Origin of the sequence: Photobacterium rosenbergii, assembly GCF_003026455.1 — a bacterium.
Taxonomy (GTDB): domain Bacteria; phylum Pseudomonadota; class Gammaproteobacteria; order Enterobacterales; family Vibrionaceae; genus Photobacterium; species Photobacterium rosenbergii.
Window position 1 is genome coordinate 461374 of the sequence record NZ_PYMB01000002.1, and the last position, 57671, is coordinate 519044.

At 43.6% G+C, this 57671-nt stretch carries 57 protein-coding genes (2 of these 57 only partly in view); 38 read left to right on the forward strand and 19 right to left on the reverse strand.

Annotation, left to right across the window (positions count from 1 at the left end; all coding sequences use genetic code 11):
- The 3 genes from C9J01_RS09090 to C9J01_RS09100 form a co-directional block, all read left to right on the forward strand.
- Positions 1-376, forward strand: partial view of a DUF4345 domain-containing protein gene (locus tag C9J01_RS09090; RefSeq protein WP_107297809.1) — the 3' portion only. The gene continues 17 nt to the left of window position 1, outside the view; only the last 376 of its 393 coding nucleotides appear in the window; the start codon falls outside the window, past its left edge; its stop codon occupies positions 374-376.
- Positions 377-477: 101 nt separating this feature from the next.
- Complete coding sequence (locus tag C9J01_RS09095; RefSeq protein ID WP_107297810.1) at positions 478-1368, forward strand: LysR family transcriptional regulator; 891 nt, start codon at positions 478-480, stop codon at positions 1366-1368.
- 89 nt (positions 1369-1457) lie between these two features.
- Positions 1458-2447 carry a linear amide C-N hydrolase gene (locus tag C9J01_RS09100; RefSeq protein WP_107297811.1) on the forward strand — a complete coding sequence of 330 codons (990 nt, stop codon included), beginning with the start codon at positions 1458-1460 and terminating at the stop codon, positions 2445-2447.
- A 57-nt stretch (positions 2448-2504) separates the two neighbouring features.
- On the opposite strand, the gene C9J01_RS09105 is transcribed toward C9J01_RS09100, so the two are convergent.
- Positions 2505-3419 (reverse strand): DUF2971 domain-containing protein, encoded by a 915-nt coding sequence (locus tag C9J01_RS09105; protein ID WP_107297812.1) that lies wholly within the window; start codon positions 3417-3419, stop codon positions 2505-2507.
- Positions 3420-3601: 182 nt separating this feature from the next.
- Entirely contained in the window at positions 3602-4969 is a 1368-nt protein-coding gene (locus tag C9J01_RS09110; RefSeq protein WP_107297813.1) for an MATE family efflux transporter, read from the reverse strand.
- A 332-nt stretch (positions 4970-5301) separates the two neighbouring features.
- Between C9J01_RS09110 and C9J01_RS09115 the strand changes: the two genes are divergently transcribed.
- From C9J01_RS09115 to C9J01_RS09145, 7 genes are all read left to right on the forward strand, one after another.
- Positions 5302-5724: a septal ring lytic transglycosylase RlpA family protein gene (locus tag C9J01_RS09115; RefSeq protein ID WP_107297814.1), complete on the forward strand. Its 423-nt coding sequence runs from the start codon at positions 5302-5304 to the stop codon at positions 5722-5724.
- Between the two features lie 290 nt (positions 5725-6014).
- Complete coding sequence (zigA, locus tag C9J01_RS09120) at positions 6015-7205, forward strand: zinc metallochaperone GTPase ZigA (protein ID WP_107297815.1); 1191 nt, start codon at positions 6015-6017, stop codon at positions 7203-7205.
- A gap of 72 nt (positions 7206-7277) precedes the next feature.
- Positions 7278-7721 (forward strand): RNA polymerase-binding protein DksA, encoded by a 444-nt coding sequence (gene dksA, locus C9J01_RS09125; RefSeq protein WP_107297957.1) that lies wholly within the window; start codon positions 7278-7280, stop codon positions 7719-7721.
- A gap of 190 nt (positions 7722-7911) precedes the next feature.
- On the forward strand, positions 7912-9045 hold the full coding sequence (locus C9J01_RS09130; RefSeq protein WP_107297816.1) for a hypothetical protein: 1134 nt from the start codon (positions 7912-7914) through the stop codon (positions 9043-9045).
- A complete protein-coding gene (locus C9J01_RS09135; protein ID WP_107297817.1) occupies positions 9035-9961 on the forward strand; it encodes a metal ABC transporter solute-binding protein, Zn/Mn family in 927 nt (308 codons plus the stop codon). The genes C9J01_RS09130 and C9J01_RS09135 overlap by 11 nt, the downstream gene beginning before the upstream one ends.
- A gap of 3 nt (positions 9962-9964) precedes the next feature.
- Complete coding sequence (locus tag C9J01_RS09140; RefSeq protein ID WP_107297818.1) at positions 9965-10753, forward strand: metal ABC transporter permease; 789 nt, start codon at positions 9965-9967, stop codon at positions 10751-10753.
- Positions 10754-10807: 54 nt separating this feature from the next.
- Positions 10808-11032, forward strand: a complete 225-nt coding sequence (locus tag C9J01_RS09145) for a hypothetical protein (RefSeq protein WP_107297819.1) — start codon at positions 10808-10810, stop codon at positions 11030-11032.
- 80 nt (positions 11033-11112) lie between these two features.
- Here the strand turns inward: C9J01_RS09145 and C9J01_RS09150 are convergent, their stop codons facing one another.
- Positions 11113-12897, reverse strand: coding sequence for an ABC transporter ATP-binding protein (locus tag C9J01_RS09150; RefSeq protein ID WP_107297820.1), 1785 nt, complete (start codon positions 12895-12897; stop codon positions 11113-11115).
- Positions 12891-14651, reverse strand: coding sequence for an ABC transporter ATP-binding protein (locus C9J01_RS09155; protein WP_107297821.1), 1761 nt, complete (start codon positions 14649-14651; stop codon positions 12891-12893). Before C9J01_RS09155 ends, C9J01_RS09150 begins: the two co-directional genes overlap by 7 nt.
- A gap of 301 nt (positions 14652-14952) precedes the next feature.
- Here C9J01_RS09155 and C9J01_RS29485 point away from each other — a divergent pair, with 301 nt between their 5' ends.
- Both C9J01_RS29485 and C9J01_RS09160 read left to right on the forward strand, forming a co-directional pair.
- Positions 14953-15204, forward strand: a complete 252-nt coding sequence (locus C9J01_RS29485) for a hypothetical protein (RefSeq protein ID WP_146157071.1) — start codon at positions 14953-14955, stop codon at positions 15202-15204.
- Between the two features lie 40 nt (positions 15205-15244).
- Entirely contained in the window at positions 15245-15559 is a 315-nt protein-coding gene (locus tag C9J01_RS09160; protein WP_107297822.1) for a hypothetical protein, read from the forward strand.
- 55 nt (positions 15560-15614) lie between these two features.
- On the opposite strand, the gene C9J01_RS09165 is transcribed toward C9J01_RS09160, so the two are convergent.
- The 6 genes from C9J01_RS09165 to aspT form a co-directional block, all read right to left on the reverse strand.
- On the reverse strand, positions 15615-16283 hold the full coding sequence (locus C9J01_RS09165; RefSeq protein ID WP_107297823.1) for a trimeric intracellular cation channel family protein: 669 nt from the start codon (positions 16281-16283) through the stop codon (positions 15615-15617).
- A 94-nt stretch (positions 16284-16377) separates the two neighbouring features.
- Positions 16378-17835, reverse strand: coding sequence for an amidohydrolase (locus C9J01_RS09170; RefSeq protein WP_107297958.1), 1458 nt, complete (start codon positions 17833-17835; stop codon positions 16378-16380).
- Between the two features lie 213 nt (positions 17836-18048).
- Positions 18049-19185 carry a linear amide C-N hydrolase gene (locus C9J01_RS09175; protein WP_107297824.1) on the reverse strand — a complete coding sequence of 379 codons (1137 nt, stop codon included), beginning with the start codon at positions 19183-19185 and terminating at the stop codon, positions 18049-18051.
- 162 nt (positions 19186-19347) lie between these two features.
- On the reverse strand, positions 19348-20214 hold the full coding sequence (locus tag C9J01_RS09180; RefSeq protein ID WP_158264514.1) for a LysR family transcriptional regulator: 867 nt from the start codon (positions 20212-20214) through the stop codon (positions 19348-19350).
- Between the two features lie 103 nt (positions 20215-20317).
- On the reverse strand, positions 20318-21925 hold the full coding sequence (locus tag C9J01_RS09185; RefSeq protein WP_107297826.1) for a bifunctional aspartate transaminase/aspartate 4-decarboxylase: 1608 nt from the start codon (positions 21923-21925) through the stop codon (positions 20318-20320).
- 90 nt (positions 21926-22015) lie between these two features.
- Positions 22016-23728 (reverse strand): aspartate-alanine antiporter, encoded by a 1713-nt coding sequence (aspT, locus tag C9J01_RS09190; protein WP_107297827.1) that lies wholly within the window; start codon positions 23726-23728, stop codon positions 22016-22018.
- Between the two features lie 305 nt (positions 23729-24033).
- Here aspT and pdxY point away from each other — a divergent pair, with 305 nt between their 5' ends.
- From pdxY to C9J01_RS09270, 16 genes are all read left to right on the forward strand, one after another.
- Positions 24034-24903, forward strand: a complete 870-nt coding sequence (pdxY, locus tag C9J01_RS09195) for a pyridoxal kinase PdxY (RefSeq protein ID WP_107297828.1) — start codon at positions 24034-24036, stop codon at positions 24901-24903.
- A gap of 168 nt (positions 24904-25071) precedes the next feature.
- Positions 25072-26262: a BamA/TamA family outer membrane protein gene (locus C9J01_RS09200; RefSeq protein WP_107297829.1), complete on the forward strand. Its 1191-nt coding sequence runs from the start codon at positions 25072-25074 to the stop codon at positions 26260-26262.
- Between the two features lie 163 nt (positions 26263-26425).
- The gene (locus C9J01_RS09205) at positions 26426-28456 is read left to right on the forward strand and encodes a carboxylesterase family protein (protein WP_107297830.1); all 2031 of its coding nucleotides are present in this window, start codon (positions 26426-26428) and stop codon (positions 28454-28456) included.
- A gap of 146 nt (positions 28457-28602) precedes the next feature.
- Positions 28603-29820: a sodium/glutamate symporter gene (gltS, locus tag C9J01_RS09210; RefSeq protein WP_107297831.1), complete on the forward strand. Its 1218-nt coding sequence runs from the start codon at positions 28603-28605 to the stop codon at positions 29818-29820.
- A gap of 259 nt (positions 29821-30079) precedes the next feature.
- Positions 30080-31075, forward strand: coding sequence for a porin (locus C9J01_RS09215; RefSeq protein WP_107297832.1), 996 nt, complete (start codon positions 30080-30082; stop codon positions 31073-31075).
- Positions 31076-31600: 525 nt separating this feature from the next.
- Positions 31601-31975, forward strand: coding sequence for a hypothetical protein (locus C9J01_RS09220; RefSeq protein ID WP_107297833.1), 375 nt, complete (start codon positions 31601-31603; stop codon positions 31973-31975).
- A 21-nt stretch (positions 31976-31996) separates the two neighbouring features.
- Positions 31997-32764, forward strand: coding sequence for a F0F1 ATP synthase subunit A (gene atpB, locus C9J01_RS09225; protein ID WP_107297834.1), 768 nt, complete (start codon positions 31997-31999; stop codon positions 32762-32764).
- Positions 32765-32807: 43 nt separating this feature from the next.
- Positions 32808-33044, forward strand: coding sequence for a F0F1 ATP synthase subunit C (atpE, locus tag C9J01_RS09230; RefSeq protein ID WP_107297835.1), 237 nt, complete (start codon positions 32808-32810; stop codon positions 33042-33044).
- A 35-nt stretch (positions 33045-33079) separates the two neighbouring features.
- Complete coding sequence (locus C9J01_RS09235; protein WP_107297836.1) at positions 33080-33550, forward strand: F0F1 ATP synthase subunit B; 471 nt, start codon at positions 33080-33082, stop codon at positions 33548-33550.
- Between the two features lie 11 nt (positions 33551-33561).
- Positions 33562-34095 carry a F0F1 ATP synthase subunit delta gene (locus C9J01_RS09240; protein ID WP_107297837.1) on the forward strand — a complete coding sequence of 178 codons (534 nt, stop codon included), beginning with the start codon at positions 33562-33564 and terminating at the stop codon, positions 34093-34095.
- Positions 34096-34108: 13 nt separating this feature from the next.
- Positions 34109-35650, forward strand: coding sequence for a F0F1 ATP synthase subunit alpha (atpA, locus tag C9J01_RS09245; protein WP_107297838.1), 1542 nt, complete (start codon positions 34109-34111; stop codon positions 35648-35650).
- A 15-nt stretch (positions 35651-35665) separates the two neighbouring features.
- Positions 35666-36538 carry a F0F1 ATP synthase subunit gamma gene (atpG, locus tag C9J01_RS09250; RefSeq protein ID WP_107297839.1) on the forward strand — a complete coding sequence of 291 codons (873 nt, stop codon included), beginning with the start codon at positions 35666-35668 and terminating at the stop codon, positions 36536-36538.
- Between the two features lie 20 nt (positions 36539-36558).
- A complete protein-coding gene (gene atpD / locus C9J01_RS09255; RefSeq protein WP_107297959.1) occupies positions 36559-37944 on the forward strand; it encodes a F0F1 ATP synthase subunit beta in 1386 nt (461 codons plus the stop codon).
- Between the two features lie 17 nt (positions 37945-37961).
- A complete protein-coding gene (locus C9J01_RS09260; protein WP_107297840.1) occupies positions 37962-38405 on the forward strand; it encodes a F0F1 ATP synthase subunit epsilon in 444 nt (147 codons plus the stop codon).
- A 162-nt stretch (positions 38406-38567) separates the two neighbouring features.
- Entirely contained in the window at positions 38568-38975 is a 408-nt protein-coding gene (locus C9J01_RS09265; protein WP_237156916.1) for a glycine zipper family protein, read from the forward strand.
- A 20-nt stretch (positions 38976-38995) separates the two neighbouring features.
- Positions 38996-39760: a hypothetical protein gene (locus tag C9J01_RS09270; protein ID WP_107297842.1), complete on the forward strand. Its 765-nt coding sequence runs from the start codon at positions 38996-38998 to the stop codon at positions 39758-39760.
- 79 nt (positions 39761-39839) lie between these two features.
- Here the strand turns inward: C9J01_RS09270 and C9J01_RS09275 are convergent, their stop codons facing one another.
- A complete protein-coding gene (locus C9J01_RS09275) occupies positions 39840-40271 on the reverse strand; it encodes a hypothetical protein (protein WP_107297843.1) in 432 nt (143 codons plus the stop codon).
- A gap of 268 nt (positions 40272-40539) precedes the next feature.
- Between C9J01_RS09275 and C9J01_RS09280 the strand changes: the two genes are divergently transcribed.
- The gene (locus C9J01_RS09280; RefSeq protein WP_107297844.1) at positions 40540-41445 is read left to right on the forward strand and encodes a LysR family transcriptional regulator; all 906 of its coding nucleotides are present in this window, start codon (positions 40540-40542) and stop codon (positions 41443-41445) included.
- Between the two features lie 45 nt (positions 41446-41490).
- Here the strand turns inward: C9J01_RS09280 and C9J01_RS09285 are convergent, their stop codons facing one another.
- A complete protein-coding gene (locus C9J01_RS09285) occupies positions 41491-42762 on the reverse strand; it encodes a cation:proton antiporter (RefSeq protein ID WP_107297845.1) in 1272 nt (423 codons plus the stop codon).
- Between the two features lie 472 nt (positions 42763-43234).
- Between C9J01_RS09285 and C9J01_RS09290 the strand changes: the two genes are divergently transcribed.
- Positions 43235-43618: a hypothetical protein gene (locus tag C9J01_RS09290; RefSeq protein WP_107297846.1), complete on the forward strand. Its 384-nt coding sequence runs from the start codon at positions 43235-43237 to the stop codon at positions 43616-43618.
- 80 nt (positions 43619-43698) lie between these two features.
- The gene (locus C9J01_RS09295; protein ID WP_237156918.1) at positions 43699-44229 is read left to right on the forward strand and encodes an outer membrane beta-barrel protein; all 531 of its coding nucleotides are present in this window, start codon (positions 43699-43701) and stop codon (positions 44227-44229) included.
- A 74-nt stretch (positions 44230-44303) separates the two neighbouring features.
- On the opposite strand, the gene C9J01_RS09300 is transcribed toward C9J01_RS09295, so the two are convergent.
- Positions 44304-44612 carry a transthyretin-like family protein gene (locus C9J01_RS09300; protein ID WP_107297848.1) on the reverse strand — a complete coding sequence of 103 codons (309 nt, stop codon included), beginning with the start codon at positions 44610-44612 and terminating at the stop codon, positions 44304-44306.
- 276 nt (positions 44613-44888) lie between these two features.
- On the opposite strand from C9J01_RS09300, the gene C9J01_RS09305 reads away from it, so the two are divergent.
- Positions 44889-47126: a patatin-like phospholipase family protein gene (locus C9J01_RS09305; RefSeq protein ID WP_107297849.1), complete on the forward strand. Its 2238-nt coding sequence runs from the start codon at positions 44889-44891 to the stop codon at positions 47124-47126.
- Positions 47127-47239: 113 nt separating this feature from the next.
- Here C9J01_RS09305 and C9J01_RS30165 read toward each other — a convergent pair whose 3' ends face one another.
- Complete coding sequence (locus C9J01_RS30165) at positions 47240-47509, reverse strand: helix-turn-helix domain-containing protein (RefSeq protein ID WP_107297850.1); 270 nt, start codon at positions 47507-47509, stop codon at positions 47240-47242.
- Between C9J01_RS30165 and C9J01_RS29490 the strand changes: the two genes are divergently transcribed.
- Complete coding sequence (locus C9J01_RS29490; protein ID WP_158264516.1) at positions 47472-47669, forward strand: hypothetical protein; 198 nt, start codon at positions 47472-47474, stop codon at positions 47667-47669. The two genes, C9J01_RS30165 and C9J01_RS29490, sit on opposite strands and share 38 nt — an antisense overlap.
- Positions 47670-47748: 79 nt before the next feature.
- Here the strand turns inward: C9J01_RS29490 and C9J01_RS09315 are convergent, their stop codons facing one another.
- A complete protein-coding gene (locus C9J01_RS09315) occupies positions 47749-48636 on the reverse strand; it encodes a LysR family transcriptional regulator (protein WP_107297851.1) in 888 nt (295 codons plus the stop codon).
- A 475-nt stretch (positions 48637-49111) separates the two neighbouring features.
- Here C9J01_RS09315 and C9J01_RS09320 point away from each other — a divergent pair, with 475 nt between their 5' ends.
- The 4 genes from C9J01_RS09320 to C9J01_RS09335 all read left to right on the forward strand — a co-directional run bounded on the left by C9J01_RS09320 (position 49112) and on the right by C9J01_RS09335 (position 53162).
- Complete coding sequence (locus C9J01_RS09320) at positions 49112-50767, forward strand: hypothetical protein (RefSeq protein ID WP_237156919.1); 1656 nt, start codon at positions 49112-49114, stop codon at positions 50765-50767.
- A 102-nt stretch (positions 50768-50869) separates the two neighbouring features.
- Complete coding sequence (locus C9J01_RS09325; RefSeq protein WP_107297852.1) at positions 50870-51847, forward strand: helix-turn-helix domain-containing protein; 978 nt, start codon at positions 50870-50872, stop codon at positions 51845-51847.
- A gap of 189 nt (positions 51848-52036) precedes the next feature.
- Positions 52037-52783 (forward strand): hypothetical protein, encoded by a 747-nt coding sequence (locus C9J01_RS09330; RefSeq protein WP_237156920.1) that lies wholly within the window; start codon positions 52037-52039, stop codon positions 52781-52783.
- Between the two features lie 181 nt (positions 52784-52964).
- Positions 52965-53162, forward strand: a complete 198-nt coding sequence (locus tag C9J01_RS09335) for a hypothetical protein (RefSeq protein WP_107297853.1) — start codon at positions 52965-52967, stop codon at positions 53160-53162.
- 127 nt (positions 53163-53289) lie between these two features.
- Here the strand turns inward: C9J01_RS09335 and gltS (C9J01_RS09340) are convergent, their stop codons facing one another.
- The 4 genes from gltS (C9J01_RS09340) to C9J01_RS09355 all read right to left on the reverse strand — a co-directional run bounded on the left by gltS (C9J01_RS09340) (position 53290) and on the right by C9J01_RS09355 (position 57127).
- Entirely contained in the window at positions 53290-54501 is a 1212-nt protein-coding gene (gene gltS / locus C9J01_RS09340) for a sodium/glutamate symporter (RefSeq protein WP_107297854.1), read from the reverse strand.
- Between the two features lie 114 nt (positions 54502-54615).
- A complete protein-coding gene (locus C9J01_RS09345; RefSeq protein WP_107297855.1) occupies positions 54616-56016 on the reverse strand; it encodes an FUSC family protein in 1401 nt (466 codons plus the stop codon).
- A gap of 2 nt (positions 56017-56018) precedes the next feature.
- Positions 56019-56891 (reverse strand): HlyD family secretion protein, encoded by an 873-nt coding sequence (locus C9J01_RS09350; RefSeq protein ID WP_107297856.1) that lies wholly within the window; start codon positions 56889-56891, stop codon positions 56019-56021.
- Positions 56892-56905: 14 nt separating this feature from the next.
- The gene (locus C9J01_RS09355; RefSeq protein WP_272898714.1) at positions 56906-57127 is read right to left on the reverse strand and encodes a DUF1656 domain-containing protein; all 222 of its coding nucleotides are present in this window, start codon (positions 57125-57127) and stop codon (positions 56906-56908) included.
- Between the two features lie 270 nt (positions 57128-57397).
- On the opposite strand from C9J01_RS09355, the gene C9J01_RS09360 reads away from it, so the two are divergent.
- Positions 57398-57671, forward strand: the 5' end (the start) of a protein-coding gene (locus C9J01_RS09360; RefSeq protein ID WP_158264517.1) for a phospholipase D family protein. Its footprint extends 1127 nt past the window's final position; 274 of the gene's 1401 nt are visible here — the first part of the coding sequence; the start codon lies at positions 57398-57400; the stop codon falls past the right edge of the window.

Here is a 57671-nt window from a genome sequence, read left to right on the forward strand (position 1 = left end):
ATTTTTATTGGTTGCAGCATGTGGATTGACGCCCATAGCCCTTTCTTATGGCGTTGCGCCAGAAATATCACTGCGTTACCTGTTCGATATCGATGCTACCCCAACAAATGTTACTCATATATTTCGTGCCATTATGGGGCTGTATATGGCTTTAGCTTTATTTTGGCTGGTGGGTGCTTTTACCAAAAAGTACAAGCTTCACGCGTTGTATAGCTTAGTGATATTTATGTTGGGATTGGCAATAGGCCGGGTAGGCAGTTTAATTGTCGATGGAATACCGCATTGGTTATTGGTTGTCTATCTCTTCTTGGAGCTTGGATTTGCCATGGTCGGAATAAAAATGATTAAACAAGAGAGCCGGGAAATAAAACAGTAAGTCATACATAATTCAGTGGGTATTCTGCTTTTTAGCGATATATTTAAGTGGTAATTGGTGGGCTAAGATTTTGGGTAGAGTACGGACTAAGTGAAGGTTGTATGAATATCAGCTATGAACAAATAAAAGCATTTATTGCCGTTGCAGACTGTGGCTCTTTTAGCGCCGCAGCGAAGCAACTGGGAAAGCACCGTACAACTTTAGGCCAAGTGGTAACTAACCTAGAAATCGAAACCAATATGGAACTCTTTGACCGCACCAGTCGCTATCCCCAGTTGACGGAAGAAGGTCAAATACTTTACCAACATGCAAAAAATTTGGCAGAGACGACCCGGTCGTTTGAGCAGTTGTGCCAAAACCGCGAGCGGGGGATAGAAAGTGAGATCACCATATACCACAGTTCGCTGGTGCCGATGGGGCTAATTACTGATGTGATGAAAGGCGTTCGTACTAAGTTCCCTATGGTTAAGGTCCATTGGCGACAAAAGAATATTGAGGATGTGAGGTTGGCCCTCAGTGAAGGGGAGGCCGATATGGCTATCATGTTAGTCCCCGCTGGTCAGGCGACAACTTCTATCCAGTTTACTTATTTGCTTAATATGCCTTTCGTGCTCTGTGCTACGCCTGATTATATGAAATATAATCAACTCACTGATCTCAAAGCACTGAAGCGGACTAGGCAACTATTGCTTGAGGACTACATAACATCAGGCCTTGCCAAGACACTCACCTTGTCGAACCACGCCGAAGAAATCAGCAGCATTGAGGTGCTGATGCATTTGCTTCTCAGTGGGGAAGGGTGGGCCATCGTGCCACGACATTGTGCCGAACCACATGTGCAATCCGGGCAATTGGCCACCATTGAACTGGATGAAATCAACAGTACCTTGCAGTTTCCACTCAATATCTGGCAACGAAATGCCTTCTTCGGTCCGGTTGCCAAAGAGGCGATATCCCTGCTCCGCCAACATAGCCATGATTATGGTATCTAGTGAGGATCAAATCCTCATGACCTGATTTCTACGTTTTGCATTGTCGTTTTAAAGTCAATGACATAACTAAACGTGAAATTGGAGCAAATATGAAATATAAGACACTTGCCCTCGCTGTCCTTGTCGCTGGTTCACTATCAAGTGTTGCCGATGCCTGTACCTCTATTGCGTGGAATACCGATCTGGGCACCATGACGACCCGCACCATGGACTGGGTTGAATCGACCAAGCCAGTGCTTGGCAATATCAACAAAGGGGAAATGCGCTCTATCCAGGGTAATGGGATGGGCGATGAGTATCAGGTTAAATATGATGTTGTTGCCGTTTTCGCCTACGGTGAATTAGTCGGTGACGGTGTAAACAGTGAAGGCTTGCAGGTGAACACCTTGTTCTACCCATCAATGGTGATGGAACCTGTCACCAAGAGTTCGCAAATCACCCAGTTCACTTTCGGTGAGTACCTACTAACCAATTATGCCTCGGTTGAAGAAGTCGTCAAAGCGCTACCGGATCTTGATTTTGGCCGCCTGAGCCTTGAAGGCATGCCGATGGAAATGAACTTGCACTGGTCGGTAACGGATAAAAGTGGTGACCGTCTAGTTATCGAGATGGACGAAGATGGTCTACATACCTACCGTGGTGAAGATGCGATGGTAATGACCAACGATCCTTCCCTGCAGCAACATATCGATATGCGTAAAGAGGTTGAATCCCGCTGGGTAGATGCAGACCGTGATACAGACTACGGTTCTATCGGTAATGGTAATGCGCACAGCCGTTACGTCCATGCGAGTTACTTTATGAGCAAACTGACCGAACCTACGAGTGTCCATAACGGTATGATGAAACTATCGACAGTGCCATACCGAGTACCTGCCGACGCACCTTATATGGATTTTGGTAATGGAATGATGGGCTACGCGACAGAGTGGACCCTAACCCAGAGCCTTGAAACCGGTGACAGTGTGTTTGAGTATAACTTTGAAGATAACTGGAATACTGTCCGCTTCAACGTCTACGACATGATGGGCAAAGAATTCCGTATTCCTCTCGATAAATCATTTATGGTTCAGCTGTAAATGAACATAGGCCTCTCAAGTTGAGAGGCCTTTTTAATCAAGCAGATCAGGCTGGTGTTAATTATATTGCGTCTTATGCCTTGCACATTGACCGACATCTTCATAGGTCTCTGGCCTTATCTCCGATAGTTCTTTGGCATTAGCGCCCCATAGCAAGGCCTGTTCGCCGTATTGCGAAGTCAAACTGGAAATTGCCAGTGAATTTCTCCTATCGGATTTTGCGCCGAGAATAATCACCTTGATTGACTCCATCGAAAACACATCTTCTAGGGTCCGTTTGTAGTAGGGGGTGATCAAGTTTCGGTTTACCCGGTAGCTTAGTTCACAGAGCGGGACCAACGCGATAGCCCGCGATTCGTCTTCGTTGATAAAGTCGTGGTGCTTCCAGGCAAATAGCCTCTTGAGTAGCGAAAATAATGCTGACTTGTGGTGGGGAGCCAAGGCTTCCAGCGCGTATTGTTGCTCTCGTTGATCCGGTATTTCCAAGGTATTGAAGTAATCAAATAACTCTTTGAACTGAAGAAGAGTTTCATCAATGTAGCTGTGCAGCGGTTGGTAACTGCATTTGAATGTCTCACTCAGCATTAGGGTGCCGCTGAAATAATGAGAGGATGTGGTCATTGTGGGGCTGTCACTGGTGTTGTTCTTGAGCACATCGGAGCGAAAGCCAATACAACTTCCCCGACAGTCATCACCATAAAAGCGCCACTGGGTGAGTGAGTCACTGGTACCGGAAAAAGAACAAACACACATGGAATGGAGGGTTTCGATTTGGTGCAGGAACATTTCAAGGACACTATTGCACGGGGCATATTCCGAGTCACGCAGCCGAGCAGTGAGGGCATGCAACGCCTTTTTAAACTCGCCTTTGTCATTCAAGAACTGATAGTCGGTAAACCAGATCTCTTTGTTGAGCATAACGCCCAGTAACCCATCTGTAGAGGTATAATGAAACAGCGTATTCCCATCCACAATTAGCGCCTTATTTTTATTATGTGTTACTTAAACCTTACTCGCGCCAGTGAAATAAGGTCAAATCAAATCATGGAAAATTGTTAACCGTAATCAAGATTATTGGATGGAAGAATTTGAGGGGGAAGTGTAGCTAAAGAGTTCCCTCCCACAGGAAATCCTGCGAGAGGGAGTTTGGTTGATTATGCGCTTGGAGCAGCAACCGGCTGACCGATACGGTGGAAGCTGATCTTCCTGGCGAACATGATGATAGCAACGAATACAGTGACTAATTCTGCCGCGCCTGTTACCCACCAGATGGAATCTGAACCGAAGAACAACGGAAGCATCGATAGGAACAGCATGACCATAATGAAACCGCGCATTAGGGAGATAAGGCCTGCACGCTTAGGTGCTTCCAGAGCTGTAAAGAACCCAGAGATAACCGTGTTGACTCCCATAAAGATAAAGCCTAGCGAGAATATCTTCATATACTGGTGAGACATGGCAACCAGCTCCGGATCTTCTAGGAAGCCCATTGCAATGTTGTCACCGAAGAAGAATACGACTAGCGCTGACATACCACCAATTAACAGAGCAACTTTGACTGTCAGCAGGGCAACCGCAAGGATACTGCCGTGATCTTTCTTACCACGCGAGAAAGTAACAATCGGCTGCATACCTTGGGTCAGGCCAATGTAGGTGATCAGCATGAAGTTGTTGATGTAACCAATAACACTGAACGCAGACAGTTCGGCGGTACCGTAATGGAACAAGATTGCATTGTTAAATGCCATCAGTACGAAGCCGGCAGACATCTCAGTAATAGAGTCAGGGGTACCGATTTTCACATACTGGATAATGTTCTTGAGCTTAGGCATCACTCGAACAAAGCGCAGGTTACTCGAGCGGCTACGGTAGTGAAGAATGAGCAAACACATTTGCAACATTTGCGCAGAACCTGTTGCGATAGCAGCACCACGAAGACCCCAGCCCCACTGAATGATGAACACGTAGTCCAAGATGATATTGGTTACGGCAGCACACAAAATGGCGGCAAGTTCACGTTGTGGGAAGCCATCAATTTTCGCAAACACTTCCATGGAATAAGCCATCAGATAGAAGGTTTGGAAAAACAGTAGGGTACCCAGATACTCGGCAACCATAGGGATCAACTCGCCACGCGCACCCATCAGGTAGGCAACATCCTCGACGAAAATGAAAGCCAAGAAGCATACTAGCGCACCGAACCCAGCTAAGAAGTAAATAGCCTGGGAGAAGATTTCGCTTGCTTGACCAATTTTCCCTTCACCCTTGAGCTTACCGACCAGTGTACCCGCACCAATAGTGATCAGGATGGAAATGGCAAACATGATATTGATGAAAGGGAGTGACAAGTTCACCGCAGCCAGCGCTTCGGGGCCAACCCCGCGACCGACGAACATTCCATCGACCATGGTGTAGAGCGCAAAGACCCACACGGCCAAGATAGAAGGCACGGCGAACTTGGTCAGCGCCATCCCTATACTTTTATTTTCAAGATCGATTCCGTCAGTAGAACCAACACCCATTTTGTACCACCTAAATTTTGAAAAGTTTGTGTTTAACGGAGTGTTCGAGAGGATAAAGTCTGGAACGACACAAGGGTCAATGCGGTATTTATTTCATTTTGTTTCTTAATGAAAAATAGTTTGGTGCTTATAGTCGTAGAGGACGTTTAGTTGCATTTAATCTAAGCGGAGTATTAGTCGTTATAGTGAATTTATTGTTTTTACTCCAATATCTTTCCTAACCTTGACCAAAAGGAACATAGCCCATGGCAAAATGGGTGGTTCATCTCTGATGAGCATATTTTTGCATTGTGCGCGCTTTAACCCTTTAATAAGTCACAGACAAACACGACATGACAAAATTCAAACTTCTTTTTACAGCTCTTATCTTTACTTTGCTTGCAGGTTGTTCGTCAACGACGGCAGTTGATGAAAAAACACGTAGCTATGCCAAGTCACACCAGCTTGCTGGCCAAGCTTCGTGGTACGGTAATAAATACCACGGCAAGCGTACTGCAAGTGGTGAGCGGTTTAACATGAGAGCCAATACAGCGGCCCATCGAACCTTACCTTTCGGGACTATCGTGAGGGTGACAAATACCGCTAATAACAAATCTGTAGATGTCAAAATCAACGATCGTGGCCCTTTTGCTAAAGGCCGAGTCATTGATCTTTCACATAGGTCATTTGCTCAAATAGGTGATATCAATAAAGGCTTGGCGCAGGTCAAAATTGAAATTATTGATGATAGTAATACCTTTAGGTATAAGCACTAATCTTCTCATCAAATGAATCTAGGCTTACTTGTGCAGCAATACTGCTGCACAAGTGAAAAAACAACCCCCAAAGTAAACTGTAACTACTCTCATTAGCGTATCCTGTCATAACAAATCAACGCATGGAAAAAGCAGATCTTTCTGCGCGTTAGAAATCCTTTCTTTTAAAATAACAGTTAGCACAGTTCTCAGAGTGAGAAAGTTTGGTCTAGACTTCAATAGATTGAGGTGATGTTATAACATAACAGATATGTAACAGGTTGATTTTATTATAATGGAGACGTATCTCAATGACTAAACTACCTGTAACTGTACTATCAGGCTTTCTTGGCGCCGGAAAAACAACGGTGCTCAGCCACATCCTAAATAACCGCCAGGGCAAGAAGGTCGCTGTTATCGTCAATGATATGAGCGAGATAAATATCGATGTTTCGTTGGTACAAAATGAGGTCGCACTGAGCCACAAGGAAGAGCAGCTTGTAGAAATGAGTAACGGGTGTATTTGCTGTACGTTACGCGAAGATTTGCTGTTGGAAGTGAACAGATTATCCAAAGACGGACGTTTTGATTACTTATTGATTGAATCAACTGGAATTTCCGAGCCACTGCCAGTTGCAGAGACGTTCACGTTTGAGGATGACGAGGGTGTATCACTGTCCGATGTCGCTAGGTTGGATACTATGGTGACAGTAGTCGATGCCTCCAATTTTATTCGTGACTTCGATGAAGCCAAGTACCTCCAAGAGACGGGGGAATCATTGGGAGAAGATGACGAGCGTAGCGTTGCAGATTTATTGATTGACCAAGTTGAATTTGCCGATGTATTGCTGATCAGCAAAACAGACTTGGTTGAACCTCATGAGGTTGAAAGGCTGATCGCTATTTTAAAAACACTCAATACCCACGCCCAGATTATTCCAATATCCAATGGCAATGTGAATATTGATGATGTGTTAAACACTGGACGGTTTGATTTCGAGCGTGCACAAAAAGCGCCAGGTTGGCTCAAGGAAATGCGTGGGGAGCATGTCCCGGAAACCGAAGAGTACGGAATCGGTAGCTTCAGTTATGTCGCTCGGCGACCATTTCATCCTGAGAAGTTTTATCGTTTCTTACACAACACCCATAGCTACGGGAAGCTATTACGATCTAAAGGTTATTTCTGGTTAGCCTCACGGCCAGAATATGCTGGGCAGTGGAGTCAGGCTGGGGGTATAGCACGTTATGGTTTTGCTGGCATGTTTTGGAAATCAGTGCCTGAGGATCAGTGGCCGACTGATGAAGTGCATGTCACCGCGATAATGAAAAACTGGGTAGAACCATTTGGCGATATGCGCCAGGAGTTGGTTTTCATAGGTCAAAACTTAGATCAAGAAGCAATGACAAGGGCACTTGATGAGTGCTTGTTATCTGAATCGGAATTATCACAAGGAGAAGTGTACTGGACAACATTGAGCGATCCATTTCCAGCCTGGAGGTAGGGGATAACCAGCGAGCTATTTGATTCTGGACAGAGAGTGAAGGCGACTAGAAAAGCGCTACTGGGGGAAATTATGAATTCAGAACAACCGGTGACACTATCAGAAAAAGATATTTTATCAGCACCAGAGTCGGACTACATGAATGAATCTCAACTTGAATTTTTCAAGCAGAGGTTAGTTGATCTGCATGAGACTACTAGGGCCCGTATCGAGGAAGCAAAGGAGCAAATGAATAATTCGAGCGGACTTAGTGATGAACATGACAGAGCGTCTTATGAAGAGCAAGCAGCACTAGCATTGAGAATTGTCGATAGAGAACAAAAACTATTGGTCAAAATCCAAGAGTCATTGGAACGTATCCGTATCGGGGAATATGGCTATTGTCTTGAATCTGGGGAGCCTATAGGCATACCGCGGCTACTGGCTAGGCCGACAGCCGAATATAGTATAGAGGTTAAAACGCTCAAAGAAGTCAAAGAGCATCATTACAAGAAACAAAGCAGAGACCTTGACTAGGAAGTCACGTTTTGGGCCTAACCCATACCATTCCACCGACAAATTCTTACTTTTAACATCCAATATCTGAATCAAGATCAAAGCGTTAAAACTTGAAACGCCGTGTATCCATCTTGTTTAATATAAATGTTATGTTATAACATTCGTATATACACATGATGTTATAACATAACGAAACAAGGAAAATGTTGTGAATAAAAAAATGCTCTCTCTCATTGTTGGTAGCATGTTTGTCTCACCTGCTATGGCCGATACTCTTTCTAACCCCCAGATTGGTGTGGTTTTGGATGGCTATTACCAAGATGGCGAACGAAATAATTCTGAACGGGAAGAAGGGTTTGGCTTGGGGCACACAGAGCTAAACATGTCTGCAAATATCGATGATAAGTTCTACGGCGCACTTACCGCTGTGCTAGAAAGCCACGGTGATGAAACAGAGTTGAATCTGGAAGAAGCTTTCATTGAAACACTTGCTCTGCCATATGGTTTGAACGTGCGTGCGGGACGGTTCCTGTCTGACTTTGGTTACTTGAACAGCCAACATATGCACACAGACAGTTTTGTTGAGCGCCCAGTTGCTTACCGAACCTTTCTTGGCTCTCATTACTATGACGATGGTGTCAGGGCTAGCATAGTGCTGCCAACAGACCTCTATGTGAAATTTGGAGTGGAAGCGTTAAGTGGTGACAGGCTCTCTGCTGTTGAAGATGGCTCAAAAGTTGGCGTTTATACCACAACCTTGAAAATAGGTGATGACTTTTCCGAGTCATCAAGCTGGCAGTTTGGCTTGAGCTATCTTCGCAATGAAGACGGTAAGGTTAGGGAGTTTGAAGATCATGATCACGGCCACGATGATGAGCATGACCACGACCACGGTGCGGCAGTGACAGGTTCAAACTTGTACGGTGCCGATTTTGTTTGGAAGTGGGCGCCAAATGGTAACTACAAATACCAAAACTTCACCTTGTCTGCTGAGTATATGTGGCTGGATGAAGTTGTAGACAGCCGATTCAAAGAGGACGGGGCGTCAGATAACCTAAGCGCATACTATGTTTCGGGTGTTTACCGTTTCAACCCGAGTTGGTCAGCAGGGCTTCGCTATGGTGAAGCAGAAAGTTATGACGGCCATGCACATGATGACCATATGCACTTTACTGACCTGAACGACAAAGAATTCGACGCCATGGTTGCATGGGATTCCTCCCATTTTGGCACCATCCGCGCGCAATACACACGTGTTGATAATCAAGACAGCGATACCGACAACGTATTCACACTGCAATATGTCATGACATTTGGAGCACACGGAGCACATGCTTTCTAAACTGACTTTTAGTAAGTGCAGTTTAGCAATGATGGCAGCAGGGGCTGCCATCATTTCTTCACCTGCGCTAGCACTTAATATTTTTGTATGTGAACCTGAATGGAAGGCGTTTCTGGCTAGCCATGCTCCAGATGCAACCATCTATTCTGCGACAACAGCCAAACAAGATCCGCACTACGTGCAAGCCCGCCCTTCATTAATTGCCAAAATGCGCCAAGCAGATATGGCGATGTGTTCGGGAGCCGAATTGGAAGTCGGGTGGCTGCCGATGCTTCAATCAAGAAGCAGTAATAGTGCCGTTCAAAATGGTGCAGACAGTATGATTTATGCAACGGATTATGTCCGTATGCTAGATACCCATGACCATGTTGACCGGAGCATGGGTGACATCCACGCCCACGGCAACCCCCATGTCCAATTTGCTGCCAATGATATGATCCCTCTGTCTCGAGCCATTTCAAAGCGTTTACAGGCTATCGATCCTGCGAACGCGCAAACTTACCACTTGAATGGCATGAAATTTCGTTCTCATTGGCAAAAGAAGCTAAATGAATGGAATGTAAAAGCCGCGCCGCTCAAAGGTAAGCAGGTCGTTGGCTATCATGAGAACTATCGTTATCTATTTGAATGGCTCGAAATTGAACAAGTTGCGGATCTTGAGCCAAAGCCCGGCGTGTCGCCGACGACGTCACATTTGAACTCGTTAACTAAGTTGGAGCCACAATCCTATGATGCGATAGTGTATTCCTCGCATCAGGATCAGCGGCCAGCATTTTGGCTGCAACAACGAACAGGTAAACCTGTCATCCAGCTTCCGCTGACAGTTTCCGAAGGGCAAAGCTTGGATCAATTGTACGAGAAAATAATCGATGCTTTGTTGGATGTACTGGTCGAACCCTCACCGGAGCGAGCTTAAACCATGGCCGAATATGCATGGCTGTTACCCGCTATATTTTGCGGTTTGATTGCGCTAGCCGGTAATGTCGTGCTTGGTCAGCAGGTGCTGAAACGACAGATCATTTTTATTGATTTAGCAGTGGCTCAGGTCGCTGCTTTAGGAGCCGCGATAAGCCATTATGGGTTGAGCCAATACTCACTTCTTTCAGGTTCCTTCTTTGGTGAGATGATTGGCCCTTGGCTAATGTCACTGCTGTTGTGCGCTGTCATTGCTTTGATGGAAAAGCGCTACAAGCAGCATTTGGAACCCATGATCGGAAGCCTGTTTGTTGTTTCAGCGTCGCTGGCAATCATATTGGTGAGTAAAGACCCACATGGTGCCGATTTTATCCAAGGAATCCTAAATGGTCAGTTGCTCTGGTCTACGTGGGGTGATGTTTGGCCTTTGGCATTAATCACCACAGCAATGCTCATGCTGGTTAGGTTTAAACCTACCTTTATGCAAGGAAGTGGCTTTTATCTTATTTTCGCTATTTTAATGCCCATCACGGTTAAGCTGACTGGGATATATTTGGAGTTCGCGCTGCTAGTGATCCCTGCTTTGTGCGCTTCAGCCCTCAAAGGAGTCCACTTCTTTGTTGCCAGTATTGGTATCGGCGTTGTCGGTATACTTTCAGGTATTGCGGCTTCGGCGTATTACGACTTGCCAAGTGGCGCCAGTATCGTCATTACCTTATTCGTAGCAGGTCTGCTGTTCAATTTATTAGTACAGCCCTTTGTGCAGAGAGTATTTGCTGTGACTAATACCTAGCAAATGTGATTTTGAACATCTTCAATGTATGCATCATTAATGGAGTGACTACAGATGGCTTCTTCAATAATCCCAACCAATTTTGCCGAGTGGAAACATTGCATTACTGTCGAGTGTGGCCTTGAGCTAACGCCTGAATATATTGAGCAGCGAATTGAAGCGTTGCAAACAGAGAAAGACCATTACACGCAGCAATTCACTCGCTTGTATGGCGAACAACATCTCAATAGGGTGCTCAGCTGGTTCAGGCAAGCCCAAACGGAAGTTAAATCGGAATAGCTGCCCCTGTGCACTGGAGAAAAAGGGGAGCTTGCTCCCCTTTATAGACATATTAAGAATTGGGTAAGACGGTTACATGGTTACGAATTCGCAACCTTCAACTCATCCCCCCGCAGTTCCGAGTCATTGAGCAGGGCTGCATAGGCACCGCTTTGGTCTACTAGTTCTTGGTGGTTACCTCGCTCGACAATTTCGCCTTGTTCAAGTACCAAGATCATATCCGAGTGGCGCACTGTGCTCAGGCGGTGGGCGATGGCAATAACTGTCTTCTCCTTGAACAGTCGTTGCATGGCTTTTTGGATCAGATCTTCAGTGATGGAATCGACTGAGCTGGTGGCTTCATCGAGCATCATGACTTGCCCACCTTGTGCCACTGCTCGGGCAAAGGAGATTAACTGTGTTTGGCCTGCTGATAGGTTTGAACCGTTTTTATCCAACGGGAAGTCATAGCCTCGTGGTAGCTTTTCGATAAAGCTATTGGCATACACATACTGCGAAGACTGCTCAACTTGGTCGCGGGATATGTTTTCTTTACCTAATGCGATATTGAAGTGGATTGTTTCCTCGAACAGGTGAACATCCTGCATCATCAATGAAAACAGGTGGGCCGAATCATCGATGGAGATTTCAGAAAGCTCAATGCCATTAAGCAAAATGCTGCCTTCGTAATCTTGGTAGGTTTTCGATATTAGACGCATGATTGTTGACTTACCTGAACCGGTTGAGCCAACCAGTGCAATCTGATGGCCTTTCTCTAACATAAAGGACACGTTTTTCAGCACATAAGGGGCATCATCTTTGTAGCGGAAGCTGACATTCCTGAACTCCAGGCTGACAAACTCTTTGAGTTGCTTCTCAACTTTGTGGCTAGGCTGCAAATTCCGCCCTTCCTCTTCCACCGGCTCGACAAACAATTCCTCGATATGATCGAAGGCTGCGAATGAGCTTTGAATCGAGGCGATCTGCGAGGTGAAGTCACGGATAGGCACAAACACCTTTTCCAGGGTATTGATAAAGGCAATCAGCACACCAAGAGACAGTGATGCCTCAAGCACCTGACCAGAGCCGTACCAAATCATCAGTGCTACCGTGATTGAGGTAATACCTGAAATGAAGGAGAACAGAACGGCATCATATTTGTTGACCTTTTTCTGCGCTTTCAAAAATTCATCGGTATAGCCTTTGTATTTTTGCTCAACAGCTTCTTCTGCACGGTATAGCTGAACGGTTTTGACGCCTAAAATCACTTCCTGCAAATAGCCGATCCCACGGGCCAATGAAGAGCGGGTTTTCAAATGTAGTGCCCGTAAGCGGTTGCGAACATACACAGTCAGGTACATCACCGGAGGCATGATAAGCAATACAATCAGGGTCAGCTGCCAATCGATAAAGAGCATCATTACCAACAGGGCGATGGTATTGAGGCTATCCCGTACCAAGCCGACAACGGATTGGATAAAGGTCTCGCCGATGGTCTCAAGATCGCTGGTCAGGCGCGACAGGGTGACGCCATTTGGCGTATTGTCAAAGTAGCTTCGGGGCAGTCTTAAGACACGATCAACAAGCACAGAGCGCATATCGGTAATGGTGTACTGGCCTGTTTTGCGTAGGTTGTATGAATAGGTGGTATCAACAATGTAGTCGATGATCAGCACCGCAAGCAGGGCAGTGATATAGAGCCACATGCCATCGGTATTATCTTGGGCGAGGTGAGTATCGATCAGTTGAATAATCAGCCAAGGGAACAACAAACTGGTGGCTACCGTGAGTGGCAGCATGGAAACGCCGAGGATGGCAGAGCTTTTGTATTTCTTGGCAAATTTTAAAAAATGCTTTAAGTATTTAACATCAACACCCTTTAGCATGCTGCCTCCGCTTCGTTTTGTTGCAGTTTCCATGTCTCCAAGTAATACGGACAAGTCTGGAGTAGGGTTGCGTGATCACCTTTGGAGATAACTTTGCCTTCATTAAGCACAAGTATTTCGTCCATATATTCAAGGGCATTAACCCTGTGGGAGACAACGAGCACGGATTGATTCTGTAGTCGGTCAAACAGGCTTTCCAATATCTTGCGTTCAGTCTCGTAATCGACTGCAGACAAGACATTATCCAAAATAATTAAATCGCTCGGTTCAAGCAGTGCCCGAGCAATGCTTAAACGTTGTTTCTGACCACCGGAGAGCATAATGCCTTTTTCGCCAACCATGGTTTGGTCACCTTGGTCGAAGCGCTCGACATCACCAGATAGTTGGCTCAGTGCCAATACCTCATCAACTTGAGATTTGGCAATATCTGGGTCAAGGCTACCAAAGCGAATGTTATCTTCTACACTGGCAGAGAATAAATAGGGCTCCTGTGTGATGGTTTTGATATAGCGGCGCAGGTCGCTGCGGGAAAAAGTACTAATATCTTTATCACCAAGGAAAATAGTACCGGTTGGTGTATCTAAATGGTGGTTCAGGCAGTTAACCAAAGTCGTTTTGCCTGCCCCGATACTCCCAAGTACGCCGACTTTTTTACCTGCTGGAATATCAAAGCTGATGTTGTCGAGAATGAGCGTGTCTTCACCAGGGTAGCTGAAGCTTAGGTTTCTCACCGAGATAGTCTTTGCTTTCAACAAGTCCAACTCATTTTGCGGTAAACGTAAATCATCCTGATCGGGAACTTCAGCATTGAGGATGGTTTGGACGCTTTCGACTCCAACCATACCTCGCTGGTAGATAGTCGCAATTCGTCCTAGCTGCATCAGTGGCAGAGCCAGTAGTACCGAATAGGAAAGGAAGGCTGTAATCTCACCTAGGGTTAGTTGCTGTTTGGCCAGCATATAGCCACCAAGCCCCAATATCATGATTTTCATGAGGTTATTGGCATAATCCAACACTGGCATAAAGAAAACTTGGATGCGGGTGATTTTCATGCGACAGCGTAGCAGCTGCTGGTTGAGGGTTTCTATCTCTTCTTTCACCCACGGAGACATTTGCTCGCTTTTGATTAAATCAATACCGGATAAATAGCTCATCAATTGTGCCGAGAGGTTTTGCAACCGACGCATATGCTCCATATGCAGTTCTTTCAATTTTTTGAAACCGATACGGAAAATGACAAAGGCGATAACAATAGGCACAACCGAATAGAGCGTTAGCTCGGGGGAGATACGCCACATCCACAATGGTGTGAGGGACAATGCCATTAGCGCATTGGCGAAATTCAAAAAGCCGACGCCAAACAGCAGCCGGATCCCGTTTAGGTCATTATTGATAATAGAAATAAGTTTGCCAGAGGCGAATTGGCTGTGAAAGCTGTTCGGCAGGCGGTTAAGCCTTTGCAGCAGGGTATTTTTGAGTGAAGCCTCTGTGATTCGGCCTGGATTAAGTCCGTATATGCGTGACCAGATACGCACCACAACCATGGAAATAGCCATGAAGACGACCATACCCACATAGTTGGTTAACTGGTGATGGCCATTTGGAGAGTCATTACCGATGAGGTCGATTGCCAATTGGATATAGCGCGGTATCTCAACCTGCAGCCAGTTAACCATAAAGATGAAGATAATCGCCAGTATATATGACTTGCGATTCATACGCAGGTAATGCGCGAAAAATTGTGTTTTAGTCATGAAGCTCAGTCATTCGGAAGATTCGATGTATGCCTATTGAGAATAAGTCTTAATTGTACACCGGTTTACAATCTAAATCATTCTGAACACATGACGATCTTTGCCATGGAGGCGTGTTTTATGGTGGTTTAGCAAAGGTATTGTGCTTGGTGATTGCAGATAATTACCTCCAACTGGAAGGGGTTAAGTGACAACACTGATTTATTCAGAGGGTGTGGTCAATCAATGGAGATGATGGATTAAAATTCGCTTGATATAAAATATTGGATAGCTTTATATACAACTAATATTCAGGATTAAAATGAAATTAAAGTTATCAAAAACTTTATTGCTTCGACATCTTACAGGTATTGAACCCACAGCCATTACATTATCAAAACCGATTGATTTAAATGTTCTTTCCCTCGCGGTTAGAAATACCGATTATCCACAAGAGAGACCATTGGGCAAACATTGCTTAGACAGGCACCAGTTGGAAGTACTACTTTGGGAGTCGAGCAAAGAAAATGAGCAACTACGTGAAAAAGTGAAACGTCTTGATTGGTGGCCGTAAGTCAGATGAAAGATATCAATCAATGGGCTAGCAACCACCCATGGTTTATGTTGGTTTTTTCCATTTTTCTTGGCTGTGTCCTTACAGGGTTGATTGGTTTGGTTATTTTTCGATGAACCCGATAGAGATGAAACTGCTTTTAGATGAAGATATGAGTGAAAAACAAGTAATTGAAGAGGTGACGCGCCTCCGGTATGACGTTCAAGAACTGAAAAGAGAAGTTGAACGTTTGGCAAGCAATGACCAAGAGACTAAGTGGTATGAAAAAGACTATGTTATTGCAAGTGTGCGAATTATCTTATTTGCCTTTGCTGTATCAGTCATACTGTTATTCGGTTTGTTGTCCATGCAGTAATTGCAGAAAATAAAAAAGGTGACTCTCTAAAGAGTCACCTTTTTTTGAATAAGAGTTACTTATTTTGATAGTTTTCAAATTTTTGGATTCTGTATCCTAGTAGTGCCCACTCAGGCAATGTAATTTTGTCATTGATTGAAAGGTGGCGCATGTAAATGATCAAGGCTATCGAGATAATGGCACTGATACTGCCAATTTCTGGGAGAAGCATAAGCATCATTGCATGCAGGGTACAGCCAATAGTAACCGGGATGGCATATAGGTTTTTGCTAAATAACAGTGTTGGGCGTTGCAGCAGGACATCCCTAATAATTCCCCCACCAACAGCGGTGATGACGCCTAGCAGTACTGGTCCTGCAGGAATGCCAAATCCTAGCTCCCAGGCCTTGTTTGTCCCCTGTATACCAAACATTGCGATGGCAAAGGTATCAATATACAAATAAAAACGGTTGATCCATTTTTTCTTCAGTAAGCCAAAAAAGATAAAGCCGATGATACTGCTGGCCAATGCTATCCAAATGTAGGAGAGATCTTGGGCCCAGAAGATAGGTACATCTAACAAGCAATCTCTTATGGTGCCTCCGCCAACGGCGGTGATCATACCTAGTACCATCACGGCAAACAGGTCGATTTCTTTTTTTTCTGCCGCTAAAACGGCAGATATGGCAAAAGCAGCCGTGCCCAAAACGCTGATAATTTCAATCAGAATAGCAGTGTGATCCATAACTACAGTTCTTCTCTGTGGGTGTGATTACCAGTGGAAAGTAAAAGTAAGCAAGTGCCCATGCAGCACTTGCTTATCTCGTTGCATGTTGCGATTAGTGGTTACACTTTTCGCTGTGCTGGTGGCCAATACCAAAATGCTCAAGAGCGGTATGAAGGCAGCACTCATAATGGTTCAAGGCTTGATCATCCAACTTACCACGTGGGTTCTGGTCAAAATCATTCAGCGATTGATATTCAAAGCCGTTCTTCTTGGCTTCAAAGTCTTGTTTGGCTTTTTCGATTAGCTCAGGGTTGGTCATAAGTTCCAAACCTTGGGCTGCTAAAGTATGGGCTGCTTGAAGACCGGCTTTTTGACCAATACTCATACCGTTACAGGCAGTACAGCCCCACTGGTGTGGTGGGATATGCTTAGGCCATGATGCGAAGATCACACCCATAGTCGGCACCTGCCAACTGATATCACCGACATCGGTAGAGCCACCCACTTCAACCCCGGTTTGTACCGGCAGTACATCGGTAGCCAAGCCATCTTCCGGCTTGCCCATTTCACGCTGAATGGATTTGGCAAACTGCTGTTCTTCCTCAGTCCAAGCGATTGGGAAGTAACGCTGCATGTGATCGGTAACAGATGTCGCCAATACATCATTCGGTAGGCAGTCATAAATGCCACCTAGGTTAGTCACTTCAGCTTTGGTCTGGGTAGATAGTGCAGCGCCTTCGGCCATATCTTCCAGCCAGTTCTTATGTTTACGGACATTTTCGGCGCTTTTACCACGATAACGAACAAGCACTTTTGCATGATCCGGCACCACATTTACTGCGCTACCACCGTCAAGGATTTGGTAATGCAGGCGGCCTGTTGGTTCAAGCTGCTCACGCATCATGTTGGCAGACATCAGGAAAATTTCAGCTGCATGTAGAGCACTACGGCCATCCCAAGGGGCAACACCGGCGTGTGCTGTGACGCCGTGCCATTCGACGATCAAGTCAATTGAAGCGGTTGAGTGCATGTTGATGGCTGCGTTAACCATTGCTGGGTGGTTGTGCAGGCAAATATCAAGGTCGTTAAAGAGGCCCGTCGCAGCCATGTAGTTTTTACCGTTCAACGCTTCTTCTGCTGGGCAACCGTAGACTTTGATTGTGCCGGGGATGTTCTCTTTTTCCATATGGTTTTTCAGTGCGATAGCGGCACCGATTGAGCTTGAACCAATGAGGTTATGACCGCAACCATGGCCGTTGGTGTTACCATTTTTGGTTGGCTCCTGAAAAGGTACCGTGTCGTTTCCAAGGCCCGGTAAGGCATCAAATTCAACAAGGTAACCAATCACTGGCTTTCCCGTACCCCAAGTGGCTACCCATGAGGTAGCAAGACCTGCAATATCACGCTCGACAATTTCAAAGCCAAACTTTTCCAATACCGCACTTTCATAAGCAGAGCTTTTGAATTCTTCATAACTTAGCTCGGCAAAATCCCATACATTTGAGGCCATATCCCAAATAACATCAGAAAGGGCTTTTACTTCGTTGTCTAGCTTTTCATATTTGCTCATGATCATTATTCACTCTGAATTTAAAATTGATAATTGAAGAGTTGAACATAAAAGAAAATTTACAGGTTTGTTCATCTCTTGAAGACGGGGTAATAATAAAGATAAAAAGGAATGATTTTAAATCATGATGTGATGATTGAGTCCTCATCAATGAAGAATAGGAAAAGTGAAACGGCTTCTTGTAAAAGACAAGAAGCCGATGAAGTGAAAGGGTTAATTAATTATTTCCTGACCGTAAATATCGAGAGTATTGATTTCGATAAATTGGTCTGAAATATTACCTTCAATACCTTTTTGAGCATAACGATCAATACGAGGGATCACTTCTACTTTACTGCCTTGTTTGAAATCAATATCCGAAAGATGTATGTAGACATCTGCAGGAGCCAATACGGATTTTATTCTGTAGGTCAAATTAGTGAGGTCAGAAATAGACTGCAAGTAAGTTGCTACACCATATGTGTCTTTGTCCTGGGTGTGCTTGAGAATTTTTTCTCCAACCTCTTTATCCTCATCTGGAAGGGCAATGCCTGGAACAAAGGCTGTATTACCTAATGCGGAATACATAAAGCCGTATGCTGCATTGACATCATCAGTTGCCTTGATTGATGGGAAGTTATCCAACCAATATTGTGCTTTTTGGTAACGGTCTTCTGCACTCCAAGTTGAAGGGAAACTGCCGTCATTAGGGTCTATTTGATTAGCTTTTTCCTTAGCTATTTGGGTTTGAATCTTTGGCGGGTTAGTCATGACTTGGTACTCCCTACCATGGAAAATCTTAACTTCTCCGTTTTGGATTTCAACAATGGCAGAGTCACCAGATGCATCGGCCATTGAAAGGTGCTTAGGGCTGGCTGAATAGCTATATCCACCTTTAATCGCCACGAGGCGCACTTTTTCTAAACCCTTAATTGCCTCTTCAACGGTGGCGAAATTATCCAATATGTAGCTTACCCAGTGATCGCCTTCCAAAACGGGTTTTTGCTCTTGCTCTGTATTGATTTCATCAATAGCACCGTCGTTGAAGTAGAGTGTACGTGCGGTTAGCCCTTTTTCGTTCATACCATCCATTGGAAATCGATTATTAGCAAAGGCAGCGATACTGCCATACTTTACTGTCCAATCGATGGTTGCAATGTTTTCGTTTGAGCTGCCAGACCGCGTTACACCTTGTGGTGTTTTGACCAAAGTAGGAGCTGAGGCAGAGAAATAGTCTTCGTTCCTTCCGACTAAAACTAGATCACTTTCACTATTCCAAAGCATACGTGTGCATGCATTTGATGTTACAGGGAGAAGGGTAGCGGTTGTCATAGCTGCAGTAAGGCAGGCTGCAATAAATTTACGTTTCATGATTTTCCTCGTTTGTTTGTATAGTTAGATTAAGGAAAAACCTTTATGGTAACTACCCACCACACGGGGGAGAACCCCCCGATTTAATTGTCGACATTGAAATTATATCTATATGATATTGTTTAATAATTTTCGCTTGAGGATTTGATGAAAGAGTCTTATTTAGCATTCGACAGATTTAAGCAAAGCAATAACTTCATTAAGGAATGGCGGCTCTGTCGAAGCCCAAAGTAAGACTGGTTGCTGGTACAAACCGGCTGCTGTTATGTCGACGGCAACAACATCGATTTCATCAGGAAGAGCTGTCAGTAGACTAGCTGGTAAAAAGGCCCAGCTCGGTTCGCTCTGCAAACCATGAATAAGTATTTGTAAGTCACTTTCTATCACATAATTATCGGATACCAGAAGGTTTGAATAATATTTTGGTTCTAGGTTACTTGAATAAACCCTCTGTTTTATCTGTGAAAGCTCTTTGATTGAGGCATACTTATCGAAACAAAATGTTGATTCACTCGCCACTGGACAAAGAGCGATTTGTGGCATTGCTTTCCATTGGAACTCTGGATTAAGGACCTGTCCACGAGCCAAAAATAAGCCATATTGGCACCGGCCATTTCGAAGCAATTTTTCTCCTTGTTCACGAGAGACTTTAAGTAGATTAAGTGGAATGTTTTTCTCGCTAAAAAAGTTGCGGGTTAACGTTAGCCAGCGCTCTGGAATGCTTTCATCAAAACACAAGGATACTGGGCATTTGGAAGCTTCAGAAAGAGAGTGGGCGTAACGCTCGAATCCAAAGATATCTGCGCTGAGTATTTGGGCTCTGAGATAGAGTTTATACCCAAGTGGCGTTAGGCTCATTGTTCTACCATCTTTTTGAAACATTGGGTAGCCGACATTAATTTCAAAGTTTTCGACTAGCTCGCTGATAGTTTTTCGATCTTTTTTAAGTTGGATGGCAGCCCGACTATAACTTTTTGCTTGAGCGACAGTGACAAAGGCTTGTAGTTGAAGAAATGAAAAAGGGGTCAAAGTAGCCTCCAAGTAGAAAAGAGCCCAGCAAACACTCAGGATGTTTGCTGGGCTTAAATTTATTTTATTAATCGCTGTGAGGGGGAGTCACAGTTATTAATACTTAGGCTTGTGTGGCTGTGATGAAGTCATTGTAGTATTCATCTAGCACCTTACGGGTTTCACGGCCGATCAACTCATACTCGTGGTGAGTCAGGTTAGCCAGTGATACACGTACCGATCCGTGTACAACGTCGAAACCTTTACCCGGTAGCAAGATTACACCGGTCTCATGAGCAAGGCGGAACAAGAAGTCCTTACCTTTGTTGTTGCCTTTGAACCAGTCAACGAACTCTTGGCCGTACATTTTGGCACCCAGTACATCAAGGTCTAGTAGGGTGTAGTAATCAACGCGGTTGACATCTTTTTCCATTTCAACACCCATGTTTTTGTATAGGGTGTTGTAACGCTGGCGGATAATGTTCTTACACGCATCTTTATAGGTTTCTTCCGCATCCATTAGGCAAGCTAGTGAGAATAGTGCCATCTGAACCTGCTGTGGAAGAGAAAGGCCTGCTGTGTGGTTAAGGGCAACACCACGGCTTTCTGCAACCATACGGTCGATAAATTTAATAGTACGAGGCTCTGGAGTCAGTGTTTTATAACGGTCATCCAGCAGTAGTTTTTGTTCTTCAGATTGGTTCTGTAGTGCGTCATCGAACACGTTGTTGTGTTGAATACCGATAACGCCCAGACGCCAGCCTGTTGCACCGAAGTATTTAGAGAATGAGTAAACACATAGGGTGTTGTATGGGCATTTAGCAAATAGAGATACGAAATCATCTGCAAATGTGCCGTATACATCATCAGTAATGATGAACAGATCTTTACGCTTGGTGTCAATTAGCGTTGCAATCTTGTCTAGTGTCTCATCAGACATTTTCACCGATGCAGGGTTTGCTGGGTTAACCACGCACAGAAGCTTGATATTCGTGTCTTCTAGCTTGGCAATTTCTGCATCCGGTAGCTGCCATGTTTCTTCATCTAGGCGAAGCTCAACAATTTCTAGTTCGTATTCAGCCAGCTCTGGGATTTCCAGGTAAGGAGTGAAGATTGGTGTGATAAGCGCAATCTTGTCACCTTTTTTCAGTAGGCCGTTGTTGAACATAGACTGGAAGCTATAGGTCATTGACGCTGTACCGCCTTCAGTCGCGAATAGGTCGAAATCGTGTGACATTGGGATATTGCCATACATTTCCTGGCCAATGTATTGCTTAACCACTTGCTCGATGTTGGTTAGCATGCGATCTGGCACTGGGTAGTTACAGCCTAGGAAGGCATTCACAAGTTCGTTAAGGAATACTTGCTTATCGATACCTAGGCGGTCTTTAGTGTAACTCAATGCTTTTTGTAGGAACTTCACGCCTTCTGCGTTAGCGTTTTGCTTAGCAAAAGTGTCGAAGCGCTCAACAATGCCAACACCGTCAGGGATACCACCGAAACCACCGTTTAGGTAAGAGTATGTACGCTCAGATTCTTCCAGGGCAAAGTCACCAAGGCGCAGGAAGGCGCGGCGAGGAAGCGTTGCCAAGAAGTTAGGGTTACCACGGCCAGCATCTAGCAGTGCACGGTCTGGTACTGTTTGTGCCACTTCAATCAGTTTATCTTTAAGCTCAAATGGGCTTAGGTTCGCGAATTTTGAAAAGTCGATAGTGTTAGTTTCAGTAGTCATAATCTTTATTCTCTTAGGGTGGGGTGTAATTGGCCGACCCAAATACACCCGCAAGTGTTGAGTTAATGTTTTTCGAATTAAGTAAGGGGATTACATACCGGCGTTTTTACTAATAATGCCGATAATAATTGGGCCCCAAAGTGTCAGTAATACGTTTGCTACCGCGTAAGTTACTGTGAAGGTAAATACCGGTGTTGAGTTGCCTGCTTTTTCAAGTAGGGCGGCAAATGCAGGGTTTGCACTGCGGCCACCGGTTACACAACCAAGCGCTTCAATTGGGTTTCTAATTCTCAGGATGTAGTAAGAGAAGAAGAAAGAAACCAGTTGTGGAATAAGCGTGACGCAAACACCTAGCAGCAATAGGGTCAAACCATTTTCTTTAACGGCAACAACAGCTTGTGGGCCAGCCTCAAGGCCAACGATACCGACGAATACAGCTAGACCGAAGTCACGGATAAAGTTAGCAGCGCCCTGTGGGAACGAAGCCACTCGAGGGTTGCGGCTACGCAACCAGCCAACCATTAGGCCTGAAATCAGACAGCCTGCACCTGAGCCGATAGTGACCGGGATACCCGCAATCTTGAAGCTGATCATGCCAATCAGAAGGCCAAGTACCATACCCAGACCAAAGAACACATAGTCGGTAACAAAAGCTGAGCCAAGGCGTTTACCAATGTTTTTCTCGACACGGTTGATGTCTTTGGCTGAACCAGTCAGCTGGATAACATCGTTTTTCTTAACCACAAGATCTGGAGTGATCTCGATGTTGTTGCCGCCACGCTGGTAACCTGTGATATATACGCCACGGGCGATATCATTGTTGGTTTCACGCTTAACCTGTTCTAGGGTTTTGCCAATCAGCTTGGAATCAGTCGCAATAAGCTGGCGGTTTTCTTCGATAAGCTCGATACCGGCTGGTACTGGCACTTCGCGGCCAATTTCTTTGGCAAACTCACGAACTTGGTTGCGGCGGCCAGTAACGATGACGACATCACCATTTTGAATAGGAGTGTATTTATCGATATCAAGGCTCTTACCATCACGCTCAATCACTTCAATAGCGATATCAATGAGTTTTTCATTGGCTTTGGCAATGGTTTTGCCTTGTAGGCTACTTTTCGCATCAACTAGGTAAGCACGGGTTACCAAGTCGGTAAGGGCGTTGAATTCACCCGGCGCAAGTTCAGGTTTACCACCAGATACTTTTTCAGCCAGTTTGATCGCTTCGCCACGGATATCCCATTTCATGATGCTTGGGATAATCCAGGTCACCATCAAGATAGGACCCAATGAACCAAAGATATAGGTTACCGCGTAGCCAACAGCCACGTTGGTTTGCATCAGTTGCTTAGCTTCTGCTGTCAGGCCGGAAAGCTTGGCAATTGCATCACCCGCTGTACCAATAATGGCAGACTGAGTCAGGCCACCCGCAGCAAGTCCTGCCGCAGTACCCCGGTCTAGATCGAAGATCCAAGCCGCTGCCAGTACGCACAATAAACCGGTGACTGTCATCACGACTGCAGAAAGCAGGATGTTTACAGTTCGGAAGTTCAAAGCACTAAAGAACTGTGGACCGCCCTGGAAACCAACAGCGTAAATAAAGAGTGCAAAGAAAATGCTTTTTACGCCCGGGTCAATATGTACGCCAAATTGCCCAATAAGTACACCTACTAATAGCGTACCTGCAACACCACCTAGTACAAATCGGCCAATTGTAATTTTACCAATTAAGTAACCGAAGGCTAATGTTAAAAATAGGGCGATAAAAGGCGAACTACTAATTAAGTTTTGAATAATAGCCATCATTTTACCAATAAAATATAATGTCATGTTTGATATTCAGCGGTAATTACCGTGAATAAATATTAGAGCGACAAAACAATGTCTGTGCTCCGGTTCGTGAAAAATAATACGGCGAGAGCAAATAATCTAATAATCACTTATGTAGGACGATACCCGTCAATAATTAAAACCATCAATAACGATGGATGCTATCCGTCAAAAACGATTATTAAATTCTCCTTAGACTACTTACTCTATGCGGCCAAATTCACCGGCCAGTAATATGTGGCCTAGTTTCCTTTAATAAATAACGAAGAAGGTGAGATATGTCTGGTATTCTGTCCATTCAATCACATGTTGTGTATGGAAGAGCAGGGAATAGCTCAGCGATATTTCCGTTGCAGAGGATGGGGTTTGATGTTTGGCCCATTCATACCGTGCAGTTTTCTAACCATACTCAATATGAACAAGGGTGGACAGGCAGAGCGTTTGCGGCTGAAGATATTACCCAGCTGGTTAGCGGTATCGACAACATAGGGAAATTAGGTCAATGCCAAGCGGTGTTGTCTGGCTATCAGGGTAGTGCGGAGCAGTGTGAAGCGGTTATTGACACAGTAAAGCGTGTAAAAGAGCGCAATCCTGAGGCTATCTATACCTGCGATCCTGTAATGGGTGACCCAGCCAAAGGCTGTATCGTTGCGCCGGGTGTGGCAGAAGTCTTGATTAACCAAGTCATGCCAATGGCGGATATTATCGTGCCTAACCAGTATGAGCTAACCCAGTTTACTGGCATAGAGATCAACGATTTGCAAGATGCTATTACGGCTTGTCAGGTCGCATTGAGCAAAGGCCCAAAATTGGTTGTAGTTAAACATCTTCACAGTATTAGCAAAGACAAATTTACTATGATGATGGCGTCTAAAGATGGTGTATGGCTAGCCGAACGTCCATATCTAGATTTTGCCAAACAACCCGTTGGTGTCGGTGACTTGATTTCAGCCCTATTCACGGGGAAATACCTAAGTAGTCAAAATTCTCGACTTGCCTTTGAGTTTTGTAACAATGCCAGCTTTTCTGTATTGGAGAAAACATACCAATTGAATGAGTGGGAATTGCAAACAATTGCTGCCCAGGACGATATATTTTTCCCGAAAAATAAATACAAGCTGCAGAGGGTTGCTTATTTTGGACTGTAAAACTAAAAGTCAACTACCCAACTTTCTTGCATTTATCAACAAAGGGTTAGTACCAACGTTGATGTTGGTTTGTTCCATGCTGGGTGTAGCGATGATTAAGCCATTTCAAATATTAACCGGCTTCCAGTTAATGAAAGTCTTTTTTTAAAATAATTATATTATTTCTCCATGTTAAAAAAAATCACGACCACGGCTGCCATTTTAAGTGCAGCCATAACTGCTATTCCAGCAGCAAACGCTATCTCATTCACCGATCCTGTGGATGGTAAATTTGACATGGGTGACTATCTGGCTGAGAACGCCTATGGTTTTTTGCCGGTGCCTATCATTATCACTGAACCTGCTGTGGGCTATGGTGGCGGAGCGATGGGGATCTTTCTCCATGAATCCGAATCAGAAAAGCAGCAGCGCAAACAACTCGCACAACAATCACTAGATGGTGGTGCCCAGCTAATACCACCGGCTGTGACTGTTGTTGGAGCGGCGGGGACCCAAAACGGTACCTGGCTGGCTTTCGCTGCTCATCGCCGGACGTGGAATAAAGACAAAATCCGATATTTGGGCGCTGTCGGGTACGGTAACGCCAAACTTGATATCTATGACACGCTTTCACTCGGTGGTAATGACGTCGAGTTAGCGTTTGATACTGAATCTACTGGCCTTGTGGTATTGCAAAAAGCTGAATTCAGGGTAGGAGACTCTCCTTTGTTGCTTGGTGTTAAACAGTTTTTCTCCCGCTCGACGATTGAATCTTCCAATCATTTAGCAGACAAGCTTCTGACTGGTTTTATGGGCAAAGAGACCAATATGTCCAGTCTTGGCATATTGGCGAAATACGAAACCATAGACAACTTATTCTTCCCGCGTAATGGCTTTGTGGTTAACGCCGAATACGATCTCTACCGCGAGGCCATCGGTAGCGACTATGAGTATGACCAGTTCAAATTGGAGGGGCAAGGCTATATCCCTATCAATAACAAATGGACAGTAGCTGTCGCAGGTGATTACCAGAGTCTGAAAACAGATGAATGGTTTTTACCTCCATTGTCTAAGCCCTATATCGACCTAAGAGGCGTTTCTGCGTTTCGATACCAAGGGGACGAAGTAACCACCCTGCAAGGTCAATTGATGTACCACCTAGACAACCGTTGGACTGTATCGGGTTTTTATGGGGCCGGTAAGGCAACGGATAATGGGCTTTTGAAAAATCCCCTGACTAAGAGCGAAAGTAGTGTCGATGCCTATGGTGTGGGTTTCCGCTACCAAATTGCCCGCCGCTACGGTATCCATATGGGAGTAGATGTGGCTTTCAGCGAAGGCGACAGCGCACTGTATTTCCAAGTGGGCTCTGGTTTTTAAAGGCTCTAATTGTTGTCGGGCAAAGGGTGGATAACGTCCTACATAATCGATTACGGCATTTGATGTCATCTCTCTACAATACGCTTCATTCACGGGCTAGTGGCATTCGTTTAGCACGTTGGGCATGACTTAATTCACGATTATTTTTCTGAAGAAGATTTTTATGAAACTGTTTACTCGTACTCTGGTGGCAACAACGATTGCCATGGGCTTGGCCGCCTGTGGTGGTGATAATAAAAATGAAAGCCCAGTTAACAATAGCGCGGTGGTATATAGCGATAACGCCACAATTACAGGCGTGACTGAAACTGTTCAAATAAATAATATCCAAGGCGAAACAGAGAAAGTGCAAATCGAAGCCTACAAGGGGATTCGTTTTGCAGAGGCTGGTCGTTTTCAGCACAGCCAGGTGAAAAGTTTGAGTGGCAATATTGCCGCCATAGATTTCGGCGATATTTGCCCGCAATCAAGTGCGAGCACAACCACCCAATCAGAAGATTGCCTTAACCTGAATATTTGGCGACCAGCAAATATTGAAAATTACGGAAAACTTCCGGTATATGTCTTTATTCATGGTGGATTATTTGAGACCGGCTCCGGCTCACACAAAATGAATCACGGTGATGTGATTGTCGCACAAAGTGTTTCTGATACTGCATTGGGTGAGCGTACAGAACCGTTTATTGCAGTGACCTTGAATTACCGTTTGGGATTGTTGGGTAGTTTGTGGATTGACCCTGAAGATGATCCAAAGGGGGGCAACTATGGAATAGGTGACCAAAAAAGGGCTTTAGAATGGGTAAATCAGAATATTGGATTCTTTGGTGGTGATAGTCAAGATGTCACAGTGTTTGGCCAAGGCGCTGGTGCCAGCTCAATCGCTATTCTTCAACAAGTAACAGATGAAGAGCAAGACCCTGACAGAATTGATGACATTGCTGGAAAGTACTTCTCGAAAGCAATAATGCAAAGTAACTCGGTAGGACTTGCTTTAAAAAGCAACAAGTCAGCGGCAGCACTGAGTGAATCATTGGTTGATTTTGCAAATACAGAGTACCCAGAACAGAGCAGCGAAAACGTTCTTAAAAACTTGCCTATTGATAAACTATTAGTCGTACAAGAAAAAGCAAAAGGCATTGATACCAAGATTAGTAATAAATTAAGCAACTTGTTGAGTACATATAGTACATCTTCACTGTTGCCTTATGCTCCTTATATAGAGAACTATAAAAAATTCATCACGGAGAAAAAAGGCTACCACGTCACGGAGCAGAAGCATCAAGTAGAATTTAAAGTTCCTACAGTGCTGGGGTTCAACGAGCATGAATCAAACAGCTTTGCTTCATTGATAGAACTGCTATTTCTATACAACATCTCCGATGGTGATGAACAGCCTTTGCTGCTTCCTGAACTTGGGTATGACACAACAATCAATGAACTATTTGATCATTTAACGGGTGAAGAGTCAGAGCTTGAAGATGGTCTAAAAGAAACTTTAGAAACAGTACGTACTGTTCTGGGAGAGTTAATAAAGTTAGATTTAGACCAACCGGTGCGCCAAAATATGTACCCAGTTGTTGCAAGCTTGTTCTTTGGTAGCGATACAACATCAGAGATATTTAAGTTAGAAGATTATAAGCCGAACAACGATCAATCATTGCTTGATGGTGGCGCCGCAGCAAATATTGGTAAGTTTCATAAGCTATTAAATGATTTACTATTTGACTGTGCTTCATATGTTTTGGCACAAGAGCAAAAGCAACCGGTAACATTGTATCAGTTTAAATATAATGCAGGGTTCTCTGTTTGGCCGATAGGTGATAATGACGGCATTCTAGATAAAATCAACGGTATTGTTAAATCTATTGGCTGTTTGACTGGTAAAGCTTGTAACGGGTCAGAGCTTCCCTTTGTATTTAACAATAACTACAACATGGATGAGCAGAAAATGTTGTCTTTGAGCGGCAAAGATAAAGCGTTGCAAAGCAAAATGTCTCGGGTGTGGTTCACTGATGAGATTTTTAACCAATATGACAGCGAAAGCGATAACGTTTGGGTTGTTGATAAAGATGGTGTGTTTGAAGAGAAGTACAAATGGGATGCTGAGTATAATCAAGGTCAAGACCCAGCCCTTCAGTTTGGTACCTGTAAGGTACTAAAAGATAACGGTATTTTGTTTAATTATATGAATTAAAATTATTTTTTTCGTTGCTATAAAACAGGAAGGTGCGAACACCTTCCTGTTTATTTTCTACCTTAATGATTTTCTCTATGGAATGAATACCACTTAATTTCTAACGTCCAGATTCAGTTACTGGGTGCTCAGCACGTCGAGGCTCTATGGATACATTAATTTCAATTGGCGCACTGGAATCTTTTCTAATCGCAATTTGTGTGCTTATTCTTGGTTTAGTTATCAATAAACATGTCACTTTATTTCGCAAGTTTAGTATTCCCGAGCCTATTGTCGGCGGTTTGGTTATCGCCTGTATCATTACTGCCCTTCATCTCAGTGGAATACAGATAGAATTTGATTTACCCCTGCAAAACACCTTAATGCTGATGTTTTTCAGTACCGTTGGCCTGGCGGCTAGCTTTAAGCAACTTGCCAAGGGTGGGGCTAAAGTTTTTGTTTTCCTAGTGGTTGCCTCAATTTACATAGTAATTCAAAACGGTGTAGGCGTTGGAATGGCGACTATGCTGGGTCTTGAACCACTAATGGGGCTCATTGCAGGCTCAATAACCTTATCAGGCGGGCATGGTACAGGGGCTGCTTGGGCGCAGACATTTACTGACAGCTTTGGCCTTGAGCATACCATGGAGATTGCTATGGCTGCTGCGACCTTTGGTCTTGTGATGGGCGGGATTATTGGTAGCCCAGTTGGTAAAAGGTTGATCAGTAAGAATGATCTATCTAAAACATATAGTGATAAGGAACCAGAGCAGTCGAATGTCGTTACCTTTATTGAAACAAAAATAGAGCGGGTTACAGCGCAGAAAGTGATGGCTAACCTGTTCTTGATCATGCTGTGTGTGACAGGGGCGAAATACCTCCATCAATATATTAATAGCTTGGCTATTGATTGGTTGATGATCCCAGATTTTGTCTATGCATTGTTCATCGGGGTAATTATTACCAATACTTGTGATGTGGTTAAAGCTAACCCAGTAGATACCGAAACCACAGACATTTTAGGTACGGTTTCACTGTATTTGTTTTTGGCTATGGCGCTGATGAATTTGAAACTATGGAATATATTTGATCTGGCTGTTCCATTCTTACTTATTCTTTTGACACAGTCGGTGATTCTGGCGTTGTTCTCATATTTTGTCACCTATCGGGTGATGGGCAAAAACTATGATGCCGCTGTGATATCGGCAGGACACTGTGGGTTTGGGCTAGGAGCCACACCTACAGCTGTCATGAACATGGGAACGCTCGTTAACGAGTATGGCCCATCACCACAGGCCTTTGTTGTGATTCCTATTGTCGGTGCTTTTTTTATTGATATGGTTAACTTAGTTATCCTACAAGGATTTATCAGTGTCATCGGTTAATATTTTAATTTAAATGACTATGAGTACTTAAATAGCCTGCTGTGTATCGCAGGCTTTTTATTTATTTTAACAAATAGTGATGGGTTTGGTCCATCAAAAGAGATTATCGGATTATATATTTTTATCTTATATTTGTCTCCGCTATCTGATGCGGAGGATAAATAAACTTAAGTCTAACCTTCCCGTCAGTTCTCATTAAAAAAACAAGCAAAAATATCTTATTGCTTTTCTATCGATACACAAATTAGGAAATTAAAAAATGAAGAAAACACTTATCACTCTGGCTTTAGCGAGCATGGCGACGACAGCAACAGCAGCGAATGTCTATAGCCAGAATGGAAGTGAACTAAACATCGGTGGTCGTGCTGAATTCCGTGGTGATTTCAATGGCAAAGAAAATGGCGACAAAGTTGACGGCACAATGCAGAACAAAAGCCGTTTTCGTTTGAATGTCGGTGGCTCAACGGAAATTAACGATAACCTGACCGGCTATGGTTTTTACGAAGCCGAGCAAACGGTGAACTCGTCTGATGACAACTCACAAGAGACAAACTTCAAGCAGCGTTACATGTACGCTGGCCTGAAAGGCAATTGGGGTGCACTGTCTTTTGGTCGCCAAAATACTGCCGGTGTACAAATCTCTGATATGTCGGATATCGCAACATTTACAGGTGCACAGAAGTCTTTCATCGCATCTGGTGACGAGCAGGTAAACAATACCATTGCTTATGGTGTACAGGTGGGCGGTGCCAATGTCCAGGCTAGCTATATTCTAGGCGAGGAAGACAACTCAGATGGCTACGGTGTATCGGTTCTCTACAGTTTCCCTGTAGGTGTAGGTATCGCTTTGGGTTATTCGGCAAATGATTCATACGTAGAAAATGATGTGCGTATTGACCAACAGCAGAACCAAGTTATTGCCGGTGTGAACTATTCTCATGGCGGCTTGTACACCGCATTGACTTACACTAACGGTGATTACAATGATACCGAGGATTTCAACGGTACTGAATTTGCCATTCAGTACAAATTCCATAATGACTTCAAACTAATTGGTGCATACCAGAACCAAGAGATTGATGGAGACAAAACATCAGACTTTATCGAGGTGACCGCAGGCTATGATTTTGCCGATAACATCTACGGCTACCTGTCGTACATGAACAACCGACTGGATGCTGGTGATGGCTACGGTGACATCCGTACCGTTGATGCTGAAGACACAGTACGTCTAGGCCTGCGTTATACGTTTTAATTAACGTCTAGTTTTTTAATTAAAAATATTTTTTAATTAAATATAACCCCAGCAATTTTATATTGCTGGGGTTCTTCTCGTTAAGTATATTTCCAATAGCCAATAGCCAATAGCCAATAGCCAATAGCCAATAGCCAATAGCCAATAGCTACTTAAAAAAAAGCCCTAACTCTATGCTAATAGTAGATACTAATGGCATAAAATTAGGGCAAAGAGCCTATTACATTAAAAGAATGTCAGGCCTCCTCGTCCGTTGAGGAACATGAAAAAAAGTTAAAATGAACATAGCAGTTACAACATATATACAGCAACGATGGGCTTGCTGTATGTTGAGGGAATAATATAAATATATTTACTCTTTCTTTCAATACCTTTTAGTTGGAATTGTTATAAATTTCTATGTAGGGTTTTATCCGTCAAATGTGATGTGCAGTTATTAATTTCATTAAATATAATGTGTTTATTCTCAAAGCATGAATATAAAAGGAGTTTTTAAGTCACACTATAGTTATTGGGAGGGTAACATTGAATGGTTTAGCGAGTGATGATATACAGCAAGCTGCTAATAGCATGTTGATTAGTCAAAGTATTGTTGGTTCAACCTTGGTGTTCATTTGTTTTGCAATAAATGGTCATATCGACATTAAGTCTGTGTTATTTGGAGTGATTATATCTATTCTTCCGACACAACTTGGAATGCAAATGGCAAACTTCAAAGTTAAGGTACTTGGTGTGTTTAATCCTAAGTCTTTAGCGGTGACAAATATTACAACCAAGTGGGCATATACAGCATTGCTATTTATTTCAGTAATTCATTTTTCATCAGTGAGTTATACAGAGATGCTTCTCGCCTATGTGGTTACTACGTTAGCACATTTAATCACGCCTGCTTTTAGTTAACCAGTTGTAGGGTTAAATGAGGTGGAAATACTAACAACTGCTCATGATTACATTGAGCACCATCTGACCTTCCTCACTATCGGTGAAGGCTTTTGGAGTCTGAACCTTGATTCTATGTTGATGGTTTGGTTATTTGGTCTTGTTTTTATTGGTGTTTTTCGATATGTCGCAACAAAAGGGACAAGTGGTGTTCCCAGTCGCTTTCAATGTTTCATAGAAATCACCTTTGAATTTGTAAATGATTTGGTTAAGGAGATATTCAAGACCCAAGATAAGTTAATTGGCCCATTGGCGTTAACTATCTTTGTGTGGGTTTTCCTAATGAATGCAATTGACTTACTGCCAATTGATTATTTTCCGATGTTTACCCGAATACTAGGGTTTGAACATTTTAGGGACTTACCTTCGGCAGATGTGAATGTCACTATGTCAATGGCATTAGGTGTGTTTATTCTAATCATTGGCTATACACTCAAGCATAAAGGCATTAAAGGGTTTATCAAAGAGTTAACAACACAACCGTTCGGTCACCCTTTGTTATATCCAGTTAACTTTGTTTTAGAAATGATCACACTGATTTCTAAGCCAATTTCATTAGGTTTACGTTTGTTTGGCAATATGTATGCAGGGGAAATGATATTTATCCTGATAGCATTAATGCCATGGTGGATGCAGTGGGCTCTGAGTGTGCCGTGGGCATTATTCCACATTTTAATCGTTTTCTTACAAGCGTTTATTTTCATGGTTCTTACCGTCGTGTATTTAGCGATGGCGGTTGAAGAAGACTAATTTCGAATTACTACACTGAATTAAATTATATCTAGGAATTATTATGGATCTTGCAAGTGCAATTCTTTACGTCGCTGGTGCTTTGTTAATTGGTTTGGGTGCTGCGGGTGCAGCAAGCGGTATTGGTAACCTAGCAGGTAAATACCTAGAGGGCGTAGCGAGACAACCTGATATGACCCCTATGCTTCGAACCCAGTTTTTCATCATGATGGGTCTTGTTGATGCAGTCCCAATGATCGGTGTTGGTATTGGTCTCTACATTATTTTTGCTGTGGCCTAATCCTAATAAATAACGAAGCTTAATCTGGGGATGTTATGAATTTAAACGCAACCCTGCTTGGCCAGGCAATTTCCTTTGTGATTTTTGTATGGCTATGCATGAAGTACGTGTGGCCACCTTTATTGGCGTTACTGGATGAAAGGCGAGATGAAATTGCTAAATCATTGTCTCTCTCGGCTAATGCGGAAAAGGAACTGCAAATCGCAAAGGCTAATGGCCAGCAATTGATAGATGAAGCCAAGAAAAACGCCTCGCAACTGGTTGAGCAAGGTAATCAGCGCAAGGCACAGATTATCGCAGAAGCCCAAGCGGTTGCTGAACAAGAGAAGGAACGCATTGTGGCGCAAGGCCTGGGTGATATTGAGTTGGAGCGAAACCGAATGAAGAACGACCTCAAGGACGAAATGGCTTCATTGGTAATTGAATGTGCGCAAAAACTGATTGATAAAAACTTGGATACATCAACCAACCGTGAGTTTGTCGATAAGTTAATCCGTGAAATCTAAAGGGGGGAATAATGTCCGACGAAAATAGCATTGCTCGTCCCTATGCAAAGGCTGCATTTGAGTTTGCCAAAGAGCACGACTCTCTGGCGTCTTGGAGCGATATGTTGGCCTTTGCAAGTCAGGTGATTGATGAGCTTCAAGCCAGTGAAGTAATGGCATCGGTTAGTGATAAAGCGGTTTGGTCGCAGATAGTTGTCGATGTATGTGGCGAGAATATTGACCCGTACTTTACCAACTTCCTCAAAATCCTTGCAGAAAATGACCGACTTTTTTTGATTACGGATATCAAAGCAAGCTTTGAAGAAATAGTCGCTAGCTTCCAGCGGACCAAGTTGGTCAGTGTCATCGTGGCAGAGCCTCTGCAATTGTCTCAGGCAGAAAATCTGACTAAGGCTCTGGAGGCAAAATATCAATGTTCTATCGAGTTAGACATTGACGTTAATGAGGAATTGATGGGCGGCATGGTGCTCAAAGATGGTGAAACCGTACTGGATGGCAGTATTAAGCATGCTGTGGACTCGCTCTCGAGCCGCTTACATAGTTAATAGGTAAAAAGATATGCAATTAAACTCGAATGAAATCAGCGAGCTAATTAGGCAGCGCATTGAACAATTTGATCTGCCAGCGCAGGCCCACAATGAGGGCACCATCATTTCTGTAAGCGACGGCATCATTAAGATCAACGGTCTTGCAGATGTGATGCAGGGCGAGATGATCGCTCTGCCGGATAACCGTTTTGCCCTTGCCTTAAACTTGGAGCGTGATTCTGTCGGCGCGGTAGTCATGGGGCCTTATGCCGATTTGTGTGAAGGCATGAAAGTGCAGGGAACGGGCCGTATTCTAGAAGTACCTGTTGGTAAGGGGCTACTGGGGCGTGTGGTGAATACCCTTGGTCAGCCTATTGATGGCAAAGGCCCAGTTGAGCAAGATGGTTTTGCGCCGGTAGAAATTATCGCACCGGGTGTGATTGACCGTAAATCTGTCGACCAACCTATTCAAACCGGCTACAAAGCTGTTGATGCCATGGTTCCTATTGGCCGTGGCCAGCGCGAATTGATCATCGGTGATCGCCAAACCGGTAAAACGGCTATGGCCATTGATGCCATCATCAACCAAAAAAACTCCGGTATCTACTCTGTTTATGTGGCTATCGGTCAAAAGGCTTCCACTATCGCCAACGTTGTCCGTAAGCTTGAAGAGTATGGTGCATTGGAAAACACCATTGTTGTAGTGGCGTCAGCCTCTGAAGCTGCCGCGTTGCAATATCTGGCACCTTATGCCGGATGCACAATGGGTGAGTATTTCCGTGACCGTGGTGAAGATGCGCTAATAGTTTACGATGACTTATCAAAACAAGCAGTTGCTTACCGTCAGATTTCACTATTGCTGAAGCGCCCACCGGGCCGTGAGGCGTTTCCGGGTGATGTGTTTTACCTGCACTCGCGCCTATTGGAAAGGGCTGCACGGGTTAATGCCGAATATGTCGAGCGTTTTACCAACGGTGAAGTGAAAGGGAAAACCGGCTCGTTGACCGCGCTGCCAATTATTGAAACCCAAGCCGGCGATGTTTCTGCTTTCGTTCCAACCAATGTGATTTCGATTACTGATGGTCAGATTTTCTTGCAAACCCACCTGTTCAACGCGGGTCTACGTCCGGCGGTTGATCCGGGGATCTCGGTTTCCCGAGTAGGGGGAGCCGCGCAAAGTAAGATCATGAAAAAGCTATCCGGTGGCATCCGCACCGCACTGGCACAGTACCGTGAATTGGCAGCATTCGCCCAGTTTTCTTCCGATCTGGATGATGCTACCCGCAAGCAGTTGGATCACGGTGAGAAGGTGACAGAACTGATGAAGCAGAAGCAATATTCGCCGATGCCGGTTGCCGAGCAATCATTGAGTATTTTTGCTGCTGAAAAAGGCTATCTCACTGATGTGCCATTAGCACGTATCGTCGAGTTTGAAACGGCATTGATTGACTTTGCCAATAGTCAATATAGCGATTTGCTGAACAAGATAAATGTTAGTGGTCATTATGATGATCAAGTCGAAGCTCAATTGCATCAGGTGCTGCGGGAATTTTTCGCAACACAGGCATTTTGATAGCAGGAGGGCGCTATGGCGAACGCTAAAGAAATCCGCACCAAAATAGCCAGTGTGCAAAGCACACAGAAGATCACCAGTGCGATGGAAATGGTTGCTGCCAGCAAAATCAAGAAAGCACAGGACAATATGGGCGCAACGCGCCCCTATGCCGAGACGATCCGCCGGGTGATCAATCATGTCGCTAGCGGTCGGCTTGAATACCACCATCCGTATTTGGAACAGCGTGAAATCAAGCGGGTAGGTTACATAGTGATTGCGTCCGACAGGGGCTTGTGTGGTGGCCTAAATAGTAACTTGTTCCGTCAGGTCTTGCAGGATCTGCAACAGTGGCAAACCAAGGGTGTTGAGGTCGAATTCACCCTGATTGGTGCCAAAGCCATTAGCTTATTTCACAGCATTGGCAACGTCGTCGCACAAACTTCAGGTCTCGGGGACAAACCGAAGCTGGAAGCATTGATGGGGCCGGTAAATGCCATGTTGGAACAATATGAGAATGGCAAGGTAGACCGGGTGTTCTTGGCAAATAACGTCTTTGTGAACTCGATGGTACAAAAGCCGACGATTTCACAGTTACTTCCACACCCCGAGATGTCATCGGAGGTAGCACAAGATAATACCAAGCCATCCCGCTGGGATTACATCTACGAGACACCTCCCAAGGAGATGTTGAACGAACTCATGGTTCGCTATCTAGAGTCCCAGGTTTATCAAGGTGCGGTAGAAAGTACCGCTTGTGAAATGGCAGCACGGCAGATGGCCATGAAAGCGGCGACCGATAACGCCGATGACCTAATTAATGATCTACAACTGGTGCACAACAAGGCACGACAGGCGGCAATTACTCAGGAGTTGAGTGAAATTGTGGCAGGCGCGCAAGCGGTATAAAGAGAATGACTGAGGTAGAAATGAGTACAGGTAAAATTGTTAAAGTCATTGGCGCGGTTGTCGATGTCGAGTTTGAACATGATGCAGTTCCCCGTGTATACGATGCTTTGAAAGTCGCGGGTGAAAGTAATCTTTCATTGGTGTTAGAAGTCCAACAGCAAATTGGTAGTGGCGTAGTACGTTGTATTGCAATGGGTTCGTCTGATGGGTTACGCCGTGGTTTGATTGTCGAAAATACCCATAACCCAATTACCGTACCGGTGGGCGAGCAAACGCTTGGCCGTATCATGAATGTGCTGGGTGAACCTATTGATGAGTGTGGTGATATTGGTGAAGAGCAGTCATACCCAATCCATCGTGAAGCCCCTTCCTATGAAGAGCAAGCGAATAGTACCGAGTTGTTGGAAACTGGGGTAAAAGTGATCGACCTGATTTGCCCTTTCGCCAAAGGAGGCAAGATCGGTTTATTCGGTGGTGCGGGTGTAGGTAAGACCGTCAATATGATGGAGCTGATCAACAATATCGCCAAAGCGCACTCAGGACTCTCTGTATTTACCGGTGTAGGTGAACGTACCCGTGAAGGTAATGACTTCTACTATGAAATGCAGGAATCAGGGGTGCTGGACAAAGTCGCCATGGTCTACGGCCAGATGAACGAGCCACCGGGTAACCGCCTGCGAGTTGCCCTTACCGGGTTAACCATTGCTGAGCGCTTCCGTGATGAAGGCCGTGACGTACTGTTGTTTATCGACAATATCTACCGATATACCCTGGCGGGCACCGAGGTTTCTGCACTGTTGGGACGTATGCCTTCAGCGGTAGGCTATCAGCCAACCCTAGCAGAAGAGATGGGTGTGCTGCAGGAGCGAATTACATCGACCAAGCAAGGCTCTATCACTTCCATCCAGGCAGTGTACGTACCCGCTGATGACTTGACGGATCCTTCTCCGGCAACAACTTTCGCCCACTTGGATGCAACTGTTGTACTGTCCCGTAATATTGCAGCGTTAGGCCTGTACCCAGCCATTGACCCGCTGGACTCGACCTCTCGCCAATTGGACCCTCAAGTGGTAGGTCAGGAACATTATGAAGTTGCTCGTGGGGTGCAGACAGTACTCCAGCGATATAAAGAGCTAAAGGATATCATCGCGATTTTGGGTATGGATGAGTTGTCAGAAGAAGATAAGCAAACTGTTGCTCGTGCTCGTAAGATAGAACGCTTCCTGACTCAGCCATACCATGTTGCTGAAGTTTTCACCGGACAGCCGGGTAAATTTGTGTCCCTGCAAGAAACCATCGCGGGCTTCAAGGGGCTGCTAAACGGTGATTATGACGATATTCCGGAACAAGCATTCTTGTACTGCGGTGCTATCGACGAAGTGATCGAGAAAGCGAAACAACTTTAATTAAAGGAGGGATCATCATGGCTATGGGGGTCACTCAGAAAACCTTTCAGCTTGATATCGTAAGTGCTGAAAAAACACTATATTCCGGGCCTGCCCATGCACTCGCTGTATCGGGGCAAGACGGTGAACTAGGTATAAGGCCGGGTCACTCGCCTTTACTGAGTAAATTGAAGCCAGGCGTGGCGAGCTTTGTGTCTGATATGAAGGAACCTGAAGAAGTCCTTTATATTTCAGGTGGAATTGTTGAGGTGCAACCTTCTGTAGTAACCGTGCTGGCCGATACGGCGATGCACGGGAAGGACATCGATCAAGCCCGCGCAAATGAAGCTCGCCGAGCTGCTGAAGCAAATATCCAAGCCCAAGCAGAAGGCCAAGGTTTCCAAGTGGCACAGATGGAATTGGCAAAAGCCGTTGCTCAGCTCAGGGCAATTGAGCTAACCCAAAAAGCAATGCGCCGCTAAGCATTATCTCCAATAATACCGATAAAGCTCTGGGCAGTACCGAGCCCAGAGTTTCTTTCGTAAGTGAAATATATAAATGAATAATTAATATCAAAGTTAATTGTTATAGGGTTAACCATTAAATTAACTTTGCTATTAAAATTAAAACTTCAGGTTGCGTGTATGGTAAATAAAAGAATGTGCCAAGTATCGATATTGGCATTGCTATTTTCGTCAAATTGCTTTGCCAATATTATTATTGACACAAAGAATATCGATCAGGAAAAGTATCATGCTGATATGTTCGAATGTCAGCAGCACTCCCAGCAAGTTCAGCATCAGCAGGTAGAAAGTACGGGGAGATCCGCTTTAGGTTCTACTGCTAGAGGAGCAGCTTTGGGTGCTGCAGGTGTCGCTATTGCGGGTGGTAGTGGTTCAGATGGCGCCAAAGTCGGCGCTGGGATTGGCCTAGTCAGCGGACTGACATCCCATCATAGGGCAAAAGAGCAAAGCGAGATTGCTTACAGTGCAGAAGTGGAACAAGTCATTAAGCACTGCATGGCCAGTCGTGGTTATACCGTATTGAATTAAAGGTGTACAAGAGAGGATATATGAATTCTATTTACCCTTTTGAATATAAACTAAGCGCTGTTGACTATAAAAAGCTGGCATCAGTGTTCCATGAATTAGTACAAGGCGGCGGCTTTGAATATGACAAAGCATACACGGATGATTTGTTAAGTTACTTTATTTCCGATTTAAGCCTTAGCGAACTTAAAAGGCGGTTTGATGGAGATGAGCTAACTTATACAAATGATTTTGAAATGCTAAATGATCCTATCTTTAATCATCAATATTCCATGATTAAAGATTATAATGTCAATTTCCATGGCATTAAGAATACATCGACCTACTGTGATCTCCACAGTATGTTTGAAGAAGCACTGTTAGAATTACGCGTAACAAGCTCGGTGATCAAGGTAGACTATATTGATACCCCGTTTGAGTCAGCTGATATCCTAAACGAACTGGAGTCTAGGCTTTCGGAGTTACTGGTACGTCATGTTAGTGCTGATATCGCTATCCAAACAGAGCACAACAGTAATGTGAAGTTAGTTGATAAATCAGTCATTATTGATAAGCATGCCATAGTGAGCGTGATCTACCATAAAGATATCATTGAAATTGCCAGTGAAATCAATGAAGTCGTAGATAAAATCAGTCAGGAGTATCAATTCAGTTATGAATTGCTCCATGAGCACGAGATTGAACTGGATAACCTGAAGTATTTCAATATCAATAGTGCTTACCAAAACTATAATATGCCGCTGCTTAAGGCTCACATCAACACGGTTGAAGAGGAAGTAATGGGGTAAGGGATATTGGCAAAACAAGAAAAAGCCCAGAACGGATTGCTGTTCTGGGCTTTTGTTTATCGACTGGTTTATTTAACAATCACTTATATTCGACTACGCGTGCAGAGAATTCAGTAATATCTGCGTCGCCAACAATGTGCTGGTAGTACTGGACTGAGAAGTAATCAGGGTTGTCCTTGCTAACACGTTTCATTACTTCCTCTTCAAGAGTTTCAAAACTATGCGTTGAGGTCAGGAAATAGTGACGGGTTTTTTCTAGGCCCATGTACTTAGCTTGCTTTTTGGTTACATAAACATCTTTATACTCTTCGCTGACCATCATCTTTACGTCTGCTTCTTCAAAACCACCGTGTTCATCGGGGGTGACGATGGCCATTACCTCACCCTCGACATGCATTAATTGAGAAAGGGACGCATCCAGTTTGTCGTGGTTGGACTGAGGTGTTGTGTTAGGTTGGGCTACAGCGTTAAATGACAGCGCAATCAGGGATGCGATCATCAATTTTTTCATTATATTTTCCTAGCTTGTTGTGTATACGGGCTTTTTTTGCGTTAGTGTATGAATCTAACCGGTTGAATTATATCTATAATTTCCAAGCTGATTAACTCGCTTATGATGGATGCCACCCTCGTAAGTTATTTAGGGCTCCAAGTAATCAAACTGAAGGGGGAGAGTGTATTTCTGCTTAATTGCCATCGCACGATTATTGGCGGTCAATAGAGCGGAAAACGAAAAGGGTGCTAATGTTAATGAATGATTATAAAAGAGATTAGCGGTAGTGACCTTTAGTATTGAACAACTTACCACCTTTGTTGCCGTATACGAGACTAAGTCTTTCAGTAAGGCGGCCACTCAACTTGGCAAGCACCGGACAACCACTAGTCAGGTGATCAGTAATCTCGAAGATGACTTGGCAATCCCACTTTTTGAGCGAGTTGGTCGCAGTGTCGAAGCCACTAATGCTGGCCGGATGCTGTATCACTATGCAAAAATTGTCGTTGAGCAAGCAAGGGCACTCAACAAGGTCGCGATGAGTTTGTCGGCGGGGATGGTTGAAGAAATTAATATTGCCTACTCTAGTTTCATTCCCAACAATGTGTTGGTTGCGATAAGGGACAGGCTGTCTGAGCAGTTTCCATTGCTTAAGGTTAACTACTATATTCGGTCCAAGCCTGAAATAGAAGCAGGTATCGAAAATGGTGATTTTCAATTTGCCTTCGTTAATGTCGATGCGCGTCGAGCTATGCATAGTAAAGACGCAACCTTTCTGCGGAACTTAACATTTCGTGTTTATGCTTCAAAGTACAGTGAGATAGCCCGTACCCCTAATGATTTGGTACTTTCCAAGCTAAAGACAACCCGGCAATTGGTACTCAAATCTATGATCGATGATGAGATGGCAGAAAAAATCATAATGTCTGCTAACTATGAGGTGGTTGATAGCCTTGCGTTAATGATCAAATTAATCAAGGAAGATATCGGTTGGGGAGTTATGCCGAATATGGTGTTTGTCGATAATGTTATCGAGGGTATTACGGAAGTTGAGTTTGATGAATTTCAAGATGACATCATGGTTCCTATTGGTTTTTGGTGCGTTTTTTCAGAAAACTTGACCGAGATAAAACAGGCGATCATGGAAGCGGTTTCTGACTTTGTCGAAACGGCCCCGCGAATGAGACGTTAAGTTAGTATCGAGTACCCTGCAATTTACTACAGGGTATTCGTATTATTATTGCTTTAACTGGTTTGCTTCGCTGACAAGTCCTGAAATGGTAGAGCCTTGGACTAGGATAGAAAATATGACGACGGAATAAGTCATAGCTAGTATGACTTGCTTCAAATTGAGGATATGATTGCTGTCTAACCAAATGTCAGCAGGTATCGATAGCGCCATGGCTATCGCGAGTCCCCCGCGTAACCCTCCCCATGCAATAATACCCACAGAGTAAGGATTATAAGCCTTGAACTTGGCAAAGAACTGATAGCATAAAGAAACACTAAAATACCGTGCAATCAGTACAATAGGGACGGCTAACATAGCAAGCAACCAATCTTGGCTATTAAAGCTAACCACTAAAAGCGTGAACCCCACCATAGCAAATAAAACACTATTAAGGCATTCATCAATGATACTCCAGAAACGGTCTAGTTCTTCAGATTCTTGAGGACTCAATGCTTTGAACCGACTCCAGTTACCAATAATGATACCTGAAACAACCATGGCCAAAGGCGCAGAGACATCAATACTTTCTGCAAGGCTGTACCCACCTGTCGCAAGGAGTAACGTCAGGATAATTTTCAGGTAAAGGCTGCCCATCGCTTTGATGGAAAAATGAAAGCACAGACCAAATAGCCCACCGACCAGGATGCCACCCAGCGCTTCTTGTAAGAACAATTGGCCTACAGTGCTAAATGTTATAGGTTCACTGCTAAACGACACAGTGAAAATAGAGGTAAAAATCACCAAGCCGATACCATCATTGAACAATGATTCACCTTCAATTTGGGTGGTGATACTTTCAGGCGCGCCTAGCTTCTTGATGATCGCCAGAACAGCAATGGGATCTGTAGGGGAAATCAGCGCTCCGAACAGTAGACAGTGGATAAAAGTGAGGGGGAAGTTTATCAGTTGGCAGAAAGTATAAAGGAATGCGCCAATAAAACAGGTAGAAATTAAGGTCCCTGCCATTGCGAGGGTAAGCACCTCCCATTTTTGCTTTTTTAGGCGATCAAAGTTGATCCCGAGGCCACCTGCAAACAGAAGTAATCCCAATATGCCATGTAACAGAAAATGCTCGAAATCAAACTGTTGAATGGTGTAGGAGAAATGGACTGCGATAAGTGACCATTGGGTGCCAGAAACTGCTTTTAATAAAATAGATATAAAAAGGGTGACAGCAGTTATTGCAATCGTTGTTTGGATACGGGTAAAGCGATTGTTTAACACTGTTATAATTATTGCAATAAAGAATAATAAACAGAAAGTGTGGTATTCATTCATGGTTGTCAAAATTCAGTGATAAATAGAGGCATATTAGAAGTCAAACAAATAGCAACCTAATCATTTATGCAGGGCTCAACCCATCAAGCCCTTTCATAGATTTCTTTAAAAAGCAAATCACAAAACGATGTGGAGAAGATAACAAATAAGGCTAATATTATCCGCGAACTTGCCCATTATAGGTAACAATCATATTGAAGTTGCTGGTTGTATTATCTGTTGGTATTGGGTGACTTCGCTAGTTACTGTTCATTGTGTAATAACCTATGATTGCCCCTTTCTTTGTTGTTCATCATCACAAGGAAAGGGGATTTTTTTGGTGATATATGTTGAAAGCAATTCTACCTATTATTTTATTGGCCTGTATGGCGTTACAACCATCATGGGCAAGTCATACCCAACATCAGAAAGAACACTGTCATTTTGATAGGGAAACTGGCATGTTTAACTGCAAAAAAGAGCCTGATGGTAAATGAAAATCTTACTGAAAAGAGGAATTTCTTGGGTATTGGATCCCAATGAATATTATGATTACTTGTCAAATAAAGAAATCATAGATTTCTGTGGGTCCTTACCTAAATCTTTGGAATCAGCAGATGTAAACCTGTTTCACCATGATTTTATCCAAGCCGTAAAAAAACGCTACGGGTTAGGTTTGAAAGGGTGCAACTATGGAAATCTGATTGATAAAGACGTTCTGAAGTTAAAAAATGAAGATGAACTTCATCCTCTCATGATTGCAGATCTTAACGGGGAGAATATGCATTCAATTCGCTTATACCCTTACGGTTTAATGAAGATCATTTCCAAGCAAAGAGAACAAACATTAAATACACTGTTAATTGCCCAATTTTAAATTTAATTTTTCTATTTTTATGCTCGTGCTAATAACTTCCTCCTAAATGTTCAATGAATACCTCCCATAACCTCAATACTATGATCAAGTATGCTGCTTTAACCTTACTCCCTATTTTGTCCTTTTCAGCCTCAAGTGCCGAAAGTTGGGCTAGCCAAACTGTCTCAGATGTTGATGTTAGGTTAGGGGCGGGAATCTACCATCCAACCAACCAAGACAGTGCTTACGCTATTGAATTTGGCGCCGACTTCAATGATTTTGTTGGCTTCAAACTTCAGCACCAAACCGACGGGTCATCAACGGATAATATAGAAGATTTGAGCATGTTACGTTTTGGTATCGAAGTGGGCTATAACTACCATGCCAATGATTACTTTGCGATAAAACCTTTTATTGAGTTTGGCTCTGCATACTATAATTACAAGGAGTTAGTGTGTTCAGATGAGCAGTGTTATAAGGAAAAACAACGAGAAGTTGGTCAATATTATGGGTTAGGGGTACGGGCAAATTTCAAATATGCCTACCTGGAAGTGAACTACAAATTTGATAACATGGAGATAAAGAATGAAAGTAATATGGGTGTCATGCTTGGAGTAAGCTATCACTTTTAGGGCATAAAAAAAGGTGCCAATATTAGGCACCTATTATACCCAAGCCACATCAAGATGTAGCTTTGGTATATGGTTTATTTTTCGTTTTTAATATATTGCTTCTTAGAAACTGTCTGACCAGCATCATCAGTAGCGGTGAAGTTTACAGCACCAGAATGAATTTCAGGGATGAAGATATAAGTACGGCCTTGCTCATCAGTAGTAAAGGCTTTATCGCCAGTGTGGTCAGTTGTCACTGTAGCATTTGCAACTGGAGCGCCGTTGTCGGTTACTTTTACCCATGCAGCGTTATCTTCAGTAGTGAAATGTAAATTTAGACCCGCAAAAGCAGAAGTACTGGCAAGAAGGAGGGCTGGGATCATAAATTTTGAAGCTGTTTTCATTTTGAAACTCTCTTAATATGTATATTTTGAAATGATGTCTACTTTCTAAGGGTAACCTCAGAGTGGCTAAATAATAGCAGCTTGCCTATGTATTAAATAATCGTTTATGTAGGATTGAATCATTCAATTATAAAATTACGTTAAGTTGTCAGTCAGGATTATTGTTTAGTATCCCACCGATATATTTTTATTCATTATTGCTCCGATACAGACAGTCATTTCTATATCCATTTGGGTTCTGGGGCAAATTAATTCATCGTTCTATTGAGGACAACAATGAAATTTCGAACTCGTGGTTTAGTGGCGTCGATGCTATTACTTTGTTCATTACCTACTCTTGCTGGAGAAAGACCCAAAATTGCCTTAGTTCTTGGCGGGGGAGGTGCGAAAGGTGCAGCCCATATTGGTGTACTTAAAGTGCTTGAGGAAAATCGTATACCAGTAGATTTTGTGTCGGGTACATCAATCGGTGCTTATGTCGGTGGCCTCTATGCGCTCGGTTATGATGCGGATCAGATCGAGACGATCATGATGTCTCTTGATTTTAATACCGGTTTTTCCGATGAAATTCCAAGGGAGCAATTGAGTTACCGCGATAAGCAATTCAGGGATGAATTTCCGATCGACCCTAAAATGGGCTGGGGTGACGGTAAGTTCAAAGTGGCAAAAGGGGCCCTACAAGGGCAGACCATGTCATCGTTGATCCGTCGTTCTATCGGTTTGGTGCCAACTCTAGACAATTTCGATTCATTGCCTGTTCCTTTCCGTGCAGTGGCAACCAATATGCCTGATAGAAGTGAAGTTATTCTTCATGACGGTGATTTTGCCGAAGCGCTGCAAGCAAGCATGTCGGTTCCTGGTTTTCTTGCCCCAGTAAAGCGGGACGGAAAACTGCTGTCCGATGGCGGGATGGTAAATAATCTTCCTATTTCCATCGCCAAAGACCAAGGGGCTGATATCGTCATAGCTGTTGATATTGGAGCGCCGCTTCGTAGTGAAGATGGTATTGATTCTGTCTTTGCGGTAGTCGGTCAGTTGAGCGGTTTTTTGACCAATGAAAACCGAAACCAACAAGTAGCCATGCTGGATAATGACGACATATTAATTATGCCTCGTGTAGACGGCGTAAAAATGACTGACTTCAGTAGTATGAAACACATCATTCCACAGGGAGAGATTGCGGCTAAACGTCAGTTAGCCAATTTGAGTGATTTGTCATTGAGTGAAGCAGAGTATGCATCTTATCAACAAAGCAAACTACGACAGCGCCAGCAACTGGTTCGAAGTGTCCAGCCTATTACTAGGGTGGAACTTCAGAATAATAGTCAAGCCTCTGACCGGTTGGTGTTAGATAAGCTTAAGGGCTTACCTAAAGCCGAAATGGATGCCGAAGCGGTAGAAGATGCCGTCGAGAACGTCTATGCGTTGGATCAGTTTGAGCGGGTTGGGGCTTCGATTGAGAAAAATGCACATAACGATGAATCGACGCTGGTGGTAAAAACCGAAGAAAAAAGTTGGGGGCCGAATGTCTTTAATGCTGGTGTGCATTTTGAAGATGGTTTCAACGATGATCTACACCTAGTCGTGGATGGGGCTCTTACCGTTAATAACCTCTTTGGCTCAGGCGGGCAATGGCGAACCTCAGTCACTCTGGGTACAGATTATAATGTGGCGACTGACTGGTATCAGCCATTAGATAGTCAGGAACGGGTATATACGATGCTGGGAGGCAAACTCGGCAAGAAACGCTGGAATGGTTTGATGAATGTGGAAGATGCGCCTTTTACCCGCTTCAATCAAAAATCCAGTGAACTCTATGGTGGCGTTGGGGTGAATATATCTAATAATGCCCAGGTTGAGTTAGCTTATCGTTATGAAGACGGCGCTTTTGACGCGATGAATACCAATTTGCTTGGCGATATGGGGGATTACTGGGTACATGGTGCGGAGTTGAGTGTTGGTTATGACACCCTCAATGGTTCTATTTTCCCTACGTCAGGCCAGCAACTGACTGCAAAGGTGGGTTATAAATCCAGTGGCTCAACATCGTATTTTGATTCTTTATCTGGACAAGATGATTATTGGCAATATCAGTTGGATTGGAAGGGGGCGACCCATTTTGGTTCTCATAACCTAATTGGCCGTGTGTCCTTAGAGTCCGTTGAGCAAGGTAAGGAAAACTTGAGTAACTTGGTCACATTGGGCGGCTTCTTGAACTTGTCAGGATATGCCCGAAATAGCTTGGTCGGTAACCATAAAGCCTTAGCGACAGCGGTATATACCTATCAATTAGACAAAAAACTTGTTGGTACAGAATGGCCAGTATTCGTTGGTGCATCGGCTGAAATGGGTAACGTATGGACTGAAAAGCCAACCAGTGATTTAGACGATTGGATCAAGGCTGGAAGCGTTTTTGTCAGTGCCGAAACGTCAATGGGGGCCGCAGCCCTTTCATTCGGACAGGCAGATAGCGGCGAGAGCAGTGTGTACTTGTTCTTCGGTAAGCCTTTCTAACTAAACGTTATGACTTAAAAAGGCATCAATGGGAAACCGTTGATGCCTTTTTTATTGAATATAATATTGCCCACCAAGGTAATTATATTGACTATCAGAAGCATACCTGTGATTTACTCACTTTTATTCTTTCGTCGGAAAGCTACTGCAGTGACACCAGACCAACTTTTAAATGCACGATTGAAGTTTGCTATATCGCTATAGCCAAGGTTAAAAGCAATAGTTTCGATTGAATCCGACGTTTTGGTCAGTACCTCTCGGGCTATTTTGTACCTTGCTGCCTCTTTAACTTCACGGAAGTTGCAATTATGTTCCTGTAAATAACGGTGTAGGGTACGGCGAGTAATGACGAACAATGAAGCGAGCCACTCAATACTGAGCATGAGGAAGTGTTTTCAATGTACAGGCCAGCGCGCAACTGTCGTAGTGGGAGATGAGTGGAAGAATATTGAACAACGACTTACCCGTTTGGTTTTTATTGCTCCGAAAGGCATCCTCGAACGTGAAACCATTAGCCAGTTGCTTGATAAAACCGTGGCCTAACAGGCGTTTAAATTCATATTTGATATACAGTAAAGCCATCGACATCTTGAGAAGACAAGATGTCGATGGCTGAAACGCCTCAATCAATAAAGTTTTCAAGCGCTTTAATAATAGATTGTTTTATATTGCCAATCTGCTTAGAGTGGGGGCAGAGCAAAGTTACGGGGATCTGTGGTGCTAATTTGAATTCTTTCATCTTAAGTTCCGCAAAGCTTTCAGTTGCATACGCTGATTTCATTATCGATTGAGGTAAAAAAGCCCAACCTAACCCTTCACGGATAAATTTGATGATCAATGACAGTTGTTCAATAACCTCATAATCTGGTGAATACAAAGCACTATCACCAAACCCTTCATCTAATAAAGACCGCAAAACAAATTGGCGGCTTGATTTTAGCCCATTGAGCACTTCATCTTCAGATAATTGAGCTAAATGACTATCTTTATGCGCGAATGCTTTGAACTTGGCATAACTAAGGAATGTCCGATCAAGGCTATCAATTGCTTTTGAGCCCTGGCTGATGGTGAGTCCAACATGAACTGTGCCGTCATGAAGCGCTTTGACCACTTCATCCTTGGTCATTACCATAAAGTTTACTTTCATGGTCGGGAAGTCTTTGAGCAATTTTGAGCGGATTTGAGCCAAAGCGGGATGGGGGATAAAGCTGGTATAGCCGATAGTGATGCTCTCAAGACCACCGTAAGATAAACTTAACGCCACTTTATCAAAAGTTTTTGCTTGCTCAACAGCTTGTTTCGCATAAAGGTATAGTAGCTTTCCATCCTCGGTAGGGATAACGGAACGGCCAGCCCGCTCAAACAATTCAATGGCTAACTGATCTTCAAGGTTGGTAATAACCTGGCCGATAGTTGTTCTGTGTTTGTTTAAGCTAATTGCTGCTTTGCTAAATGACTGGCGCTCACAGACGGAGACGAATGCAAGAAGCTGTTCAAAACTAAAATTCATTAAGCGATTACCTGAGAAGTCAATGTGTGTTTGCTTTGATATGAAATGCATCTTCATTGGTAAAATGAAAATGATATTTACCCTAGATTTTAGGGTTTTAATTATTTGAATTACATAGAATTAGAATGCAATAAAATATAACACTTTGGATGGTTTTGAAAGGTTATATTTTATTTATGTAGGAATGAGTCCTACATAAGCGTGAATTGGTTTTTTTGAGTATAAATAATGATGGTGTCATCCTTCATAAAAGAGGATTGAGTACTACAAATACATTTAAAACTTAATGTTTTTTATATGTAGGAACAGATCCTACAAAAGTGATTGTCATAATATTAAATAATATCATAAAGTTCACCGCACATTAGCCGTAGTATATATGTGCTCGTCCACAATATCCTATTTATTCTTTCACTTTAGGTTTCACTAAGCATTGAGTTTGGTGTCCTGATTATTTGTGTCTAGCAGTTTTATTATGATTCAAACAGATAAATTGTTTTCTAAACCGTCTAACAGGGCATTGAGTCTCAGTGCAATTGCATTGCTTGCCGCTTTTCCTGAAATGGTCCTAGCCGAAGAGCGAAAAGGCTCTACGGTTCAACAACAAGTTCAGCAGATGGATGTATTCGAACAATATAAGATATCGAAAGACATCCCCAAATACGCGTTGAGTTCACTGGTCCAGGCCAGCGATTTGGTCGAACATGTCAAGAAGACGGTCACATACAATGGTGAGTCCGAATCATCAGAAGCTTACTTGGTTCAGAGTATTGACCATAAGGGGAATATTGACCTCAGGGTAAAATATGATGAAAAAAAGCTGAGTAAAAATGAGGATGTGCTGGATCAGATCGCCAAGTTGACTCGAAATGAGTATCGCCTCAGGGACTACGCTGATAGCTATGATAAAAAGTCGGTGACGCATTTTAAGACTGGGCCACATTCAGCGGTGATCAATTTCAATTACTCTAAGTTTGGTCTTCCTCAAGATGTCGCTTACTTCCGTTTTATGCGGGTGAAGCTGTTTCTTGAGCATGGCAAAGTGACCAAAATGGAAGTGAGAAACTCCCAGCCATTTACGTTTGCTGGTTATAACATTGATGATTACCTTCAGGAGATTACCTTCGATACCCTTGATGAAACAAGTGAAGTGGTCATGAAACAAAAGATCATCACGGCGAAGGGGAAACGAAAGAATAAGCCGGTAACACTAGAGTATGTCACGACACCTGTCGCGCACTACGATGACACCGGCATGGGTGTGGTAGTACTCGACCAAACATTGATGAGTGAAGTCTCTGATCCCCGCTATCGTGAAGAACGTGTCGATATAAATCGAACGTTTCCTTTAATGGGCGATATGATCCGCCGTAAAGGGATTGACTTGCCGATGCCCTATGGTGTCTCGTTAGCTTATCGTGATCAGGACTTGAATATGGATCTGACCAGTTTCAGTGTATTTGGTCTGGACCCAAATTTGATCGCTAAGTTTTTTGACCCAGAAAAGACAACGGCCAAAATCAATGCCAAAAGTGTCACCCTGCGTGGTGATGTGAACATCCTGCCGTTCTGGAATGTGTTTGGTTATATTGGCCAGATTGATATTAACGCCAAGGTAAAGACCCAATTCAGAGGCAATGATGAGCCTATTTGTGTGGTTGACTGTAATTTATTAGAGATCCCAGAGATGGATGCTGTTGATCTTAATATTCCAATCCACCTTCGCTATAGCAGTGTTGGGGTAGGTACTACGCTGGCTGTGGGGTACAAGAATTTGTTTGCCTCCGCGACCGCAACTTATACCAAAACAAAGCTCGATGGGGCTGATGATTGGGGTGATGGCATCATGACCTATCAACCATTGATTGGTTACCAGTTACCGGATTACCGAGCGCAAATTTTCGTCGGTGCGGAATATCAGGATTATGACGACTATTTAGATGGTAACGTGAATTTCAAGGTCGGAGGGATCCCAGTCACTATGCCATATCACGTTGGTATCGATGTTGACCGTTGGACCTATACAGTAGGCTTCAACAAGGAGTTGGGTAAAAGCTACAACATCACAGGGATGTACAGCACTGGTGAAGACCGTGATTCAGTGACATTGAACCTTGGCTATAGGTTCTAACTGATTTCATTAATTCAAGTCAAAATCCGGCTGGCGCTAGCGCCAGCCGGATTTTTGTCAACAAAACAATGCCTAACATTGCTTTGGAGATAAATATTTTCTATGCGTAATTCATCAATTAAATTACTTCTAACGTCTTTCGAATCAATACTCTTTTTTACACCATATTTTGATAGTAAGGGTATTCCGTGGGAAAAGGTGGCTAAAAAGTTTGGCTTACCCATAGCTTACTCTGATGAAGAAGTTTGGGTGCCTGTCAAAACCTACTCTATGTTCCTAAACCATATGGCTGCGATCTGTGACAATGACATGCCTATAGTTGCGGGTAAGCATGCAGCACAGACCTTCATTGATGGTAAGTGGGGCATCATCAAACAAGGTTCAGGATTCAAGCAAGTTATTTCATCTATGATGGAAAATGCCAACTTATTTAGTCGTCAAAATGAATACTGGTTTGAGCGGTTTAACGGTTCATGGTGTTGGTGTAATCGTAGTGGGATGAAGCCTTCTTATCCGGGTAGTGCAGTTAATGAATGGTTTAGGCTGTCATTATTGACCAATATTTGCCGCAATTGGTTAGGAAACGAATGGTCCCCGAAATCTGTTAGTGTGATGACTAGTGAAAGTCAGGGAAACATATATGCGGAAATACTTTTACCCAACGTGGAAGTACGTTATGGCCAACCTTCTCTCAAACTAGAGCTTGAAGGCGTTGATGATTTACAACCAATGTCGAATCACCCTCTGTGTTTTCGAGACTTAGGTGATATAGAAAAGCTGTCAGACAGCTACTGTCACTTGCCCAACTTTACACTGGAATGGTTGGCTTCTTTATTTGGCGTTACGAGTAAAACATTATATCGCTACTTTAAAGACCATAATACTTCATTTAACCAAATCAAAAAGAAATCAATATTAAATAGAACGTGCCTATTTCTAAGTGAAACGGAATATCCGATTAGTGAAATTGCCTATCGGATGGGATATAAGGATGTCTCTAATTTTAATCGAGCGATTAAATCCATATCCGGTGCTACACCAGCTCAGTTGCGAAGAAATTTGTCTGATCTAAAGCGCTAATAGTTAACAAAAGATTAAATGTCCGAAAGTGACCAATATAATGTCCGATAGTGACCTTCAAGTTACCATTTTAAAAAATTAAGATTTTGGTATTGGAAGGAACCAATTAGATGTAAACCTAAGATAACGCATCAATCACTCGTCACCAGCAAGGATTTCGATAATAACATCAGTACAGTATGAGATTTGATGATGATCAAAAACGCAAGGTCTGTTGCGCCCCTTTTAGCCGTCATGTTTGCGGCTCCCACTTTTGCAGGAGAGAAGACTCCAGATCCATCTGACCTTACAGAAACAAATACTTCAGCTTATGTTGCAATGAGCAATAAAGGTGGTTTCAAAGGCTCCATTTCTGGAGATATGAAGTTCAATAATGGCCAGCAAGGTATGTTTACTCTCGAAGCGGCTATTGATAAAGACGGCGACTATACCGATAGCCGTTTACAATATTTCCATGTGTTTTCGACTGAAAATACGGCCGTACCTAAGATTGCAGCCTCTCTTGATGTATTAGACAACGCTCTGTTCACATCAGCTTCTCCTGGTATAACATTGGCAATAAATTCTGGAATTGAAGGTTTAAATATTTTCCCTCGGGCAGGTGTACTTGCTGGTAAATATTCTGATGACGTAAAGAAGCAAGCCAACATCACTGACGACTCGGCATTTGGTGGGTCTGCAGCACTGTATGTGTTTTACACCGCTGGTAATGACGGTACTTACTTTGGTCTATATCCAGAATATAACTACCTTTCTGGTGACGTGGATATGTCGGTTTTAAATACTAATTTCCTTATGTCAACACCATTTAACAGCGATAGAACACGCTGGGGGCAAATCAAAATTACCAACACCAATACCACAATTAAGAACAGTGTAATTGATGAAAAAATCAACGACACCGTTGTGTGGGCTAACTATAAGTTTTACTTCTAGAAAAAGTAAATATGTTTCTCCAACAGCCAATACAGTTGTCGTAGGTTTTTATTAGTGCTAAAGCAATCCGGCAACGAATAGCGTTGCCGGATTTTTTTGATACAAGAACATTCGTTTATCTCGGTAGTTAAGACGGTTAAATATACAATGGATTTTGGGTAGTTTCTTTAAGGAGTATGTTATGAGCAGCGGCGGTATTACAGCAGCGGTGCTAGCTTCAAATGAGCCAATGGGTCTAAATTGGGGGGCTTTCCTCCTTGTCCTATTAGTACTGTTAGTAGGATTATTGGCGCTATATAGCCCCAAGATTATTGTATGGTCGGCCAAGAAAGCGAAATACTATAAACAAAAGGCTAGGCGGCATCGCAATGATGATTAAGTTTATAGTGACAAATTCGATATGCTTGACGTGAAGATATTTACCAGACACCTAGTTTTTACAAATAAAAAAATGAGGCCATTTGCTGTATAGCAAAGGCCTCTTTTTCTGGAAGGGGGAAATGGTGTTACATCCCGACAAAGAACCCAATGATTAGCGCGTTGATGATGTCGATAAAGAAACCGCACACCAGTGGGACAACAATAAATGCCTGTGGGCTTGAGCCGTATTTGCTGGTGACTGCTGTCATATTGACGATAGCAGTTGCCGTTGAACCTAAGGTGATACCACCAAAGCCCGAGCAAATCACAACAGAGTCATAATTTCGCCCCATCAGGAAATACACAGCTGTAATCGTGAAGAAAATAGAGAGCAATATCTGGGCTGACATAATGACCGAGATATAGCCAAACAACCCTTCGAGATCCCACAACTTAAGTCCCATCAGTGCCATGGTAAGGAACATACCGAGACAGATATCGGAAATCATCGCTAAGCCTTTTTGGCCCTGGATAATTTTCTCCTGTGTTTTGTTCTTGGTAAATAACAGGCGGCCGGTATTACCGACGATGATACCTGCCAGTAGGCAGCTAACAAAGAGGGGCAGGTTAGCACCAGTGGCTTTAAGTAGCTTATCGATGCTGTAACCCAGTGTAATGGTGACGTTTAACCAAGCCCATGCCCATAAAACGGCATAATGACTAAGTTCGATTTTCTGTGCCTCATCAAACTGCGAACCAATAGTCAGATCATGGTCTTTGGAAGTCGACAGTTTGTGGCGATTCAAAAGGTAGTTGGCGATCGGACCACCAATGATACAAGCCGTAATAAGGCCAACTGTATTCGAAGCAACACCCAACTCCATGGCATTACTGATACCAAGGTCCTGAACAAAGGTTGGTGCCCAGGCCAAAGTTGTCCCTATACCACCAATTAAGCTGATCGAGCCAGACAACAAGCCTGCTTTTGGATCTAAGCCAAATAAGGAAGCGACACTCATACCGACGACGTTTTGCAAGAAGATAAAACTGGCTGCCAATAGCAGCAGAAAAAGGAGTGGCTTGCCGCCTTTGAGTAAAGTTTGGATTTTTGCCTGTAAGCCAATACCAGCAAAGAAATACAGCAAAAGGAAATCTCTGACCTCGAGGGAAAAAGAGACTTCAATATTGGCAAAGTAGTAAAGTATGGCAACTGTTGCTGCGCAAACAAAACCGCCAATAACAGGTTCAGGAAAAGAGTATTTCTGCAGAATGTCGAAACGCTCGATAAGCCCCTTGCCAATAAAAAGCAATAAGATGGCGAACGTAAACGACATCAAGGTTGATATTTCGTATGTCATGATAATTTATTTAAAAAAATGAAAGTGAGAAGTGGAAACCAGCAATAAGCTAATAAAATAGTTTTGCAAGACCCAGGACCCAGGACCCAGGACCCAGGACCCAGGACCCAGGACCTAGGTCCTAACTCCTATCCCCGTCGCTATCTCTTCAGTCAGCATCGTGTAGAAACGCGAAACCAACAGGATAATGAACATGAATAACAGCATGTTAAGTGAGGAGGTGATAGAAAATGCCGGTGTTAAGTACATCGCTGACATGGTTAACACCACCAACATATTCCCGCCCAAGACCCTTAATACCGCAAGTTGGGGCGTAGAGAAAAGCCGCCAAATAAAGAAGATATTGATAAAATAAAATGCCGCCAACTCATAGCCTTCGGTAAACGACGGCATCAAATAAACGTATTCACTCAAAATAATGACACTGAATGTACAGATGCCAAGTACGGTATATTTATAATAGGCCGAGGGGACCTCACATAACGCATTGATGAAACTCGAAGAAATCAGCGGGAACAGTATTCCACCAGGCATGGGAAAATAAATCCACATTGCATAGCAGGTCACCAGTGCTGCTTGTGCTCGAAGTACATAGATCAATCGGTTCTGGTAATTATTAAATAAAGAATGCTTAACGTCCGCCCAGAAGTGAGTGTTGATAGTTACTGGCGTCATCTGCGACACGGCAGGCAACATCAGGATCTTATCCTCTTTGTCTTCTCTCAAGTACTGAATGGCAGCGTTCAACGTGCAATATCTAACAGTCAATGCCTTACGACGTTCACTATCGGTTTGGTTAGTTGAAACAGTTTCTGTATCTTCAAGGAAAGCAACCAGTTTCTTCCACATCAAACGTTCGGAGAAAACCCTAGGGCTATCATTTATCGCTTCCTTGAGCAGTGTCACTAGGCTGTCGTTAGTGCTTTGATTTTCATCATCAACAGCTAAGCGTTGTAAATAGTGATTCGCTAACTGTTGCCTCACTTTTTGAATTTGCTGCTCGATATCAAGTGTCGCCCGGCGCTTGAATAGAGTATGGGTATTCCTTGGCCATAAAAACTGGAAAACAAGAGAGTAAACCAAAATACCCAAAACAGTTTCCTGTACCCTGATCACCGCAAAATCAAAGGTGGAATAGCTATCGAACTGCCCCATAGCGGCAATGATCACACCGACGGTAAAGGCCATTTTGAACGCATACCCGTAGCGCTCACAGCTCGACATGTACACGCACACAGCAGAGAACGCCAGTATGCTTAGAATGAAAAGCTCCCTGTCCTGAGCGAAAAAGTGGACAACAGTAAAAGCAAAAGCCACACCTGCGAAGGTGCCAAGCAGTCGGTTTTGGCCATGTTTGATGGCTGTTTCGTAGTTGTCATTGGCGGCGACGACAATGACCGCAATTGCAGCCCAGTAAGGTTTCTGCCACCCAAATGCAATTGCAATGATGATAGAAAGCGAGAAGGCGATCGCGACCTTCAACGCTTCTTTGCTAGCTGGACTGAGTGTCAACATAGTTAGTTGCTCTCTTGCTTGATAATCTTCACCGATGCCGTTGTGCCGACACGAAGTTGAATGCCATTTTCTGGTAACTCAAAATGGAATTTCACCGGAATGCGCTGGGCTAGACGAATCCATTCAAAATTAGGGTTAACATTGGGCAGTAGCGAATTACCGGTGCTGCCATCTTGTTGAGAGATGCCGTACCCGATACTGGATATGTTGCCCTCAAACGGCTTATCAGGGTGCATCATCAAGGTAATCATCCCTTTATCCCCTTGGTTAACATCTTTGAGGTCGGTTTCCTTGAAAAAGCCTTCAACCCAGAAGCTGTGCTTATCAATAAGGGCTACCGTTGGCTGGTTGGCAACAACCTGTGTACCTTCGCGTAGGTTCAAGTTGGTAATGAAGCCATCGGCAGGCGCGGTGACTTTGGTAAAGGCAAGGTTAAGTTTTGCCTCATTAACCACAGCATTTGCTGCTGCAAGGTTTGCTTGAGCAGTTGTCACAGCAATGTGTAGGTTATTAAGGTTCAAAACGGGTACCGAACCAGGTTGGCGGCGTGACAATGCCACCGATCGGCTTTCCTCGTTCTTGGCCTTTTTCAGCTGTTCATTAGCTTGTTGTTGCTGGGCAATGGCTTTTTCAAGATCGGCTTTATAGATACTTGGGTCGATTTCAAAAAGGAGATCGCCTTTCTTGACTTCACTGTCATCATTGACCGCAAGGTTAATGATAGGTCCGGTTACACGTGGGGTAATTTGAATAATATGAGCACGTACTTGGGCATCACGTGTCCATGGGGACTGTTCGGTTTGCTCAATTTTATTAATTACAATGCTCCCGGCTAGCGCAACTAGCGGGATAGTAAATAGGAGTTTTTTAAACATGGATTGACCTAAAGTTATACTATTGCAATAAACTGACTGAATACTTCAACAAAAATAACCATTAGTGAAAACTCTGCAATGGCAGGAGAGTAGATATATTTGTGCCAGCCTAGTTTGCCACACATTTGTGAAACGCCGATAGCCAATAAGTATGCTATGGTCATGACAACAAGTAGTGGAGGTAAATATATCTCACCAAACGATATTTCATGAGGTATTGAAAGTATGGAATTCATTCTTCTACTATATTGGATGTATGGCTAAGTAATTGTTTATAAAGTAACATAACTCTTGATTTTTATTATATCTTGTTTGTAGGATCAAACCCGTCAATGGAATAATAGTATTCAGCCTCAGTTAAATTATCTGTTGTTTAATAATAAACAGACTAGTTCCCTACATATATAAACACGATGATCTTGATTACCCGATACCAAAAAATGGCGGCTCATTGTCTGCCTAAATTTTCGCGCCAAATCCTATTAGTTTTATTTTCAACCCTCATAATGGGATGTTCTAATAAGCCTGAGCAATGGTTGGAGAAAACGTCACTGGCGCTTCCTAAATCTTATTCCGGCCAGGTTTACCTGATCCCTGACGCTCCCTCTGCGTTGGCCCATCGCATTCAGGCGGTGAGGGAGGCGGAAGATTATATCGAGGCGGAGTATTTTAGTTGGACAGCCGATGTTTCCGGCTTGACGCTGTGGCATGAATTACTGATTGCTGCAGAACGTGGTGTTGAGGTTAGGATCATCGTTGATGATCTGTTGTTCTTTGATG

Bases quoted from the DNA above. Each gene is read 5' to 3' on its own strand.
- C9J01_RS09095 (WP_107297810.1), top strand. From the start codon at position 478: ATGAATATCAGCTATGAACAAATAAAAGCATTTATTGCCGTTGCAGAC.
- C9J01_RS09100 (WP_107297811.1), top strand. From the start codon at position 1,458: ATGAAATATAAGACACTTGCCCTCGCTGTCCTTGTCGCTGGTTCACTA.
- C9J01_RS09110 (WP_107297813.1), bottom strand. From the start codon at position 4,969: ATGGGTGTTGGTTCTACTGACGGAATCGATCTTGAAAATAAAAGTATA.
- C9J01_RS09115 (WP_107297814.1), top strand. From the start codon at position 5,302: ATGACAAAATTCAAACTTCTTTTTACAGCTCTTATCTTTACTTTGCTT.
- zigA (WP_107297815.1), top strand. From the start codon at position 6,015: ATGACTAAACTACCTGTAACTGTACTATCAGGCTTTCTTGGCGCCGGA.
- dksA (WP_107297957.1), top strand. From the start codon at position 7,278: ATGAATTCAGAACAACCGGTGACACTATCAGAAAAAGATATTTTATCA.
- C9J01_RS09135 (WP_107297817.1), top strand. From the start codon at position 9,035: ATGCTTTCTAAACTGACTTTTAGTAAGTGCAGTTTAGCAATGATGGCA.
- C9J01_RS09140 (WP_107297818.1), top strand. From the start codon at position 9,965: ATGGCCGAATATGCATGGCTGTTACCCGCTATATTTTGCGGTTTGATT.
- C9J01_RS09145 (WP_107297819.1), top strand. From the start codon at position 10,808: ATGGCTTCTTCAATAATCCCAACCAATTTTGCCGAGTGGAAACATTGC.
- C9J01_RS09150 (WP_107297820.1), bottom strand. From the start codon at position 12,897: ATGCTAAAGGGTGTTGATGTTAAATACTTAAAGCATTTTTTAAAATTT.
- C9J01_RS09155 (WP_107297821.1), bottom strand. From the start codon at position 14,651: ATGACTAAAACACAATTTTTCGCGCATTACCTGCGTATGAATCGCAAG.
- C9J01_RS29485 (WP_146157071.1), top strand. From the start codon at position 14,953: ATGAAATTAAAGTTATCAAAAACTTTATTGCTTCGACATCTTACAGGT.
- C9J01_RS09160 (WP_107297822.1), top strand. From the start codon at position 15,245: ATGGTTTATGTTGGTTTTTTCCATTTTTCTTGGCTGTGTCCTTACAGG.
- C9J01_RS09165 (WP_107297823.1), bottom strand. From the start codon at position 16,283: ATGGATCACACTGCTATTCTGATTGAAATTATCAGCGTTTTGGGCACG.
- C9J01_RS09170 (WP_107297958.1), bottom strand. From the start codon at position 17,835: ATGAGCAAATATGAAAAGCTAGACAACGAAGTAAAAGCCCTTTCTGAT.
- C9J01_RS09175 (WP_107297824.1), bottom strand. From the start codon at position 19,185: ATGAAACGTAAATTTATTGCAGCCTGCCTTACTGCAGCTATGACAACC.
- C9J01_RS09185 (WP_107297826.1), bottom strand. From the start codon at position 21,925: ATGACTACTGAAACTAACACTATCGACTTTTCAAAATTCGCGAACCTA.
- aspT (WP_107297827.1), bottom strand. From the start codon at position 23,728: ATGGCTATTATTCAAAACTTAATTAGTAGTTCGCCTTTTATCGCCCTA.
- pdxY (WP_107297828.1), top strand. From the start codon at position 24,034: ATGTCTGGTATTCTGTCCATTCAATCACATGTTGTGTATGGAAGAGCA.
- C9J01_RS09200 (WP_107297829.1), top strand. From the start codon at position 25,072: ATGTTAAAAAAAATCACGACCACGGCTGCCATTTTAAGTGCAGCCATA.
- C9J01_RS09205 (WP_107297830.1), top strand. From the start codon at position 26,426: ATGAAACTGTTTACTCGTACTCTGGTGGCAACAACGATTGCCATGGGC.
- gltS (WP_107297831.1), top strand. From the start codon at position 28,603: ATGGATACATTAATTTCAATTGGCGCACTGGAATCTTTTCTAATCGCA.
- C9J01_RS09215 (WP_107297832.1), top strand. From the start codon at position 30,080: ATGAAGAAAACACTTATCACTCTGGCTTTAGCGAGCATGGCGACGACA.
- atpE (WP_107297835.1), top strand. From the start codon at position 32,808: ATGGATCTTGCAAGTGCAATTCTTTACGTCGCTGGTGCTTTGTTAATT.
- C9J01_RS09235 (WP_107297836.1), top strand. From the start codon at position 33,080: ATGAATTTAAACGCAACCCTGCTTGGCCAGGCAATTTCCTTTGTGATT.
- C9J01_RS09240 (WP_107297837.1), top strand. From the start codon at position 33,562: ATGTCCGACGAAAATAGCATTGCTCGTCCCTATGCAAAGGCTGCATTT.
- atpA (WP_107297838.1), top strand. From the start codon at position 34,109: ATGCAATTAAACTCGAATGAAATCAGCGAGCTAATTAGGCAGCGCATT.
- atpG (WP_107297839.1), top strand. From the start codon at position 35,666: ATGGCGAACGCTAAAGAAATCCGCACCAAAATAGCCAGTGTGCAAAGC.
- atpD (WP_107297959.1), top strand. From the start codon at position 36,559: ATGAGTACAGGTAAAATTGTTAAAGTCATTGGCGCGGTTGTCGATGTC.
- C9J01_RS09260 (WP_107297840.1), top strand. From the start codon at position 37,962: ATGGCTATGGGGGTCACTCAGAAAACCTTTCAGCTTGATATCGTAAGT.
- C9J01_RS09265 (WP_237156916.1), top strand. From the start codon at position 38,568: ATGGTAAATAAAAGAATGTGCCAAGTATCGATATTGGCATTGCTATTT.
- C9J01_RS09270 (WP_107297842.1), top strand. From the start codon at position 38,996: ATGAATTCTATTTACCCTTTTGAATATAAACTAAGCGCTGTTGACTAT.
- C9J01_RS09275 (WP_107297843.1), bottom strand. From the start codon at position 40,271: ATGAAAAAATTGATGATCGCATCCCTGATTGCGCTGTCATTTAACGCT.
- C9J01_RS09285 (WP_107297845.1), bottom strand. From the start codon at position 42,762: ATGAATGAATACCACACTTTCTGTTTATTATTCTTTATTGCAATAATT.
- C9J01_RS09290 (WP_107297846.1), top strand. From the start codon at position 43,235: ATGAAAATCTTACTGAAAAGAGGAATTTCTTGGGTATTGGATCCCAAT.
- C9J01_RS09295 (WP_237156918.1), top strand. From the start codon at position 43,699: ATGATCAAGTATGCTGCTTTAACCTTACTCCCTATTTTGTCCTTTTCA.
- C9J01_RS09300 (WP_107297848.1), bottom strand. From the start codon at position 44,612: ATGAAAACAGCTTCAAAATTTATGATCCCAGCCCTCCTTCTTGCCAGT.
- C9J01_RS09305 (WP_107297849.1), top strand. From the start codon at position 44,889: ATGAAATTTCGAACTCGTGGTTTAGTGGCGTCGATGCTATTACTTTGT.
- C9J01_RS29490 (WP_158264516.1), top strand. From the start codon at position 47,472: ATGACGAACAATGAAGCGAGCCACTCAATACTGAGCATGAGGAAGTGT.
- C9J01_RS30165 (WP_107297850.1), bottom strand. From the start codon at position 47,509: ATGCTCAGTATTGAGTGGCTCGCTTCATTGTTCGTCATTACTCGCCGT.
- C9J01_RS09315 (WP_107297851.1), bottom strand. From the start codon at position 48,636: ATGAATTTTAGTTTTGAACAGCTTCTTGCATTCGTCTCCGTCTGTGAG.
- C9J01_RS09320 (WP_237156919.1), top strand. From the start codon at position 49,112: ATGATTCAAACAGATAAATTGTTTTCTAAACCGTCTAACAGGGCATTG.
- C9J01_RS09325 (WP_107297852.1), top strand. From the start codon at position 50,870: ATGCGTAATTCATCAATTAAATTACTTCTAACGTCTTTCGAATCAATA.
- C9J01_RS09330 (WP_237156920.1), top strand. From the start codon at position 52,037: ATGATGATCAAAAACGCAAGGTCTGTTGCGCCCCTTTTAGCCGTCATG.
- C9J01_RS09335 (WP_107297853.1), top strand. From the start codon at position 52,965: ATGAGCAGCGGCGGTATTACAGCAGCGGTGCTAGCTTCAAATGAGCCA.
- gltS (WP_107297854.1), bottom strand. From the start codon at position 54,501: ATGACATACGAAATATCAACCTTGATGTCGTTTACGTTCGCCATCTTA.
- C9J01_RS09345 (WP_107297855.1), bottom strand. From the start codon at position 56,016: ATGTTGACACTCAGTCCAGCTAGCAAAGAAGCGTTGAAGGTCGCGATC.
- C9J01_RS09350 (WP_107297856.1), bottom strand. From the start codon at position 56,891: ATGTTTAAAAAACTCCTATTTACTATCCCGCTAGTTGCGCTAGCCGGG.
- C9J01_RS09355 (WP_272898714.1), bottom strand. From the start codon at position 57,127: ATGAATTCCATACTTTCAATACCTCATGAAATATCGTTTGGTGAGATA.